The 56,468-nt window shown below is 68.4% G+C and carries 50 protein-coding genes; 26 read left to right on the forward strand and 24 right to left on the reverse strand.

Going from position 1 to position 56,468, the window contains the following annotated elements; genetic code table 11:
- Positions 1-131: 131 nt before the first annotated feature.
- From H610_RS0118985 to H610_RS0119010, 6 genes are all read right to left on the reverse strand, one after another.
- Entirely contained in the window at positions 132-347 is a 216-nt protein-coding gene (locus H610_RS0118985) for a dodecin (protein WP_028241132.1), read from the reverse strand.
- Positions 348-428: 81 nt separating this feature from the next.
- Positions 429-656: a KTSC domain-containing protein gene (locus H610_RS0118990; RefSeq protein WP_408055006.1), complete on the reverse strand. Its 228-nt coding sequence runs from the start codon at positions 654-656 to the stop codon at positions 429-431.
- A gap of 5 nt (positions 657-661) precedes the next feature.
- Positions 662-2,458, reverse strand: a complete 1,797-nt coding sequence (locus tag H610_RS0118995) for an ABC transporter ATP-binding protein (protein ID WP_028241134.1) — start codon at positions 2,456-2,458, stop codon at positions 662-664.
- Positions 2,458-3,606: a glycoside hydrolase family 1 protein gene (locus H610_RS0119000; protein ID WP_028241135.1), complete on the reverse strand. Its 1,149-nt coding sequence runs from the start codon at positions 3,604-3,606 to the stop codon at positions 2,458-2,460. Before H610_RS0119000 ends, H610_RS0118995 begins: the two co-directional genes overlap by 1 nt.
- Positions 3,607-3,749: 143 nt before the next feature.
- Entirely contained in the window at positions 3,750-5,000 is a 1,251-nt protein-coding gene (glf, locus tag H610_RS0119005) for a UDP-galactopyranose mutase (RefSeq protein WP_028241136.1), read from the reverse strand.
- Positions 4,988-6,172, reverse strand: a complete 1,185-nt coding sequence (locus H610_RS0119010) for a glycosyltransferase family 1 protein (protein ID WP_028241137.1) — start codon at positions 6,170-6,172, stop codon at positions 4,988-4,990. Before H610_RS0119010 ends, glf begins: the two co-directional genes overlap by 13 nt.
- A gap of 411 nt (positions 6,173-6,583) precedes the next feature.
- Here H610_RS0119010 and galE point away from each other — a divergent pair, with 411 nt between their 5' ends.
- Positions 6,584-7,627, forward strand: a complete 1,044-nt coding sequence (gene galE, locus H610_RS0119015; RefSeq protein WP_028241138.1) for a UDP-glucose 4-epimerase GalE — start codon at positions 6,584-6,586, stop codon at positions 7,625-7,627.
- Between the two features lie 396 nt (positions 7,628-8,023).
- Here the strand turns inward: galE and H610_RS0119020 are convergent, their stop codons facing one another.
- The 5 genes from H610_RS0119020 to purE all read right to left on the reverse strand — a co-directional run bounded on the left by H610_RS0119020 (position 8,024) and on the right by purE (position 11,283).
- Positions 8,024-8,701 carry a uracil-DNA glycosylase family protein gene (locus H610_RS0119020; RefSeq protein ID WP_028241139.1) on the reverse strand — a complete coding sequence of 226 codons (678 nt, stop codon included), beginning with the start codon at positions 8,699-8,701 and terminating at the stop codon, positions 8,024-8,026.
- 26 nt (positions 8,702-8,727) lie between these two features.
- Positions 8,728-9,267: a DUF3299 domain-containing protein gene (locus tag H610_RS0119025; RefSeq protein ID WP_028241140.1), complete on the reverse strand. Its 540-nt coding sequence runs from the start codon at positions 9,265-9,267 to the stop codon at positions 8,728-8,730.
- Between the two features lie 52 nt (positions 9,268-9,319).
- Positions 9,320-9,571 carry a GlsB/YeaQ/YmgE family stress response membrane protein gene (locus H610_RS0119030; RefSeq protein ID WP_028241141.1) on the reverse strand — a complete coding sequence of 84 codons (252 nt, stop codon included), beginning with the start codon at positions 9,569-9,571 and terminating at the stop codon, positions 9,320-9,322.
- Between the two features lie 104 nt (positions 9,572-9,675).
- Positions 9,676-10,761, reverse strand: a complete 1,086-nt coding sequence (locus H610_RS0119035) for a 5-(carboxyamino)imidazole ribonucleotide synthase (RefSeq protein ID WP_028241142.1) — start codon at positions 10,759-10,761, stop codon at positions 9,676-9,678.
- A gap of 33 nt (positions 10,762-10,794) precedes the next feature.
- Positions 10,795-11,283, reverse strand: coding sequence for a 5-(carboxyamino)imidazole ribonucleotide mutase (gene purE / locus H610_RS0119040; RefSeq protein ID WP_028241143.1), 489 nt, complete (start codon positions 11,281-11,283; stop codon positions 10,795-10,797).
- 302 nt (positions 11,284-11,585) lie between these two features.
- Here purE and adhP point away from each other — a divergent pair, with 302 nt between their 5' ends.
- Entirely contained in the window at positions 11,586-12,608 is a 1,023-nt protein-coding gene (gene adhP / locus H610_RS0119045; RefSeq protein WP_028241144.1) for an alcohol dehydrogenase AdhP, read from the forward strand.
- Between the two features lie 482 nt (positions 12,609-13,090).
- Positions 13,091-15,349, forward strand: a complete 2,259-nt coding sequence (locus H610_RS24225) for a putative bifunctional diguanylate cyclase/phosphodiesterase (RefSeq protein WP_084166507.1) — start codon at positions 13,091-13,093, stop codon at positions 15,347-15,349.
- Positions 15,350-15,352: 3 nt separating this feature from the next.
- On the opposite strand, the gene H610_RS0119055 is transcribed toward H610_RS24225, so the two are convergent.
- Together H610_RS0119055 and H610_RS0119060 are read right to left on the reverse strand one after the other, a co-directional pair.
- Complete coding sequence (locus H610_RS0119055; protein WP_028241145.1) at positions 15,353-16,750, reverse strand: sensor histidine kinase; 1,398 nt, start codon at positions 16,748-16,750, stop codon at positions 15,353-15,355.
- Positions 16,750-17,448: a response regulator gene (locus H610_RS0119060; RefSeq protein WP_028241146.1), complete on the reverse strand. Its 699-nt coding sequence runs from the start codon at positions 17,446-17,448 to the stop codon at positions 16,750-16,752. The genes H610_RS0119055 and H610_RS0119060 overlap by 1 nt, the downstream gene beginning before the upstream one ends.
- A gap of 177 nt (positions 17,449-17,625) precedes the next feature.
- Between H610_RS0119060 and H610_RS0119065 the strand changes: the two genes are divergently transcribed.
- The 4 genes from H610_RS0119065 (at position 17,626) to H610_RS0119080 (ending at position 21,691) form a co-directional block, all read left to right on the forward strand.
- Entirely contained in the window at positions 17,626-18,594 is a 969-nt protein-coding gene (locus H610_RS0119065) for a Bug family tripartite tricarboxylate transporter substrate binding protein (RefSeq protein ID WP_028241147.1), read from the forward strand.
- Positions 18,595-18,694: 100 nt separating this feature from the next.
- Positions 18,695-19,138, forward strand: coding sequence for a tripartite tricarboxylate transporter TctB family protein (locus tag H610_RS0119070; RefSeq protein WP_043239069.1), 444 nt, complete (start codon positions 18,695-18,697; stop codon positions 19,136-19,138).
- 1 nt (position 19,139) lies between these two features.
- Positions 19,140-20,669, forward strand: a complete 1,530-nt coding sequence (locus H610_RS0119075; protein ID WP_028241149.1) for a tripartite tricarboxylate transporter permease — start codon at positions 19,140-19,142, stop codon at positions 20,667-20,669.
- Positions 20,666-21,691, forward strand: coding sequence for an AbrB family transcriptional regulator (locus H610_RS0119080; protein ID WP_028241150.1), 1,026 nt, complete (start codon positions 20,666-20,668; stop codon positions 21,689-21,691). Before H610_RS0119075 ends, H610_RS0119080 begins: the two co-directional genes overlap by 4 nt.
- A 358-nt stretch (positions 21,692-22,049) precedes the next feature.
- Here the strand turns inward: H610_RS0119080 and H610_RS0119085 are convergent, their stop codons facing one another.
- From H610_RS0119085 to H610_RS0119105, 5 genes are all read right to left on the reverse strand, one after another.
- Positions 22,050-23,279: a nucleoside recognition domain-containing protein gene (locus tag H610_RS0119085; RefSeq protein WP_028241151.1), complete on the reverse strand. Its 1,230-nt coding sequence runs from the start codon at positions 23,277-23,279 to the stop codon at positions 22,050-22,052.
- 429 nt (positions 23,280-23,708) lie between these two features.
- Positions 23,709-23,879 (reverse strand): DUF1328 domain-containing protein, encoded by a 171-nt coding sequence (locus H610_RS25195; RefSeq protein ID WP_003282841.1) that lies wholly within the window; start codon positions 23,877-23,879, stop codon positions 23,709-23,711.
- Between the two features lie 51 nt (positions 23,880-23,930).
- On the reverse strand, positions 23,931-24,092 hold the full coding sequence (locus H610_RS25730; protein ID WP_161630484.1) for a hypothetical protein: 162 nt from the start codon (positions 24,090-24,092) through the stop codon (positions 23,931-23,933).
- A 16-nt stretch (positions 24,093-24,108) separates the two neighbouring features.
- Positions 24,109-24,342 carry a hypothetical protein gene (locus H610_RS25840; RefSeq protein ID WP_043239073.1) on the reverse strand — a complete coding sequence of 78 codons (234 nt, stop codon included), beginning with the start codon at positions 24,340-24,342 and terminating at the stop codon, positions 24,109-24,111.
- 207 nt (positions 24,343-24,549) lie between these two features.
- Positions 24,550-24,981 (reverse strand): PA2169 family four-helix-bundle protein, encoded by a 432-nt coding sequence (locus H610_RS0119105; RefSeq protein ID WP_028241152.1) that lies wholly within the window; start codon positions 24,979-24,981, stop codon positions 24,550-24,552.
- A 467-nt stretch (positions 24,982-25,448) separates the two neighbouring features.
- Here H610_RS0119105 and algB point away from each other — a divergent pair, with 467 nt between their 5' ends.
- On the forward strand, positions 25,449-26,795 hold the full coding sequence (algB, locus tag H610_RS0119110) for a sigma-54-dependent response regulator transcription factor AlgB (RefSeq protein WP_028241153.1): 1,347 nt from the start codon (positions 25,449-25,451) through the stop codon (positions 26,793-26,795).
- Positions 26,792-28,579, forward strand: coding sequence for a KinB sensor domain-containing domain (locus H610_RS0119115; RefSeq protein ID WP_028241154.1), 1,788 nt, complete (start codon positions 26,792-26,794; stop codon positions 28,577-28,579). Before algB ends, H610_RS0119115 begins: the two co-directional genes overlap by 4 nt.
- Before the next feature lie 377 nt (positions 28,580-28,956).
- Here the strand turns inward: H610_RS0119115 and H610_RS0119120 are convergent, their stop codons facing one another.
- The 5 genes from H610_RS0119120 to H610_RS0119140 all read right to left on the reverse strand — a co-directional run bounded on the left by H610_RS0119120 (position 28,957) and on the right by H610_RS0119140 (position 34,028).
- Positions 28,957-29,733, reverse strand: a complete 777-nt coding sequence (locus H610_RS0119120; protein WP_028241155.1) for an N-acetylmuramoyl-L-alanine amidase — start codon at positions 29,731-29,733, stop codon at positions 28,957-28,959.
- Positions 29,734-29,846: 113 nt separating this feature from the next.
- Positions 29,847-31,718, reverse strand: a complete 1,872-nt coding sequence (locus H610_RS0119125) for a GGDEF domain-containing protein (RefSeq protein ID WP_028241156.1) — start codon at positions 31,716-31,718, stop codon at positions 29,847-29,849.
- A complete protein-coding gene (locus H610_RS0119130; protein WP_043239076.1) occupies positions 31,715-32,584 on the reverse strand; it encodes an endonuclease/exonuclease/phosphatase family protein in 870 nt (289 codons plus the stop codon). The genes H610_RS0119125 and H610_RS0119130 overlap by 4 nt, the downstream gene beginning before the upstream one ends.
- Before the next feature lie 6 nt (positions 32,585-32,590).
- Positions 32,591-33,220 (reverse strand): thiol:disulfide interchange protein DsbA/DsbL, encoded by a 630-nt coding sequence (locus H610_RS0119135; RefSeq protein WP_028241158.1) that lies wholly within the window; start codon positions 33,218-33,220, stop codon positions 32,591-32,593.
- Positions 33,221-33,395: 175 nt separating this feature from the next.
- Entirely contained in the window at positions 33,396-34,028 is a 633-nt protein-coding gene (locus tag H610_RS0119140; protein ID WP_028241159.1) for a c-type cytochrome, read from the reverse strand.
- Positions 34,029-34,262: 234 nt separating this feature from the next.
- On the opposite strand from H610_RS0119140, the gene yihA reads away from it, so the two are divergent.
- Together yihA and H610_RS0119150 are read left to right on the forward strand one after the other, a co-directional pair.
- On the forward strand, positions 34,263-34,892 hold the full coding sequence (yihA, locus tag H610_RS0119145; RefSeq protein ID WP_028241160.1) for a ribosome biogenesis GTP-binding protein YihA/YsxC: 630 nt from the start codon (positions 34,263-34,265) through the stop codon (positions 34,890-34,892).
- 54 nt (positions 34,893-34,946) lie between these two features.
- Entirely contained in the window at positions 34,947-35,372 is a 426-nt protein-coding gene (locus H610_RS0119150; RefSeq protein WP_028241161.1) for an OsmC family protein, read from the forward strand.
- A 361-nt stretch (positions 35,373-35,733) separates the two neighbouring features.
- Here H610_RS0119150 and H610_RS0119155 read toward each other — a convergent pair whose 3' ends face one another.
- Positions 35,734-36,843, reverse strand: coding sequence for a TRAP transporter substrate-binding protein (locus H610_RS0119155; protein ID WP_028241162.1), 1,110 nt, complete (start codon positions 36,841-36,843; stop codon positions 35,734-35,736).
- A gap of 381 nt (positions 36,844-37,224) precedes the next feature.
- Here H610_RS0119155 and H610_RS0119160 point away from each other — a divergent pair, with 381 nt between their 5' ends.
- The 15 genes from H610_RS0119160 to tssI all read left to right on the forward strand — a co-directional run.
- Positions 37,225-37,770 carry a TRAP transporter small permease subunit gene (locus H610_RS0119160; RefSeq protein WP_028241163.1) on the forward strand — a complete coding sequence of 182 codons (546 nt, stop codon included), beginning with the start codon at positions 37,225-37,227 and terminating at the stop codon, positions 37,768-37,770.
- The gene (locus H610_RS0119165; RefSeq protein WP_028241164.1) at positions 37,763-39,139 is read left to right on the forward strand and encodes a TRAP transporter large permease; all 1,377 of its coding nucleotides are present in this window, start codon (positions 37,763-37,765) and stop codon (positions 39,137-39,139) included. The genes H610_RS0119160 and H610_RS0119165 overlap by 8 nt, the downstream gene beginning before the upstream one ends.
- A gap of 103 nt (positions 39,140-39,242) precedes the next feature.
- On the forward strand, positions 39,243-40,151 hold the full coding sequence (locus H610_RS0119170) for a D-hexose-6-phosphate mutarotase (RefSeq protein ID WP_028241165.1): 909 nt from the start codon (positions 39,243-39,245) through the stop codon (positions 40,149-40,151).
- A 393-nt stretch (positions 40,152-40,544) separates the two neighbouring features.
- On the forward strand, positions 40,545-42,107 hold the full coding sequence (gene tssA / locus H610_RS0119175) for a type VI secretion system protein TssA (protein ID WP_028241166.1): 1,563 nt from the start codon (positions 40,545-40,547) through the stop codon (positions 42,105-42,107).
- Positions 42,108-42,139: 32 nt separating this feature from the next.
- Positions 42,140-42,646: a type VI secretion system contractile sheath small subunit gene (tssB, locus tag H610_RS0119180; protein WP_028241167.1), complete on the forward strand. Its 507-nt coding sequence runs from the start codon at positions 42,140-42,142 to the stop codon at positions 42,644-42,646.
- Positions 42,647-42,665: 19 nt separating this feature from the next.
- Positions 42,666-44,144, forward strand: coding sequence for a type VI secretion system contractile sheath large subunit (gene tssC, locus H610_RS0119185; protein ID WP_028241168.1), 1,479 nt, complete (start codon positions 42,666-42,668; stop codon positions 44,142-44,144).
- Positions 44,145-44,148: 4 nt separating this feature from the next.
- Positions 44,149-44,556 (forward strand): type VI secretion system baseplate subunit TssE, encoded by a 408-nt coding sequence (gene tssE / locus H610_RS0119190; RefSeq protein WP_028241169.1) that lies wholly within the window; start codon positions 44,149-44,151, stop codon positions 44,554-44,556.
- A gap of 13 nt (positions 44,557-44,569) precedes the next feature.
- A complete protein-coding gene (locus tag H610_RS0119195; protein ID WP_028241170.1) occupies positions 44,570-46,501 on the forward strand; it encodes a phospholipase effector Tle1 domain-containing protein in 1,932 nt (643 codons plus the stop codon).
- Positions 46,498-47,133 (forward strand): DUF2931 family protein, encoded by a 636-nt coding sequence (locus H610_RS0119200; protein ID WP_028241171.1) that lies wholly within the window; start codon positions 46,498-46,500, stop codon positions 47,131-47,133. Before H610_RS0119195 ends, H610_RS0119200 begins: the two co-directional genes overlap by 4 nt.
- Positions 47,120-47,911, forward strand: coding sequence for a DUF2931 family protein (locus tag H610_RS25200; protein ID WP_161630485.1), 792 nt, complete (start codon positions 47,120-47,122; stop codon positions 47,909-47,911). The genes H610_RS0119200 and H610_RS25200 overlap by 14 nt, the downstream gene beginning before the upstream one ends.
- Before the next feature lie 127 nt (positions 47,912-48,038).
- The gene (gene tssF / locus H610_RS0119205) at positions 48,039-49,829 is read left to right on the forward strand and encodes a type VI secretion system baseplate subunit TssF (RefSeq protein WP_028241172.1); all 1,791 of its coding nucleotides are present in this window, start codon (positions 48,039-48,041) and stop codon (positions 49,827-49,829) included.
- On the forward strand, positions 49,793-50,851 hold the full coding sequence (gene tssG / locus H610_RS0119210; protein WP_028241173.1) for a type VI secretion system baseplate subunit TssG: 1,059 nt from the start codon (positions 49,793-49,795) through the stop codon (positions 50,849-50,851). Before tssF ends, tssG begins: the two co-directional genes overlap by 37 nt.
- A complete protein-coding gene (tssH, locus tag H610_RS0119215) occupies positions 50,848-53,436 on the forward strand; it encodes a type VI secretion system ATPase TssH (RefSeq protein ID WP_028241174.1) in 2,589 nt (862 codons plus the stop codon). Before tssG ends, tssH begins: the two co-directional genes overlap by 4 nt.
- Complete coding sequence (locus H610_RS0119220) at positions 53,423-54,955, forward strand: sigma-54 interaction domain-containing protein (protein WP_236614327.1); 1,533 nt, start codon at positions 53,423-53,425, stop codon at positions 54,953-54,955. The genes tssH and H610_RS0119220 overlap by 14 nt, the downstream gene beginning before the upstream one ends.
- 16 nt (positions 54,956-54,971) lie before the next feature.
- On the forward strand, positions 54,972-56,468 hold a 1,497-nt coding region (tssI, locus tag H610_RS0119225; protein ID WP_028241176.1), incomplete at its 3' end, for a type VI secretion system tip protein TssI/VgrG.

The following is a 56,468-nucleotide window of genomic DNA, read 5'->3' on the forward strand; positions in this document are numbered from 1 at the left end:
CCCTCTCCCCTCGGGTGAGGGCCGGGGTGAGGGCTGGTCTGCACCGACCGTGGATTGTGGTGGGCTGAAGCGGAACGCCGCCCGGCCCCTACGCCCACGCGTGCAACCCGAAGGCCGGGCCGAATGGATAGTCAGCTGTCCTTCAGCCGGAAGCCGATCTTCACCGTGACCTGGTAGTGGCCGACCTTGCCGTTCTCCACGTGCCCGCGGACCTCGCCGACCTCGAACCACTCGATGAGCTCAAGGCTCTTGCTGGCCTCGGCGATGGCGTTCTGGATGGCGTCGTCGATGCTGGTGCGCGACGAGCCGACGATTTCGATCTTCTTGTAGATGTGGTGATCGGTCATGAACTTCTCCTTCGGTCTGCCAGAGCCTCCGCTCGAAGAATGCGTCCTGCCTAGTTCTGGCCCGCGCACGCGCGGGTAAGTTCAGCCGGACGGCGGGCCGCCCTCGTCGAGGGCTTCGTAGGGGTAGCCGGCGGCCTTGAATACCTGGTTGAAGTGCTGCCCGATCGACTCCGCCTCGAGCAGCTCCAGCACCGCCGCGGGCGGCACCTGGCGGTAGCGGTACAGCCGGCCGCCGTGGAAGCGCACTTCCAGCACACCGGCATCGAGGTCGTAGCCGAGGCTGTCGATGGCCTCGGAGTCGATCGCCACGTGCTTCACGCCGTGGCGCCCGGTAGCGGGTCGAACCCCTCCGACTGCAGGCGCCACAGGCGCGCGAATTCGCCGCCGTGCTGGCGCAGTTCCTGGGGCGAGCCGTCTTCGACGATCTGACCATGGCGCAGCACCACGATGCGGTCGAAGCCGGACAGGGTCGACAGCCGGTGCGCCACCGCCAGTACCGTGCGGCCTTCGACCAGGCGGTTCAGCGCGGCCTGGATCTCCGCCTCGGACTGGGTGTCGAGCGCCGAGGTGGCCTCGTCGAGGATGAGGATCGGCGCGTTCTTCAGGAACGCCCGGGCGATGCCCAGGCGCTGGCGCTGGCCGCCGGAGAGCATCACCCCGCGTTCGCCGACCAGCGTTCGGTAGCCCTCCGGCAGCTCGCGGATGAAGCCGTGGCAGAAGGCCTGGCGCGCCGCCTCGTAGACTTCCTCGTCGGTGGCGGTGGGGCAGCCGTAGCGGATGTTCTCGAGGATGCTGCGGTTGAACAGCGCGGTCTCCTGCGGGACCACGGCGATCTTCTCGCGCAGGCTATCCTGGCTGACGCTGCGGATGTCCTGCCCGTCGATCAGGATGCGCCCATGCTGGACATCGTCGAGGCGCTGCAGCAGGCCGATCAGGGTCGACTTGCCGGCCCCGGAGGAGCCGACGATGCCGACCTTCTGCCCCGGCGGGATGTGCAGGTCGAGGCCGTTGAACACCTGGCCGCGGCCCGGGTAGCTGTAGGAAATGCGTTCGAAGCGGATGTCGCCCTCGGCCAGCAGCAGGCGATCGGATGGATCGTCCAGCGCGTGCGGCTGCACCACGATGTGCAGGGTGTCGGCGATGGCGCCGAGCTGCTGGGTGGCGTCCACCAGCGCCAGCGCCAGGTCGCGCGAGCCGTGCAGGATGCGGAAGGTCAGCGCGCTGACCAGCACCACGTCGCCGGCGGTGACGCCGCCGCCGAGCCAGCTGCGCACGGCCCAGACGAGCATGCCGCCGGCCATCAGCGACAGGCAGATGTCGTGCAGCACCCGCGCCTTTTCCAGGTACATCCAGCTGCGCCGCTGGGCGTGCGCCTCGTAGCCGATCTCGTGGGCCAGCCGCTCGGCCTCGCGGTCGCGCGCGGCGAAGGCCTTGATGGTCCAGACGTTGGAGACCGCGTCGACCAGTTCGCCGCCGACACGCGCCGCCTGGCTGGCGAAGCGCTGGTGCTTGGAGCGGCCGCGGATGCCGAAGCTGGTGATCAGCAGCGCGACCACCAGCACGAAGCCGATCAACGCCACCGCCATGCGCCAGTCGACGGTGAACAGCACGATCACCGCGCCGATGAAATCGACGATCGGCGGCACGATCTTCCAGGTCAGGCCGCCGTAGATGGCGCCGGCGGCCTGCCCCACCGCCGAGATGCGGTTGCCCAGCGAGCCGGCGAAGTGCTCGGTGAAGTAGCGCATCGGGTGGCCGGTGAGGTATTTGAACAGGTCGACGCGGATGTCCACGCAGCTGGCCACCACGGTGCGGCAGCCGAGCCAGCCGCCGAGGCGCCAGAACAGGTTCTCCAGCACGATCAGCCCGAGGAACAGCCACAGCGGCGTCCACACGTCCGCCGCGGCGCGCTCGGCCGCGCTGCTGGCCGCGGCCATGGCGTCGACCAGCAGCTTCATGCCGTACTGAACGGCGACCGCGCAGAGCGCGGCGCTGACGATCAGGGCGAACAGCCCGCCGAAGTGCCGGGGGCGCTTCAGCACGTAATGCCAGAGGAAGGCCACCGAGCCGTTGGGCATCGGGGTTTCCGGCAGCTTCTGCGGGGCGTTCATCAGGTCACCGGTTCGGTGTCGTGGTGCGGTTCGAGGGCGGCGAAGCGCGTCTGCTGCAGGCGCAGCTCGTCGGCCAGGCCTTCATGGAGCACCCGCTCGCCGCTGTCGTCGGCGAAGCCGAACAGGCCGGTGGGGCAGTGGCGTTCGTCGTCCCAGCCCGGGTAGTCGAGGATCGGGTACAGGCAGATGCCCTCCACCGGCACGCCGCGCTGCAGCGCCAGGCCGACCTGCTCGGCGACGTAGCGCAGCCAGTGGCCGCGCAGGTCGCCTTCGGCGCCGGTCTCGGCGACCAGCAGCGGCCGCCCGTAGCGCTTGTGGATCTCGGCGAGGATGCCCTTGAACGGCCGGTAGTCCGGATGGCCCTGCTCGATGGTGGCGCCGCCGAGGTACCACTGGTTGTTCGAGTAGTAGTTGATGCCGACGATGTCGAGGTACTCGGGCTTGCCACCGAGCCCCGGCCAGGCCTTGCCGCAGAGCATGTCCCAGGCCTCGAACTGGGCCTGGCGGGCGACTTCGGCCTCGCGCTGCGGGCCGGGCCGGTCGCTGCTGGCGCGGATGTGGATGGCCGGGTCGACCTGGACGAAGCGCGCGCCCGGATCGACGGCGCGGATGGCGTCGATCGCGGCGATGCTGGCGCGCACCAGCTGTACCTTCAGCTCGGCGCCGCGGCCGACGCCCATGGGGTTGAACTGGCCATGATCGCCGCCGGCCCAGGACCAGTAGGAAATCTCGTTGATCGGCGAGTAGAACGCGGTGCTGCCGGTCTCCTCGCGCACCAGCTTCGCCGCCGCGGCGGCGAAGCGGGCGAAGCGCTCGACGAACTCGGGGCGCCAGACGTCGATGTCGTCCGGCCAGCCGTAGTGGCACAGGTCCCAGATCACCTGGGTGCCCTGCTCGTGGGCGGTGCGCAGCATCGGCAGGAAGCTCGACCAGTCGTAGTGGCCCGGCGTGCGTTCGATCAGGTGCCAGCGCAGGCCGTCGCGCACCGTGCCGATACCGTGCCGGCGCAGCGCCGCGTAGTCGCGCGCGGCCCAGCGGTCGTGGCCGGTGGAGACCAGCAGGTCGAGCCGGCGGCCGTCCGCGCGCCGGTGCGTCGAGCACTCGAAGCCGCCGAGGAAGAATGTCTGGAAAAGCGAGGGCCGATGCATGTTCACCTCTTGGACGTTCGACTCGCCGCGAGCTCCGCTGTCGCAGCGAGCCGTGAAAATCTTGGCGAATGGCTGATTCGCCGCGGTAGCGCCCCCGCGGCGGGCGGCCGCCCGTGCGCGCCGACCGCCCGCCGGGGCGATGGTCAGGACTGCGCCGCCAGCCCGGCCTCCTCGGAGACCGCCACGCCCTGCGCGGCCTCCTCGATGCGCTTGTACAGCGCCAGCGCCTGCCCGACCACCTGATCCATGTTGTAGTACTTGTAGGTCCCCAGCCGGCCGACGAAGGTCACGCCCGGCGTTTCGTCGGCGAGCTTCTGGTAGCGCTTGTAGAGCTCGGCGTTCTCCGGCCGCGGGATCGGGTAGTAGGGGTCGCCCTCGGCGGACGGGTATTCGTAGGTGACGCTGGTCTTCGGGTGCTCCTGCCCGGTGAGGTGCTTGTACTCGCTGATGCGCGTGTAGGGCACGTCCTCGGCCGGGTAGTTGACCGTGCCGACCGCCTGGAACTGCGCCTGGTCGAGACTCTTGTGCTCGAACCTGAGCGAGCGGTACGGCAGCTTGCCGAAGCAGTAGCCGAAGTATTCGTCGATCGGCCCGCAGTAGATCAGGTGGTCGTATTGCACCTCGTTACGCACCTCGCGGTAGTCGGTGTTGAGCATCACCTTGATGTTCGGGTGCGAGAGCATCCGCTCGAACATCCGGGTGTAGCCGTGCCTGGGCATCTGCTGGAAGGTGTCGGTGAAGTAGCGGTCGTCGGTGTTGGTGCGGGTCGGCACCCGCGAGGTGACCGACTTGTCCAGCTGCGACGGGTCCAGGCCCCACTGCTTGCGGGTGTAGCCGCGGAAGAACTTCTCGTACAGCTCGCGGCCGATGCCGTTGACCACCACGTCCTCGCTGGTGCGGATGTCCTCGACCGGCTCGGCGCGGCTGGCCAGGTAGTCGGCGGCCTCCTCGTCGGTGGTGAGGTTCAGCCCATAGAGCCTGTTCAGCGTCGTGCGGTTGATGGGAATCGGTACCTGCTGGCCATCCACCTGCGCCAGCACCCGATGCTCGTAGGGGCGCCACTCGGTGAAGCGCGACAGGTAGTCGACGATCCGCTGCGAGTTGGTGTGGAAGATGTGCGGGCCGTAGCGGTGGATGAGCACGCCGGCGTCGTCGTAGTGGTCGTAGGCGTTGCCGCCGATGTGCGGGCGGCGGTCGACCACCAGCACGCGCTTGTTCAGCCCCGCGGCCAGGCGCTCGGCGAGCACGCTGCCGGCGAAACCGGCGCCGACGATGAGGTAGTCGAAGCCGCGCTCGCGCGCCGGCGCGGCCGGTTGCAGGTTCAGTTCGATGGGGCTGTCGCTGCCGCCGCCGGCCTGCTCGGGGTTGCGGTCCTGGGGGATCACATCGCGCATGTCATTTTCTCCTTCATCAGGCTCCAGGTGTGGTCCCAGGACATGTCGCCCAGGATGCGGTCGGCGCTCTCGAGCAGCCGGTCGCGGTCGCCGGCGTCGGCCAGCGCCGCCTCCGCGGCGGCGATGAATTCCTCGGGCGTTGCGGCGATCCGCACGATGCCGGTGTCGCCGTAGGTACGCACCACGTCGGTGATGGGGGTCGAGACCACCGGGCAGCCGCCGGCCAGGTACTCGGGGGTCTTGGTCGGGGAGATGAAGCGAGTCGAATCGTTCAGCGCGAAGGGCATGATCGCCACGTCCCAGCCGGACAGGTACTGCGGCAGCTCGTCGTAGGTCTTGCCGCCGAGGTAGTGGATGTTCTCGCGGCGCGGCAGGTCGGCCGGGTCGATCTTCACCACCGGGCCGACCAGCACGATCTGCCAGTGCGGGCGCAGCGCGGCGACGCGGTCGACCAGCCCGATGTCCAGGCGCTCGTCGATCACCCCGTAGAAGCCCAGGCGCGGATGCGGGATGGCCGCCTGGTCCTCCGGATCGGCCTGCGGCCGTCGCGCCGCGGCGAAATGCTCGACGTCGACGCTGCTGGGGAACGGATGGGCGTTGTCGTGCCGCTCGCGCTTGGCCTCGTACAGGCTATAGCCGCCGGTGAACACCAGGTCGGCGCGCGCGAGCAGCTCGCGCTCGCGCTCGACCAGCTCCGGCGGCGCGCCGCGAAAGGCCGACAGCTCGTCCATGCAGTCGTAGACGGTCAGTGCCGGCTTCAGGTGGTCGGAGAAGGCCAGGCTCATCGGCGTGTAGTACCAGAGCATCAGCTCGCCGACACCGAGCTTGGCCAGGTAGCCGTCGAGCAGTTCGCGCTGGGTACGGCTGGCCGCCTCGCCCTCGCAGCCCTGCGGCAGCCGCGGGATCAGCACCTGCACGCCGTTTTCCTCGGGGCGCACCTCGAGCCAGGGCCTGGCGTCCTCGGTGGGGATCGGCTCTTCGAAGAACAGCACGTTGAAATCCCGGGCGAAGCGCGACATCAGGTGCTGAGGACGCTGGTAGACGAAGCTCCAGCGCAGGTGGGACAGGCAGAGCAGGGTCGGCACCTGCTCGTCGAAAACGACCTCGACGGGGGGCTTCTGCGCGTTGCGCGACTTGCCGATGTCGTACTGGAAGGGACCGGCCCAACTCATCTAGCACCTCGTTCGGACTTGCCACGACGCCGAATCCGTCCAGCTGCCACGGCACCTTGAAAGCGGCGCGATCCTGCGCACGGTGGTTCGGAAAAGGGGCTTGACAAGGCATCACCCTTACGCTTCCCGCCGGCTATGGACGATGGAAAATGCGTTCGGTTCCCCCCGTGTTATCAACTTGACACTCCGTCGGCTGGCTGACGGGTCCCACGGAACTTGGCACCTCCACGCCCGTCCTTAGAACAGGTCGTCGTATCACCCGCGGTGTTGGATATGTGAGCAGGCCCCTCGCCGCCGCCTTCCAATCCGGCACCGATAACTCTTCTGGAGCCTCACCCGTGCAGCGCCGCCCTCGGACGGCTCGCTGGCGTGCGTCTCCGAGTATTCGAAACTGCAAGACCGGAGGTAGACATGATTCTGGTGACAGGGGGGGCAGGCTATATCGGCTCCCATGCGGTCCTGGAGCTGCTCCTGGCAGGCCACGACGTGCTGGTGCTGGACAACCTGTGCAACAGCTCGCGCCAGGCCATCGAGCGGGTCGAGTACCTGGCCGGCCGACCGGTAAATTTCGTGAAGGGCGACGTGCGCAACCGTCCCCTGCTCAACGCGCTGTTCGCCGCGTACCCGATCGGCGCGGTGATGCACTTCGCCGGCCTCAAGGCGGTCGGCGAAAGCGTGCGCGAACCCCTGCGCTACTACGAAACCAACGTCAGCGGCAGCATCGCGCTGTGCCAGGCGATGGCCGAGGCCGGGGTGTTCCGCCTGGTGTTCAGCTCCTCGGCGACGGTGTACGGGGAAACCAGCGTGATGCCGATCAGCGAGCAGTGTCCCACCGGGGTGCCGACCAACCCCTATGGGCAATCCAAGCTGATGGCCGAGAACGTGCTGCGCGGCCTGGCCAACTCCGACCCGCGCTGGTCGATCGGCCTGCTGCGCTACTTCAACCCGATCGGCGCGCACGAGTCCGGGCTGATCGGCGAGGACCCCAACGGCATTCCCAACAACCTGCTGCCCTACATGCTGCAGGTGGCGATCGGCCGGCGGAAGGAGCTGAACATCTTCGGCAACGACTACGCCACTCCGGACGGCACCGGCGTGCGCGACTACATCCACGTGGTCGACCTGGTGAAGGGCCACCTGCGCGCGCTGGAGCGGCTGGAGGACACCACCGGCGTGCACGTCTGGAACCTCGGAACCGGCCAGGGCCATTCGGTACTTGAGATGGTCCGCGCGCTGGAGGAGGTGTCCGGGCGCACCATCCGCTACAGCATCAAGCCGCGCCGCCCGGGCGACATCGCCCAATGCTGGTCCGACCCGCGCAAGGCCTGGAGCGAACTCGGCTGGCGCGCCGAACGCGACCTCAGGACCATGCTCGCCGACGCCTGGCGCTGGCAGTTGCAGAATCCACGCGGCTACACGGTGGAGAAGAAGGTCCCGGCGGCGCTGGCGAGCTAGGCGCCCGCGACCGGCCAGCCCCTCACCCCAACCCTCTCCCCGGCGGGGAGAGGGGGTTGATCCGGTGCCGCCCGCAGCCGTGCAACCGGGTCGCAGGCAGAGCCTGCTCCTACAGGCGCTGCACGCGGCTTTTCCGTAGGAGCGAGCGCTGCTCGCGAATGCCTCCCGGCAGCGGCTGCGCCCGGCACCAAACGACCGGTGGCGCCAGGCTCTTCCCTTCTCCCTCCGGGAGAAGGTGGCCCGCAGGGCCGGATGAGGGCCGCGCATACGGCCTGACACCGAACCGAAGTCGCAGGCAGAGCCTGCTCCTACGGGTGCTGCACGCGGCTTTCCGTAGGAGCGAGCTCTGCTCGCGAAGGCTTCAGCGCCCAGAGGGCCGGATTGAGGGCGCTTGCCCTACCCTGCAGCGCCGATTCCCAGGTCCTGGAGCCGCCCCTCCAGCAACCTCGGAAAACGCCCGAGCCAGACCCGGTTCAGCGGCGACGGATGCGGCAGCGGGTGCAGCCGGAACGCTCGCGACGCCTCGCCCTCCCCCTGCAATTGCACTTCGACGCTCGCCGTGAAGCGGTCCTCGCGCTGCCAGAAGGCCTCGAGCGCCCGGCGTGTCTCCGGCGGTTGGTCGAGGCCGAACCAGAGGAAGGCCTCGCGGCCGAGGGTGATCACCTCGCGCCCGTGCCACTGCTCGCCCAGCACCCGGCGCAGCATGGGCGCGAAGCGGCGTTTCACCGCCAGCGACCAGGCGCGGTTGCCGAGCGGCTTGTAGGGCACGGTGTTGAGCCAGAAGAAACGCGGCGTCAGCGCGCGCAGCGCCTCGAGACCGTCCGCCTCGCGGCCGTACAGGTGGCGATGCAGGCCCTGGCGCAGCAGCCGCCCGCCGGCACCGACGAAGGGCTCGCCCAGGCGTACTTCCTCGCGCCCCGGGTCGCGGCCGAAGAAGCACAGCGGCGAATCCGGATCGCCGAGGCCGAGCAGCGGCTCCAGCGGATCGCGCCCGGCCTCGCCATAGCTGTCGCGGTCGATGCCGTCGAGGTCGGCGGCCAGCGCACGAAACGCCTGGTGCAGGGACGCTTCCATGCCGGCCGCTCAGTGCGCCGCGCAGGTCACTGCAGGTCCGCCTCGTCGACCGGCGTGACCGCCTCGGCGGCCAGCGCATAGGCGGCGTCGGCCAGGGCGTTGCTGACCGGCTCGACCTGCAGGCGGCCGTCGATCCACAACGGCGCGTAGATGTCCTCGATGGCCACGCCCTTCGGGTAGCGCACCAGCACGATCTGGTTCGGCGGCGGCGGCGGCACGTGGATGCAGGCGCCCGGGTAGGGCACCAGGAAGAATTCGGTGCTGCGCCCGCGGGCGTCGGTTTCCAGTGGCACCGGGTAGCCGCCCAGGCGCACCTCGCGACCGTCGAGCGCCGGTACCGTCTTCGCCGAATACATCACGTCCGGCAGCCCGCTGCCCTGCTTGAGCCCGCCCTGGTCGCTGAAGCCCAGCCCTTCGGGCGAGTCGTGGCTGATCTCGGGCATGGCTTCCAGGGCCTGGCGATCCTCGGGCGGCATCAGTTCGAGCCAGTCGAGTTCCGCCGGCGCGGCCTGGGCGAAGGAGCAGGAAAGCAGGAAGGCGAGCAGCGGGATGAGCAGTGGGCGCATGGGACGGTCTTGGTGGAGGGAACGGGCCGCCCGGGAGGCGGCCCGGAGCGGATCAATGCCTGCGGCTGGTGACCAGGCCGTAGATGACCAGCAGGATGATCGCACCGACTACGGCGCCGATGAAACCCGCCGCTTCGCCCGCACGATAGATGCCCACGGCCTGGCCGCCATAGGTGGCCAGCAGCGAGCCGCCGATACCGAGCAGGATGGTCATGATCCAGCCCATGCTGTCGTTGCCGGGTTTGAGAAAGCGTGCGATCAGGCCGACGATCAGGCCGATGATAATGGTGCCGATGATGCCCATGGGCAGTCCTCCTCAGTCGTATACGCAACAGTGCGTGTCACCTTGTGGACCGGAGAACACGCCCGACGGTTCGGTCGGAACCGCCGAGCCAGACGGCCGGAGGCTCAGCCGCGGGCGATCAGCGACTCCACCGCTGTGATCTGCCGATCCAGCGTGGCGCGGTCCGGGCAGCGCAGGGTGGCGTGGCCGACCTTGCGCCCGCTCTTGAACGCCTTGCCGTAGTGGTGCAGGTGGCAGTCCTCGATGGCGACCACCTTCTCCACCGGCGGGACCGAGCCGAGGAAGTTGAGCATGGCGCTCTCGCCGACCTTGTCGGTGGCGCCCAGCGGCAGCCCGGCCACCGCCCGCAGGTGGTTCTCGAACTGGCTGCACTCGGCGCCTTCGATGGTCCAGTGGCCGGAGTTGTGCACGCGCGGGGCGATCTCGTTGGCCTTCAGGCCGCCGTCGACCTCGAAGAACTCGAAGGCCAGCACGCCGACGTAGTCCAGGTGCTGCAGCACGCGGCCGACGTAGTCCTCGGCCAGCGCCTGCAGGGGATGACCGCTGCTGGCCACCGACAGCCGCAGGATGCCCTGCTCGTGGGTGTTGTGCACCAGCGGATAGAAGCGCGTCTCGCCGTCGCGGGCGCGCACGGCAATCAGCGAAACCTCGCCGGTGAAGGGCACGAAGCCTTCGAGGATGCAGGGCACGCTGCCCAGTTCGGCGAAGGCGCCGGCGACGTCCTCGGGCCTGCGCAGGACCTTCTGGCCCTTGCCGTCGTAGCCCAGGGTGCGGGTCTTGAGCACCGCCGGCAGGCCGATGTCGGCCGCCGCCTGGTCGAGGTCGGCCTGCGAGGCGATGTCGGCGAAGGCCGGCGTGGGAATGCCGAGGTCCCTGAACAGCGATTTCTCGAACCAGCGGTCGCGAGCGATGCGCAGCGCCTGCGCGCTCGGGTAGACAGGCACGAACTGGGCGAGGAAGGCCACCGTCTCGGCCGGCACGCTCTCGAATTCGAAGGTAACCAGATCCACCTCGTCAGCCAGCTGGCGCAGGTGGTCCTGGTCGCCGTAGTCGGCGCGGATGTGCTCGCCGAGGGCGGCGGCGCAGGCGTCCGGCGCCGGGTCGAGGAAGGCGAAGCTCATGCCCAGCGGCGTCCCCGCCAGGGCCAGCATGCGGCCCAGCTGGCCGCCACCGATCACACCGATTTTCACGTCATCTCTCCAAGGAGCGGGCCGGGTTCGCACTCAGCCGCGCGGGTCCGGGTTGTCCAGCACGGTCTGCGTCTGCTCGTCGCGAAAGCGCTTGAGCGCCTGATGGTATTCGGGGAATTCATGGCCGAGGATGCTGGCCGCCAGCAGCGCGGCGTTCACCGCGCCGGCCTTGCCGATCGCCAGGGTCGCCACCGGCACGCCGGCCGGCATCTGCACGATCGACAGCAGCGAGTCGACGCCCGACAGCATCGACGACTGCACCGGCACGCCGAGCACCGGCACGTGGGTCTTGGCGGCGCACATGCCCGGCAGGTGCGCCGCGCCGCCGGCACCGGCGATGATCACCCGCAGCCCGCGCTGCTCGGCCTGCTCGGCGTAGCGGAATAGCAGGTCCGGGGTGCGATGCGCGGACACCACCGTCACCTCGTGGGGAATGCCCAGCTTTTCCAGCATCTCGGCGGTATGACTGAGGGTGGACCAGTCGGACTTGGAGCCCATGATCACGCCTACCAGTGCGCTCATCGTCGTGCCTCTCGTTCGGTTCGGGGCGCCAGCGGGCGCGTCAAAAACGACGAGCCACGCTTGCGGCGTGGCTCGGGAAAACAGGGCGAACCGCCCGGTCGGCGCGGCTCGAGGCGGCGCAGTATACCCGAAAGGCCGGCGCCTCGAGCACCTGCGCCCGGTCCCTGCCGGCAGGCAGGGCGACGTGGACGGGACCGTTCGTCGGGTCGTCGCCGAAAGCCGACGAAGTCTTGCGCTGGAGCAATGCCCGGGGCACGCCAGCAGCCAGACTTGAGCGGACCGCCCATGAGGAGGAAAACGCGATGCCCCAGACCATGAAAGCCGCCGTTGTCCACGCCTACGGCGAACCGCTGCGAATCGAGGAAGTGCCGGTGCCGATGCCCGGCCCCGGACAGATCCTGGTGAAGATCGCCGCCTCCGGCGTCTGCCATACCGACCTGCATGCCGCCGAAGGCGACTGGCCGGTGAAGCCGCCGCTGCCGCTCATTCCCGGCCACGAGGGCGTCGGCCACGTCGCCGCGACGGGCGCCGGGGTCACCCGGGTCAGGGAGGGCGACCGCGTCGGCGTGCCCTGGCTGTACAGCGCCTGCGGCTACTGCGAGCACTGCCTGACCGGCTGGGAGACGCTCTGCGAAAGCCAGCGCAACACCGGCTATTCGGTCAACGGCGGCTACGCCGAGTACGTGCTGGCCGACCCGAACTACGTCGGCCTGCTGCCCGATGCCGTGGGCTTCAACGAGATCGCGCCGATCCTCTGCGCCGGCGTCACCGTCTACAAGGGCCTGAAGGTGACCGGCGCGCGCCCCGGCCAGTGGGTGGTGATCTCCGGCATCGGCGGGCTCGGCCACGTCGCCGTGCAGTACGCGCGGGCCATGGGCCTGCACGTGGCCGCGGTGGACGTCGACGACGCCAAGCTGGAACTGGCCAGGAAGCTCGGTGCCAGCCTGACGGTCAACGCGCGCACGGAAAACCCGGTGGAGGTGATCCAGCGCGACATCGGCGGCGCCCACGGCGTGCTGGTCACCGCGGTGTCCAACAGCGCCTTCGGCCAAGCTATCGGCATGGCCCGCCGGCACGGCACCGTGGCGCTGGTGGGGCTGCCGCCGGGCGACTTTCCGACGCCGATCTTCGACGTGGTGCTCAAGGCCATCAGCATCACCGGCTCCATCGTCGGCACCCGCGCCGACCTGCAGGAAGCCTTGGAATTCGCCGGCGAAGGCCAGGTGAAGGCGACCATCCACACCGACCGGCTGGAGAACATCAACCAGGTGTTCGACGACATGCGCGGAGGCCGCATCGAAGGGCGCGTGGTGCTGGCGTTCTAGCGAAAGGTCTTCCCTCATCCGGCCCTGCGGCCACCTTCTCCCGCGGGAAGAAGGGAAAAGCCGGCGAGCGGCACGACCTGTGAGGCGGTCTCGACCGCGAAACGCGCCCGCACGACGCTTTCTTTCCCTGTGGGAGGCGCGCCCTCGCGGCGACGGGATGGAAACACTCGCCCCGAGGGCGGGCCCACACAGCCCTCATCCGGCCCTGCGGGCCACCTTCTCCTGCGGGGGAGAAGGAAAAGCGCGGTCTCGACCGCGAACGGGCCCGCATGCCAGCGCCCGAGGCCGCTTGACCTGAATCAATACCGCCCGGCCAGGCAGGCCGGACAATGGCGGCACAATGCCAGCGGGTGTCGCCATGCCTCGGCGTCTCGCCTTCGCCGCCGGACGCGCCACGGCCCTGCCCGGCGCCCGCATCATCGATCCACTGCGGTAGACGTCCGGACGCGGCCGCAGGCGGCTGCGCCCTCACAGGAGCGTGCATGCTGAACGAACAGGAGTTGCTGGATCTCTGCCGACGGATCGGGCTCGACCTCGCCGAGGCCGCCACCCGCTGCCGCTTCCTGCACTGGAGCGACGCCGACGCGGCGCGCCTGGCCGCCGCCGCCGATGCCACCGAGCCGGCTCAGCGGCAATTCATCGAAACGCTGTACGAGGAACTGGCGCGCTTCGAGCCGCTGGCCGCGCTGCTCCAGGACCCGCGTCGGGTAATGCAGCTCAAGCACAGCCAGCTCGACTACTACGAACGCCTGTGGCGCGGCCCCTACGACCGCGACTACGTGCTCGACCGGCTGAACATCGGCGTCGTGCACCAGCGCGTCGGCCTGGACCTGAAGTGGTACCTGGGCGCCTACCGGCTGTACCTCGACGGCATGCTCGACGCGGTGTTCGATGGCCAGCGCCCGGCGGACGAGGCCCGGCTGCTGTACGGCAGCCTGCTCAAGGCGGTGTTCTTCGACCTCGGGCTGGCCATCGACACCTACGGCGCCGTCCAGCGCGAGGCGCTGGAGGACAGCAAGGGGCGTTTCGCCCGCGCCCTGCGCGGCGCCAACGACGGCATCTGGGACTGGGACATCGGCCACGACCGGCTGTACGTCTCCTCGCGCTGGGCGGGCATGCTCGGGCTGTCGCGCGACACCCTCGGCGAGGGCTGCGCCGGCTGGTTCGAGCGGGTGCACCCGGACGACTTGCCGGGCCTGCGCCAGGCGATCCAGGCGCACCTGGCCGGGCACAGCCCCTGGCTCAGCCACGAATACCGCATCCGCCGCCACGACGGCAGCTACCTGTGGGTGCTGGTGCGCGGCGTCGCCGAGAACGACCGGCGCGGGCACCGGCGCATGGCCGGTTCGCAGACCGACATCAGCCAGCGCCGTGCCGCCGCCGAGGAGCTCAGCCATGCCGCCCGCCACGACCCGCTGACCGGCCTGGCCAACCGCCTGCGCCTCGACGAGCTGCTGCACCAGGCGCTGGAGCGGCGCCAGCGGCCGGGCGCGCGGGAGAGCGCGCTGCTGTTCGTCGACCTCGACCGCTTCAAGCTGATCAACGACAGCCTCGGGCACGCGGTCGGCGACCAGGTGCTGGTGAAGGTGGCGCGGCGCCTGGCCGCCTGCCTGCGGCCCGGCGACCACCTGATCCGCTTCGGCGGCGACGAGTTCGTCGCGCTGCTCGACGATCTCGCCCACCTGGCCGACGCCGAGCAGGTCGCCCAGCGCATGCTCGACGCCCTGCACCACCCGCTGCAGCTGGGCGAACGCACCCTGGTGGTCGGCGCCAGCATCGGCATCGCCCCGCTGCTCGATGGCGGACAGCCGCTGGACGCCCTGCAGGCGGCCGACCTGGCGCTGTACCGCGCCAAGGAGGCCGGCAAGGCGCAGTTCGCCCGCTACAGCGAGGAGCTGCAGGCGGTGGCGCAGCGGCGCCTGAACCTGGAGAGCGCGCTGGCCCAGGCCCTGCAGAAGCACGAGTTCGAGCTGCACTACCAGCCGATCTGCCGGCTCGACCCGGACCAGCCGAGCGTCGTCGGCGTCGAGGCGCTGCTGCGCTGGCGCCAGGACGGCCGCCTGGTGTCGCCGCAGGAATTCATTCCGGTGCTGGAGGAGTCGGGGGAAATCGTCACGGTCGGCGACTGGGTCCTGCGCACCGCCTGCCGGCAGGTGCTCGCCTGGCAGCAGGCCGGGCTGACCACGCTGCGCTGCTCGGTCAACCTGTCCAACCGGCAGCTGCTGCAGCCGGCCTTCGCCGCGCGCGTGGCCGACATCCTGCGCGAGACCGGCCTGCCGCCGGCGAGCCTGGTCCTCGAACTCACCGAGAGCCAGCTGATGCGCGACTGCCCGCAGACCCTCGCCTGCCTGCGCGAACTGGCCGACCTGGGCGTGCGCCTGGCGCTCGACGACTTCGGCACCGGCTACAGCTCGCTCGGCTACCTCAAGCGCTTCCCGCTGCACATCCTCAAGGTCGACAAGAGCTTCATCGGCGGCGTCGCCGAGGACGCCGACCTGCAGGCGATCAGCCGGGCGATCATCGGCCTCGGCCGCAGCCTGCACCTGGAAGTGATCGCCGAGGGCGTCGAGCAGCCCGCGCACCTGGCCTTCCTCGCCGGCGAGGACTGCGCGCTGGCCCAGGGCTTCCTGTTCAGCCGGCCGCGCCCGCCGGCCGAGCTGGAACGGCTGTTCCGCCGCATGGGCGGCAGCGACGCGCGCTGGTGCCTGCGCAGCGCGCGCGAAACCGGGATGCCGGCCTGACCGTCAGTCGGCGCCACCGTCCGGGAACCGTACGCTGACCCGCAGGCCGCCCTGCGCGCCTTCGTCCAGAGTGATCGAGGCGCGGTGTGCGCGGACGATCTCGCCGACGATCGCCAGCCCGAGCCCGGCGCCCGGCCCCTGGGTGTCGCGGCGGTAGAAACGGGCGAACACCTTGTCGCGCTCGCCGGGCGGAATGCCGGGGCCGTCATCCTCCACCTCGAGCACGCCCGGCGCCTGCACCCGCAGCACCACGTTGCCGCCCGCCGGGGTGTGCGCCAGGGCGTTGTCCACCAGGTTGCTGAGCAGCTCGTTGAGCAGGGTCGGCTCGCCGTGGACGAACACCGGGCGCTCGGCCTCCAGCGCCAGGGCGATGCCGCGCTTGTAGGCCAGGGCGGCCATCGCCAGCCCCAGCTCGCGTGCCAGCCGGCTGAGGTCCAGGCGCTGCGCGCCGCCCTCGGCGATGGCCTGGGCACCGCTCTCGATGCGCCCGAGCGACAGCAGCTGGTTGGCCAGGTGGGTCAGCCGCTCGGTGTGTGCCGCGCTTTCCTCCAGCGTCTGCCGCCAGCGCGCTGGCGACTGCTCGCGCAGGCCCAACTCGATCCGTGCCTTCAGCGCCGCCAGCGGCGTGCGCAGCTCGTGGGCGGCGTCGGCGATGAACTGCGCCTGCCGCTCGAACTGTCGGCGCAGGCGCTCGGTGAAGTGGTTGAGCGCCTCCACCAGCGGCTTCAGCTCGCGGTGCACGTCGACCATCGGCAGCGGCCGCAGGTCGTCCGGCTGGCGCTCCTCCACCGCCTCGCTGAGACGCCCGAGCGGGCGCAGCGCGGCGGATACCGCGAGCCAGACCAGCGCCAGCGCGGCGATCGCCAGCACTCCGATGCGCCACAGGGTGTCGGTCAGCAGCCCGCGGGCCATGCGCTCGCGGGCGCCGAGCGTCTCGGCCACGCGGATCTCGGCGATGCCATTGACCTCCGGCTCGCTGACCGGCTGCAGCAGGCTCACCAGGCGCACGCCGAGGCCCTTGTACTCGCCGTCGTAGAAGCGCGCCAGGGCCGGATAGTCGTCGGTGCGCGGGGTGCCCGGCGGCGGCTCCGGCAGGCCCTCGTAGCCGGACACCAGCTGCCCGGCCGGACCCAGCACCTGGTAGAAGATGCGCCCGGCGCTGTCGTAGGCGAAGGTGTCGAGGGCGATGTAGGGGACGTTGGCGCGCAGCTCGCCGTTCTGGCTGATCAGTCCGTCGGCGATGGCTCGCGCCGAGGCCAGCAGGGTGCGGTCGTAGGCGCTGTCGGCGGCGGCGCGGCCGTTCCAGTAGGCGCTCCAGCCGCTGAACGCCATCAGCAGCGCCAGCAGCAGCGCCAGGAGGCTCAGCAGGCGGCCGCGCAGGCTGCCGATCGTACGCGCCATCAGTGGCCCCGCGACGGCGCGGCGTCCGTGCCTTCCGGCGCCTCGAGCAGGTAGCCGAGGCCGCGGAAGGTAACGATGCGCACCGGGCTGCCCTCGAGCTTCTTGCGCAGCCGGTGGATGTAGATCTCGATGGCGTCGGCGCTGGCGTCCTCGTCCAGGCCGAACACCTGGGCGGCCAGCTGGTCCTTGCTCATCACCCGCCCGGGCCGGGCGATCAGCGCCTCCAGCACCGCCTGCTCGCGCGAGGTCAGCGCCAGCGGCGCGCCGTCGAGGGCGAAGCGCCGGGTGCCGAGGTCGTACACCAGCGGACCGCAGCGCTGCTGCTGTTCGCCGCCGAGCAGGCTGCGCCGCAGCAGCGCCTTGACCCGCGCCTCCAGCTCGGACAGTTCGAAGGGCTTGGCCAGGTAGTCGTCGGCGCCGAGGTTGAGCCCGTGCACCCGGTCCTTCACCTCGCCGCGGGCGGTGAGCATCAGCACCGGCAGGGTCCTGCCGCGCTCGCGCAGGCGCGCCAGCACCTGGAAGCCGTCGAGCCGCGGCAGCCCGACGTCGAGGATCGCCAGCGCGTAGTCCTCGCTGGACAGCGCCAGGTCGGCGGCCACGCCGTCGGCCAGCAGGTCGACGGTCCAGCCGGCGGCGCGCAACGCCTGGGCCACGCTCTCGGCGAGCGGGGGGTGATCCTCGACCAGCAGAATGCGCATTGCCGCCTCCGGGGGCATGAAAGACCGGCGCAGTGTAGCCTCTCGCCGTGCTCCTCTGCTGGCCCTGCATGGCTGAAAGGATGGCGAAAGCTTGGCGCTCTAGCCTAGGCATACGGATGACCGGCTCATCCATCGGCAGTCCGCTGCCACACAACAAAAACAAAGAGGAGACTCCCCATGAAGCTCAGCCGCATTGCCGCGCTGTCCTCCTGCCTGTTGCTGTCCACCCAGCTGATGGCCGAACCCAAACGTCCCGAATGCATCGCTCCGGCCAAGCCCGGCGGCGGTTTCGACCTGACCTGCAAGCTGGCCCAGAGCGGCCTGAAGGACGAGGGCCTGCTCGAATCGCCGATGCGCGTCACCTACATGCCCGGCGGCGTCGGGGCGGTGGCCTACAACGCGGTGGTCGCCCAGCGCGCCGACGAACCCGGCACCATCACCGCCTTCTCCAGCGGCTCGCTGCTCAACCTCGCGCAGGGCAAGTTCGGCCGCTACGACGAGACCGCGGTACGCTGGCTGGCCGGCATCGGCACCGACTACGGCGCCATCTCGGTGCGCGCCGACGCGCCCTACCAGAACCTCGACGAACTGATCGCCGCGGTGAAGAAGGACCCCGCCTCGGTGGTCTTCGGTGCCGGCGCCACCATCGGCGGCCAGGACTGGATGCAGACCGCGCTGATCGCCCGCGCCGCCGGCGTCGATCCGAAGAAGCTGCGCTACGTCGCCTTCGAGGGCGGCGGCGAGACCCTCACCGCCATGCTCGGCGGCCACGTGCAGGTCACCTCCAGCGGCCTCGGCGAAGTCACCCCGCAGCTGGAGGCCGGCAAGATCCGTATCCTCGCGGTGCTCTCCGACGAGCGCCTGCCGGGCAAGCTGGCCGAGATCCCCACCGCCAAGGAACAGGGCTACGACATCACCTGGCCGGTGATTCGCGGCTTCTACATGGGCCCGAAGGTCAGCGACGAAGACTTCAACTGGTGGAAAGGCCAGTTCGACAAGCTGCTCGCCGACGAGGATTTCGACCGCCTGCGCACCGAACGCGACCTGTTCCCGCTGACCCTGACCGGCGACGAGCTGACCGCCTTCGTCAACAAGCAGGTGCAGGACTACAAGGCCCTCGCCGCGGAATTCGGCCTGGTCAAGTAAGCGCTGCCGACCCCCTCTCCTTCGGGAGAGGGCTGGGCCTGCGACGCGCCCCGCGTCTGCCCTGAGCCGCTGCCGGCGAGAGGGCATATCGGAGGATCACATGTACGTTCGTCTGTTCGCGGCGATCTGGCTGCTCGCCTGCGCCGGCCTCGCCGTGCTCGCCTGGAGCTTCGAGGCGCCCTTCGCCTACGACCCGGTGGGCCCGCGCGCCTACCCCCTGCTGCTGCTCGCGCTGATGGCGGCGGGCTCGCTCTGGCTGCTGGTCAAGCCCAAGGGCGAGCCGACCCCGGCCATCGACTGGGCGATGGCGCGCAAGGTGCTGTTGTGCATCGTCGCGCTGCTCGCCTACGCGCTGCTGTTCGAGCCGCTCGGCTTCGTACTCAGCACCGCGCTGGCCGGCTTCGCGATGGGCCTGCTGTTCAACGGCCGGCTGCTGCCCAGCGCCGTCAGCGGCCTGCTCATGGGCGTGCTGCTGTACGTCCTGTTCGATCGCCTGCTCGACGTGCCGCTGCCGCTTGGCGTGCTCGAGCTGATGGAGGGCTGACATGGAAACCCTGAACTTCCTCATGCAGGGCTTCGACGTCGCCCTGCGCCCGACCAACCTGCTGGTGGCGCTGTTCGGCGCCTTCGTCGGCACCGTGGTCGGCCTGCTCCCGGGCCTCGGCCCGATCAACGGCGTGGCGCTGCTGCTGCCGATCGCCTTCGCCCTCGGCCTGCCGCCGGAAACCGCGCTGATCCTGCTCGCCGCGGTGTACCTGGGCTGCGAATACGGCGGGCGCATCTCCGCCATCCTGCTCAACGTGCCGGGCGATGCCGCGGCGATCATGACCACCCTCGACGGCTATCCGTTGGCCCGGCAGGGCAAGGCCGGGATCGCCCTGTCGCTGTCGGCGATCAGCTCCTTCATCGGCAGCATCATCGCCACCTGCGGCGTGGTGCTGTTCGCCCCGCTGCTGGCGGACTGGGCGGTGGCCTTCGGCCCGGCGGAGTACTTCGTGCTGATGATCTTCGCCATCGCCTGCCTGGGCGGCATGGTCGGCGACAAGCCGGTCAAGACGCTGATGTCGGCGCTGATCGGCCTCGGCCTGGCGACCGTCGGGGTGGACGCCACCACCGGCGTGTATCGCTTCACCTTCGGCAGCGTCAGCCTGTCCGACGGCATCCAGTTCGTCATCGTGGTGATCGGCCTGTTCTCGGTCAGCGAGATCCTGCTGATGCTGGAGAACACCCATGCCGGCCAGCAGGCGGTGAAGGCCAGCGGGCGCATGCTGTTCAACTTCAAGGAATTCGGCCAGACCGTCTGGACCATGCTGCGCAGCGCCGTGGCCGGCTTCGTCATCGGCACCCTGCCCGGCGCCGGGGCGACCATCGCCAGCGCCATGACCTACATGACCGAGAAGCGCATGGCCGGCGACAAGGGGCGCTTCGGCGACGGCGACCTGCGCGGCGTGGCGGCGCCGGAAGCAGCCAACAACGCCTCGGCCTGCGGCTCGCTGATCCCGATGCTGACCCTCGGCGTGCCGGGCTCGGGCACCACCGCGGTGATGATCGGCGCGCTGACGCTGTACAACATCACTCCCGGCCCGCTGCTGTTCGAGCAGCAGCCGGACGTGGTCTGGGGCCTGATCGCCTCGCTGTTCATCGGCAACGTCATCCTGGTGCTGATGAACATCCCGCTGGTGGGGCTGTTCGCCCGCATGCTGGCGGTGCCGAACTGGATTCTCGTGCCGGCCATCGCGGTGGTCAGCCTGGTGGGCGTCTACGCGGTGCACAGCACCACCTTCGACCTGGTGCTGATGATCGGCCTCGGCGTGTTCGGCTATATCCTGCGCAAGCTGGATTTCCCGTTATCCTCGCTGATCCTCGGTTTCGTACTCGGTGAGATGATGGAAGACAACCTGCGCCGCGCCCTGTCGATCTCCAACGGCGAGCTCGGCATCCTCTGGGGCAGCCCGATCACCCTCGCGCTCTGGGCGCTGGCCGCGCTGATGCTGGCGCTGCCGGGGCTGCGCTGGTGGCGCAACACCCGCCGCCGGGTGCGCGAGACGGCCGCCGAAACCCATCCGGCACCATGACGGTCGGCAACCTGCCGCGCTGGTGGGGCACCCCGCTGGTGGGGGCGGTCGGCGGCTGGCTGGCCACCCTCGCCAACTGGCCGCTGCCGTGGATGATCGGCTCGCTGCTGGCGGTCATCGGCGTGCGCTGCGCCGGCTGGCTGGTGACCGAGGTGCCGCGCGGGCGCCAGGCCGGCCAGTGGATCATCGCCAGTGCCATCGGCCTGCATTTCACCAGCGAGGTGATGACCGAGGTGCTGCGCCACTTCGGGGTGATCCTCGCCGGCGCGGTCGGCACCCTGCTGCTGGGGCTGATCGGCATCTTCATCCTGCTGCGCTCGGGCACCGACCGCGCCACCGCGTTCTTCGCCAGCATGCCCGGCGGGGCCAGCGAGATGGTCAACCTGGCCAACCGGCACGACGCCGAGCCGGCGCGGGTGGCGGCGGCGCACAGCCTGCGGCTGCTGCTGGTGGTGCTGATCATCCCGGCGCTGTTCACCTGGAGCCTGCCGCCGATACCGCCGCCGCCGCGGGCGCCGGTGGACGCCCTCTGGCTGGCGCTGCTGCTGCCGGCCGGCGGCCTGCTGGCGATGCTCTGGCAACGGCTCGGCCAGCCCAACCCCTGGATGCTCGGGCCGCTGACCGCCTGCGCGATCGGCAGCGTGGCCTTCGACCTGCACATCGGCCTGCCGGCCTGGGCCGGCGCGCTGGGGCAATGGCTGATCGGCTGCTCGCTGGGCTGCCACTTCGACCGGCCGTTCTTCCGCGCCGCACCGACCTTCCTCGTGCGCATCCTGCTGTTCACCCTGCTGGCGATGCTCGCCGCCGCCGGCCTGGCCGAGGCGCTCGGCTGGCTGGCGACCCTCGACCAGACCTCGCTGATGCTTGGCATGATGCCGGGCGGCATCACCGAGCTGTGCCTGACGGCGGAGGCGCTGCAATTGTCGGTGGCGCTGGTGACGGCGTTGCAGGTGCTGAGGCTGTTCCTCGTCATGTTCCTCGCCGAGCCGATGTTCAGGCTCTGGCAACGCTCCACGCTTTAGCCCGCCGCCAGGCGGGCTCTTTTTTCTCGGAAGCTTCGGACAACCGAGCTTCACCGCAAACGATACCCCGCCAGGTCGCAGGTAGCGCCTGCTCCTGCAGGTGTTCATCGAAGCTCCTGGCGGCGGGCTTTTCCCTTCTCCCTCCGGGAGGAGGTGGCCCGCAGGGCCGGATGAGGGAAGCGTGCACAGCGCCCTCCCCCCAACCCTCTCCCGGAGGGAGAGGGAGTTGTTTCAGCGTCGGTACGCGGCAACGTGCGGGCCCGGTTCGCGACCGAGGTCGCTCCTACAGGCCTGCCTCGACATCGGCCCCGCCCTGCGGGCTCAGCCATCCGTTGGCGCGCCGTGCGCGCCTAACACGTCAGCCAAAGAACCAGTAGCACACCGAAATGGCCGCGATCACCCCGGCCAGGTCCGCCAGCAGCGCGCAGCCGACCGCATGGCGTGCGCGCTGAATGCCCACCGCGCCGAAGTACACGGCCAGCACGTAGAAGGTCGTCTCGGTGCTGCCCTGCATGGTCGCCGCGACCAGTGCCGGGAAGCTGTCGACGCCATGGTTCTGCATCGTCTCGATCAGCAGCGCCCGCGCCGCGCTGCCGGAGAACGGCTTGACCAGCGCGGTCGGCAGCGCGTCGACGAAGCGGGTGTCCCAGCCGAGCGCCTCGACCAGCCAGCGGATGCCGTCGAGGCCGAAGTCCAGCGCGCCGGATGCGCGCAGGGCGCCGACCGCCACCAGCATCGCCACCAGGTAGGGCAGCAGGCTCCGGGCCACGTCGAAGCCTTCCTTGGCGCCCTCGACGAAGGCCTCGTAGACCGGCACCTTGCGCAGCGCGCCGACTACCACGAAGGCGAGGATCAGGCCGAACAGGACCAGGTTGCCGAGCAGCGAGGACAATGCCGCCAGCGCCGTCGCCGAGAGCCCGGCGAGCAGCGCCATGAAGGCGCCGAGCAGCAGTGCGCCGGGGATCAGGTAGGCGACCACCACCGGGTCCCACAGGCGCAGGCGCTGGACCAGCGCGACGCTGAGCAGGCCGGCGAGGGTCGAGGCGCTGGTCGCCAGCAGGATCGGCAGGAACACCAGGGTCGGGTCGTCCGCACCCTGCTGCACGCGGTACATGAAGATCGACACGGGCAACAGCGTCAGCGAGGAGGCGTTGAGCACCAGGAACAGGATCTGCGCATTGCTCGCCGTGGTGCTCGACGGGTTGAGCTCCTGCAGCGCGCGCATGGCCTTCAGGCCGATGGGCGTGGCCGCGTTGTCCAGCCCCAGGCCGTTGGCGGCGAAGTTCAGGGTGATCAGGCCGAGCGCCGGGTGCCCGGCCGGTACCTCCGGCATCAGCCGGCGGAACAGCGGCCCGAGCAACCGCGCCAGCAGTTCCACCAGCCCGGCCTGTTCGGCGATGCGCAGGAAGCCCAGCCACAGCGTCAGGGTGCCGAACAGGACGATCATCACCTCGACCGCCAGCTTGGCCATGCCGAACAGGCTTTCCACCAGCGCCGCGAACACGCCCGGGTCGCCGCCGATCAGCCAGCGCGCCAGCGAGGCCACCGCGGCGACGACGAAGAACCCCAGCCAGAGGCCATTGAGCATGCGCATCTCCCGAAAGTGCAGGCGGCGATGATAGCTGCCGGGCACGCCAGGGTCACGGCGCGGCCGTGAGCGGCACGAGGCGATGCGCGAAGGTAACGAAATCAAGGGGGAGGCATGGCCACCGGGACGGGGCATGCCGAGGAAGATGCCAAGCCGTCGGCCGGAGCGGGAAAGGTTTCACCGCTCCGGCCACAGCCCTGCCGAACCTGGTCCGCTATTGCGGAGGTACTCCCTGTACCCCTAGGTCGTACCGCTCGATGCAGTACAACCCGACCCCTTGGTCCACCCCGGTCCGGGGTGTCTGCTTCGGAACGGCACGACCGGCGCCGTTTCCGATTTCCGGGCAAGTGCCGATGCACTCGCCGAAAAAGGTGCGCTCCCTGCAGCCTTAAGGCCGCCCATCCCGGGCGGCGCTCGTCAGTCAGGCATTCAGACCCGCGGCCCGCGTCCCCGGCCGAAGATCAGCGAAGCCACGAACAGCACCAGGAACACCACGAACAAGATCTTGGCGATTCCGGTCGCGGTTCCGGCGATGCCACCGAAGCCCAGCACGGCAGCGATGATGGCGATGATCAGAAAGGTAATGGCCCAACTCAGCATGGTAGTTCTCCTCTCGGGTTTGGAACGGCTCGGCCTCGCCGCGCGTGGCGGTCAGGCGCGATTCACTGCGTCCTTGCCGGCATGGGGAGATGGCGGCGTCAGGCCTCCCTTGCGCGACTCGACGAAGGCATGGCCGGCGTAGGCAAGACTGGCCAGCAGGCTCACCAGCAGGCAGGTCGAGATAAGCAGCATCGAGGCACTGACGATCCACATACGAACTCTCCATCAGTCAAAACACCCAGCGCTGCGATCCGCCAACCTGGGTCATGGAGCCCGGTTGCAGAACGTTGTCCTGCGCGAGCTTGACCGGTTGAGCGTCGTAGAGCCGAATTCGTTCCACCGAGTCGCGCTGCGCCTGGCTGAGCGGTTGCGACATCGGTCGGTCGGCACCGAAAATCAGGGTGACCACGGCGGCGGTGAGGAAAGCTTTGCTGGCTAGGGAAAAGCTGGCGGGGCGGAACATTCCTCAACTCCTTCTGTGCGATTACGTCGGTACTGGGCGATTTACAGAAGGTATTGCACGGCCTGTGCCAGCTCGTCTTTGAAAGATTTTCACTTTATTTTCAATAGGTTATTGAAGCATAACGAATCAACCCCGGACTCAACTTGCACGATGCCGCCTGCGCCTCATTGCAAATTGCAAGACAGGACGTCCCTGTCCCGGTGCCCCTCAGGCAAGGCTCTGCTTGAGGCTGCGCATGCGGTCGTGGCAGGCGCGGATCTTCGGCAGCTCGATGGCCAGCAGCGCCCGTACGTCGGGTTCCGCGTCCTTTAGTGCGTCCTCGAAGGCGTGCAGGATGCGGTCCTCCATTTCCTCCAGCTGCGCCACGTAGGTGGCGTTCTCGTTGCCGAGATGAGCCTTGGTGTCGGCATACAGCTGGCGCATGCGGCCGCTGAGCGTGCCGTCCTGCGAGGGTTGCTCGTTGTTGGCGGCGACCTTCACGCTCAGCGCCTGGATGATCTGGATTTTCGCCTGGGCCATGTCGCGGAACAGCTTGCACAGCTCGGGATCCTTCACCTCGTCCATGGCGTGCTGGTAGAAGCGCTGGCCGTCACGGGTGATCTCGATGAGTTCGTTCAGGTGGGTCATGGCAGGATTCATGGGGTTCTCCCGGTCGTTGGTGGATCGGTGCTCGACGACGAGCCTATCGACTTGGACCTCGCACAGCCCCGAACCGCCCGCGCAGCGGCCATCGTCCGGGCCTTTTCCGACTGGCTGTCGAGCGGCCGCGGTGGCGTGGTTTCGGCCCGATCGGCCAGGCCAGGCGGCCGCCGATGAGGGCTGTTGCACTCTCGTCGCTGTCATCGTGCAACTTGCACGGCATTTCGTAGACTAAGCAGGGCGCCAGCCAAGGTGGGCACAGACCCGCCGACGCGTTAAGGTGCGCCCTTGCAACAACCCAACCCGCCTGCACTTGCGTTGGGCTGCGTGAAAGCGCCCGCGACGTCTGGTCAGACGACAACGATTGCCGAGGCACGGTTCAGGCGTGCCCGCCCCGTCGTTCGCTGACCGGCATCGCCGTGCCCTTCACCCGCCCCGCCGACAGGCATGCCCTCACCGGAGCCCTCATGGACCAGACGCCGGAACTCAGCGGTCGCATCCTGCTCGTGGATGACGAAGCCGCGATTCTCCGCACCTTTCGCTACTGCCTGGAAGACCGCGGCTACACCGTGGTGACAGCGGCCAGCGCCGCCCAGGCCGAATCGATCCTGCAGCGCCAGGTCTTCGACCTGTGCTTTCTCGACCTGCGCCTGGGCGAGGACAACGGCCTCGACGTGCTGGCGCACATGCGCGTGGTGGCACCCTGGATGCGGGTGGTGATCGTCACCGCGCACTCGGCGGTGGACACCGCGGTCGATGCCATGCAGGCCGGTGCCGCCGACTACCTGGTCAAGCCGTGCAGCCCCGAACAGCTGCGCCTGGCCGCGGCCAAGCAGCTGGAGGTGCGGCAGATGGCGGCCCGCCTCGAGGCGCTGGAAGGCGAGATGCAGAAGCGCAGCGACGCGCTCGGCTCCAACAGCCCGATGATGATGGGCGTGCTGGAAACCGCCCGGCAGGTCGCCGACACCGATGCCAACATCCTCATCCTCGGCGAGTCCGGCACCGGCAAGGGCGAGCTGGCGCATGCCATCCACACCTGGAGTCGGCGGGCGAAGAAGGCCTTCGTCACCATCAACTGCCCGTCACTGTCGGCCGACCTGATGGAGAGCGAGCTGTTCGGCCACAACCGCGGCGCTTTCACCGGTGCCACCGAGAGCACCCTCGGCCGGGTCAACCAGGCCGACGGCGGCACGCTGTTCCTCGACGAGATCGGCGACTTCCCGCTGGCGCTGCAGCCCAAGCTGCTGCGCTTCATCCAGGACAAGGAATACGAGCGCGTCGGCGACCCGGTGACCCGCCGCGCCGACGTGCGGATCCTCGCGGCGACCAACCTCAACCTCGAGGAAATGGTGCGCGAGGGCAAATTCCGCGAGGACCTGCTGTACCGCCTGAACGTCATCACCCTGACCCTGCCGCCGCTGCGCGAGCGGCCGGAAGACATCGTCGCCCTGGCCGAGCGCTTCCTCGCCCACTTCGTGAAGAACTACGGCCGCCCGGCGCGCGGCTTCAGCGACGCCGCCGTCTCGGCGCTGCGCGCCTACCGCTGGCCGGGCAACATCCGCGAGCTGCGCAACGTGGTCGAACGCGCCAGCATCATCTGCCCGCAGCCGATGATCGACGTGAGTCACCTGGGGCTCGGCGAGCAGGTCACCAGCAACGCGCCACGGATCGGCGAGCCGATGAGCCTGGAAGAGCTGGAAAAGGCCCACATCGCCGGCGTGCTTGCTGCCAGCGAGACGCTGGAACAGGCCGCCCGCACCCTCGGCATCGACGCCTCGACGCTCTATCGGAAGCGCAAGCAGTACGGCCTATGAAGCTGCAGATGAAGCTGAGAACCCGCCTGTTCCTCGGGTTCTCCGCCCTGATGACGGTGGCGCTGCTCGGCCTGTTGCTGGCGCTGGTGAGCGTGGTGCACATGGCACGCAGCCAGGAGCACCTGATCCGCAACAGCTTCGGGGTCATCGAGACCGGCCAGAAGATGCGCCAGGCGCTGGGCACGCACATGGCCATCCTGCTGCGCCAGGGCAACGACGCCGAGGCGCTGGTCGAGAGCCGCGAGGCCTTCCAGCAGGCCCTGGCCGAGGGGCTGGCCGAAGCCAACGACGAGGCCGATCGCCAGGCCTACCTGGCTGCCGCCGAAGCCTTCGCCGCCTTCACCCGGGAAATCGACCTCACCGAGCAGCAGCCCTGGACGCCCCGCGAGGACGAGCAGGTGAGCCAGGCCTTCAACCATGTGCGCCACCTGGTGGTGGACATGCAGCAGTCGGCCTACGACCAGATCCGCGACACCGAGATCCAGGGCCGCGAACGCGCCGTGCTGCTGGCCGGCGTGCTCGGCCTGACCGGCGTGGCGGTGCTGCTGATCGGCTTCATCACCGCACACAGCTTCGCGCGCCGCTTCGGCGACCCGATCGAAAAGCTCTCGGTGGCCGCCGACCGCATCGGCCGCGGCGACTTCGACGTCGCCCTGCCGACCTCGCCGATCGCCGAGCTGTCGCTGCTGATCGGCCGCTTCGCGCTGATGGCCCAGGCGCTGCACCGCTTCAAGCAGACCAATGTCGAAGCGCTGGTCAACGGCCAGCAGCGCCTGCAGGCGCTGCTCGACAGCATCGACGACGGCCTGCTGATCATCGACCGCGAGGGTCGGCTGGAACACGCCAACCCGGTCGCCCAGCGCCAGCTGGCGTGGGAAACCGAGCACCTGGGCTCGAGCCTCGGCCAGGCGCTGGGCTATCCCGAACTCGACGACGCCGCCCGCCAGGTGCTCGACGACCAGCCGCTGTCCGCCCCGCCGCAGGACCTGTCGATCGAGGCCGACGGCGAGCGGCGCCTGCTGGCCTGGCGCATGAGCCCGGTCAGCCACCACGACGGGCGCATCAGCGGCGCGGTGATGGTGCTGCACGACGTCACCGACCAGCGCACCTTCGAACGGGTGCGCAACGAGTTCGTGCTGCGCGCCTCGCACGAACTGCGCACGCCGGTGACCGGCATGCAGATGGCCTTCAGCCTGCTGCGCGAACGCATCAAGTTCGCCGAGAACAGCCGCGAGGCCGACCTGCTGACCACGGTGCACGAGGAAATGCAGCGCCTGGTGCGGCTGATCAACGACCTGCTGGATTTCTCCCGCTACCAGAGCGGCCAGCAGAAACTGCAACTGATGCCCTGCGACATCGCCGAGCTGCTGGAACAGGCGCGCCAGCGCTTCCTGCCGCAGGCCGCCGAGCACCGCATCGAACTGGGCCTGGAACTGCAGCCGCCGCTGCCGAGCCTGCTGCTCGACCGCCAGCAGATCGAGCGGGTGCTCGACAACCTGCTGAGCAACGCCCTGCGCCACACCCCCGACGGCGGCGAGATCCGCCTGCTGGCGCGGCGCCATGGCGAGCGGGTGATCCTCAGCGTGGAAGACAACGGCGAGGGCATTCCCTACAGCCAGCAGGCACGCATCTTCGAGCCCTTCGTGCAGATCGGCCGCCGCCGCGGCGGCGCCGGCCTCGGCCTGGCGCTGTGCAAGGAAATCGCCCAGCTGCACGGCGGGCGGATCGGCGTACACTCGCGCATCGGCCACGGCACCATCTTCTACATCGCCCTGCCGATCTGAAGCGGGTCAGATTGCGTCCCGCATGTCGCCTCCCTGCTCTGGTCTCGCCCGGAGACCACAGCGCGAAGCCCGCAGGGTGGGCCGGGCGGCGTTCCGCTTCAGCCCACCCCGAGACACATCGACACCCAAAGAGCCGGATACCAGGGTAATGCTGTTCACTTAGGCAAGCTCGCCCCGGGTCGGGCCTCCCACAAGAGCGGAGTTGCCTACCTGAACCCCGTGGATTGCGCGCCCTCGCGGCGAAATCAGGCTTGTAGGCCCCGCGACAGCCAAAGGTTTCCTGGGGCGTCCTCAGCCAAGTGAACAGCATTCGACATCAGGGGCCATGCGCCCCTCCGGCAAGCGCCCGGGCAGCCGCTTTGGCCAGGGCGCCGACCTCAGCCCGCCTCGTCGGCCAACGCCTGCAGCAGGGCCGCGGTCTCGGCGTCAGGCTCGCCGTCGAAACGGGTCGGCCGGTATTTCATCTGGAAGGCGGCAACGACGTTGCGCGTCTCCTGGTCCAGCATGCCGTGGCGCGGCACCCGGTAGCCCTGCCGGGCGAGGTGCTCCTGGAACCAGCTCACCGGCGGCAGGGCGGTGGCGTAGACCGTCTGGTGCACCGCCACCGCCCCGGCGTCGGGCCAGGGGACCAGGCCTTCGTCGGCCAGCCGCTTCCAGGGGAACAGCGGGCCCGGATCCACCTTGCGCTGCGGGGCGATGTCGCTGTGGCCGATGATCGCGCCGGGCTTGAGGCCGTGGCGCGCCATGATGTCCTTGAGCAGCAGCACCAGCGCGTCGATCTGCGCGTCGGTGAAGGGATACCAGAGGCGCCCCTCGGCGCTCTCGACGTAGCCGCCGTTGACCAGTTCGATGCCGATGGAGCTGGCGTTCAGCCAGGTGCGGCCCTGCCACTCGCTCTCGCCGGCATGCCAGGCGCGGCGGTTCTCGTCGACCAGCCGGTAGATGGTCGCCGGCGAATCGCCGATCAGGTAGTGGGCGCTCACCTCGCCCTGGCTGAGCAGTTGAAGCGAGTGCTCGAAGTCGGTCGAGGTGTAGTGCAGCACGATGTACTGGGCGCGGCTGTCCTGCCCCACCGCGGTGTAGCTGTCGTCGATGCGCAGGCCGGTACAGCCGGCGAGGAACAGGCAAAGGGCGGCAACGGCGAGCGCTTTCATGGACAACCTCTGGTCGACGGCGACTGACACAGACCCGGAGCGCGCCGGAGGGCCGGGCGCTGCTTCGAAAACGCCGATTATAACGGGCCGGCATGACGATCGCGGGTCGCCGGTCAGCCGAGCTCGATGCGGTTGCGGCCGGCCTGCTTGGCGCGATAGAGGGCCTGGTCGGCGCGTTCGAGCACCGCCTCGGCGTCTTCGTCCTGCCCGGCGAAGGCGCTCAGGCCGGCCGAGAACGACACCTGCACGCGTTCGCCCTTGAAGTGGAACGGACAGGCTTCGATGGCCTGGCGCAGCGCCTCCAGCAGGGCTTCGGCGTCCTCGAGAGCGGTCTCGGTGATCAGCAGGGCGAACTCTTCGCCGCCCAGGCGGGCGAGAAAGTCGTTCGGGCGGATACGCCTGCCCAGCTCGCTGGCGACGATCTTCAGCACCCGGTCGCCGGCCAGGTGGCCGTAGCCGTCGTTGATCCGCTTGAAGTGGTCGAGGTCGAGCAGCGCCAGCAGCAGCGGCCCGCCGTGGCGCTGCCGGCGCGCCACCTCGACGGCCAGGCGGTCGTCCCAGGCGGCGCGGTTGGGCAGGCCGGTGAGCGCATCGTGCAGGGCCTTGCTGCGCTGCTCCTCGACCTCCTGGCGCAGCTCGCTGGCGTGCTGCTCCGCGCTGTGCAGGCGCGCCGACAGCTGCTGCAGCTGCTCGTCGAGGGCCAGCTCGCGCGCGCTGCGCTGTTGCCGATGGGTGTCCACGGTCTGCAGCAGGCCCTCCAGGCGCGCCTCCACGGTCTGCTTCAGGCTGTGCAGGTCGGGCGCCTGGCGCAGGCTGCTTTGCAACCCGCCGACCTGCTCGCGCAGCTCGGCCTCCAGCGCATCGGCCGCGGCCTGGTTGCCGACGTGCCCTTCGCGCGCCACCGTCAGGCTGGCCTGCATCGCCGACAGGCGCTCGTCGAGCTGGCGCAGGTAGGAGCCGAACTCGCGCTGCCCGATGTCGGCCACCGTTAGCATGAGCAGCGCCAGGTCGTCGAGCAGCGGCACCAGCTCGTACCAGTTCAGGCCGTTGCGAATGCGCTCGCGCAGCGCCTCGGCGCGGGGCTGGTGAGGCGCGGGCAGCGGCAGCTCGTCGAGCAGTTGCCGCAGGGTGCTTTCCACCCGCTCGGCGATCGCGCTGTAGCCCGGTTGCGGCGAGGCCGGCAGCGCATAGCCCGGATCGTCGTCGGGGCATTCTTCGACAGCGTCGCCGGCGATCGGAGCGCAGAACCCGGGCGGAGCGGGCTCGGTCGGCAAGGCGGCTTCGACGGCGGCCACGGGCTGCACAGGCGTCGACGCGGCCAGCGGCTGCGCCTCGGCCTCGTCGTCGGCCTGCGTTTCGAGCGCGCTTTCCAGCGCCTCCACGGCGGCCTGCGAGGCCCGGGCCGCGGCGTTGCGCGGTGGTTCGCCGGCGATCGTTTCCCCGGGCTGGTCGGGGTTGCGCCCGCGGGCGCCGAACAGCCGGGCGAGCAGCCCGCCGCGATCGCCGTCGTCGTCCTGCTGCAGCGCCAGCGCCTGGCCCTGCAGGCGGCTCAGTTCGCCGAGCAGCGCCGGCAGCTCGCGGCTCTGCGCCACCCGCGCCGGCAGCGTGCGGGCAAAGCGCTTGAGGCCCTTGCGCACCTCGGCGGGCACCGGCAGCGCCTGCAGCTGCGCGGCCAGCCCCTCCAGGGCGGCGACCGTGTCACGCTGGCGCTGCTGGCGACGCTGTTCGGAATCGAGCACCGCCTTTTCCAGGCGCGGCACCAGCAGGGTCAGGCCCTGGTCCAGGTCGTCGTCCTCGCGCAGCACCTCGCGCAGCTCGGCCATGCAGCGATCGACCGCCAGGTCGGCACCCTCGACCGCCAGGCTGCTGCGCACCAGGCCGCGGCGCAGCAGGTCCAGCCGCGCGCGCCAGCGCTCCTCCTGCCGCTCCTGCTGCTCGAGCGCCTGCAGGTACCTGTCCTTCCAGCGGTCGGCGTCGTCGCTCATGAGCTCGCCCCGGACGGAACGGGCAGCGTGCGCGCGTGCAGGCAGTCCGGCAGGCGGATTTCCACGGCCACCGGCAGGTGATCGGAAATCGGCTGCGCCACCACCTGCACTCGCTCCAGGGTCAGGGCCGAGCTCAGCAGGATGTGGTCTAGGCAGCGCTGCGGCTGCCAGCTGGGGAAGGTCGCCTCGACCTGCGGCGCGAGCAGCCCGAGGTCGCGCAATGGCGAATTCTCCAGCAGGTCGATGGCATGGGTGTTCATGTCGCCCATCAGGACGCAGTGCCGGTAGTCGCCGACCAGCTCGCGGATGTAGGCCAGCTGCCGGGTACGCACGCGGGCGCCGAGCGCCAGGTGCATCATCACCACCACCAGCGCGTCCTCGCCCTCGCCGAAGCGCATCACGATCGCCCCGCGACCCGAGGGGCCCGGCAGCGGGTGATCCTCTAGCGCGTGCGGCTCGAGCCGGCTGAGCAGGCCGTTGCTGTGCTGGGCGAAATGGCCGAGGTTGCGGTTGAGCTGCTGGTACCAGTAGGGGAAGGCGCCGAGCTGGGCGAGATGCTCGACCTGGTTGACGTAGCCGGAACGCAGGCTGCCGCCGTCGACCTCCTGCAGCGCCACCAGGTCGTAGTCGCCGAGCAGCGCGCCGATGCGCTGCAGGTTGGTGGCGCGCCCCGAATGCGGCAGGAAGTGCTGCCAGCTGCGCGTCAGGTAGTGGTGGTAGCGGCCGGTGCTGATGCCCACCTGGATGTTGAAGCTCAGCAGCCGCAGCCTGCCGTCGGCGGGCAGGCCGCTGTCGGCCAGGCAGTCGGCGTTGACCCGCGCCCGGCCCGGGGTTGCGATGCGTGGCGTGCTCCAGCGTCGCAACATGGCGGCTTACCGGGCGGCGCGCTCTTTTTCGATCAGGTAGTCGGCCACCTGCAGGGCGCGCTCGGGGCCGCCGGCGCTGCCGAGGTCGAAGCGGTACTTGCCCTCGACGATCATCACCGGCACCCCGGTGATCTGGTAGGCCATGGCCTTCTTCTTGGCCTTCTCGATCTGCCCCTTCACGCCGAAGGAGTTGTAGGCCTTGAGGAAGGCCTGCTTGTCGACGCCCTGGGTGGCGAGGAAATCGGCCATCTCCTCGGGCGTGGCCAAGCGCTTACGCTCCTGGTGGATGGCGTGGAAGATGGCGTCATGCACCTTCTGTTCGACGCTCATCGCCTCCAGGGTCAGGAACAGCTGGCCATGCACGTTCCACAGGCCGCCAAACATGGCCGGGATGCGCTTGAACTCGACGTCCTCCGGCAGCTGCCCGACCCAGGCGTTGAGGGTCGGCTCGAACTGGTAGCAGTGCGGGCAGCCGTACCAGAACAGCTCGACCACCTCGATCTTCTGCGGATTGTCGGTGGCGACCGGGCTGGCCAGTTCGGTGTATTCCTTGCCGGCCTGGAATTCCTGTGCCTGCGCCGGGAGGCCCAGCAGGCTGAGGGAAAGGACGACGGCACTGAGGAAGAGGTGGCGCATGAAGGACTCCTGGTCTGGGAAGGTCGCGGCCGGTGACGACGCCGGACGCCCCTTGGATGGCTGCCGTGCAGGACAGGTGCAGCTCGAACGGAGGGTATTGTATGGGCGCGGATAGAAAAAGGGGCGACCGGATCGGCAATCCGGTCGCCCCCTTGTCAGGCGCTGCGAGGCTGGATCAGTGCAGGCCCTGGATGTAGCTCGACACCGCCTCGATGTCCTTGTTGCTGAGCTTGGCGGCGATGCTGCGCATGATCATGGCGTCGCCGTCGTTGGTACGGTTGCCTTCGCGGAAGTCGGTCAGCTGCTTGGTCACGTAGGCGGCGTGCTGGCCGCCGAGCTGCGGGAAGCCGGCCGGGTCGTTGCCTTCGCCGCGCGGGGAATGGCAGCCGGTGCAGGAGGGCATGCCGAGCTCCAGCTTGCCGCCGCGGTACAGCGCCTCGCCCTGGGCGACCAGGTCCGGCTCGGCCATGCCCACGCTCATCTTCTGGCTGGCGAAGTAGGCGGCGAGGTCGGCCAGGTCCTGATCGTTGAAGGGTTCCAGCATGCCGGTCATTTCCGGAACCATGCGGCCGGCATCGGCCGGGGCGCCGGGCTTGCTGCCGGCCTTGATGTCGTGAAGCTGCTTGAGCAGGTAGCGCTCGCCCTGGCCGGCGAGTTTCGGGAAGTTCGGGGCCGGACTGTTGCCATCGGCACCGTGGCAGGCGCCACAGACGGCGGCCTTTTCCTGGCCGGCAGCGGGATCGCCGGCGGCATGGGCCATACCGGTGATGCCCAGGGTCAACAGCAGACTCACGAGTACTTTGTTCATCAGCTCATCCAACTACGGCTAAGGGTTTCAAGAGGAATACGAGTGGGTTGCCGGGAGGCGCCGCCAGGGGGCGCTCGCTGCATTGCTCCGCCAGCTCGTCGGCCGGCTGGAAGCCCCGCGGGCACTGGGCCGGAGGGGCCAAAGCGCACACAAAATCTGCGGCATTATATACTGGCGCCTACGAAACGGAAACGAACCGTTGCCGCACCCCCCGCGCACCCACCGGATGACCCCATGTCCCTGAAGAACCCCATCGTCGGCCTCTGCCAGCAGGCCTCGTTCATGATCAGCGCGGCCAAGGTCGATCAGTGCCCGCCCGACGAGGGACTCGAGGTGGCCTTCGCCGGCCGCTCCAACGCCGGCAAGTCCAGCGCGCTGAACACCCTGACCCACGCCAACCTGGCGCGCACCTCGAAGACGCCCGGACGCACGCAGCTGCTGAACTTCTTCCGCCTGGACGACCAGCGCCGGCTGGTCGACCTGCCGGGCTACGGTTTCGCCAAGGTGCCGATCCCGCTCAAGCAGCACTGGCAGCACCACCTGGAGGCCTACCTGGGCAGCCGCGAGAGCCTAGCCGGGGTGTTCCTGATGATGGACCTGCGCCATCCGCTGACCGACTTCGACCGGATGATGCTCGACTGGTCGCAGGCCAGCGGCATGCCGCTGCACATCCTGCTGACCAAGGCCGACAAGCTCGCCTTCGGCGCGGCCAAGAACGCCCTGCTGAAGATCCAGCGCGAGGTGCGCCAGCAGTGGGGCGAAGGCGTCAGCGTGCAGCTGTTCTCGGCGCCCAAGCGGCAGGGCGTGGAACAGGCCCAGGCGGTGCTCGCGCAGTGGCTGGGGCTGGTCGAAGACGCCGACTGAACTTGCCGCGCCGACACCTCTCTCAGTGGAACACCCCAACGAGGAGGATCGGTCATGAAACGTTCGGCATCGGCCGTGTGGCAGGGCTCGCTGAAGGAAGGCAAGGGCACCATCAGCACCCAGAGCGGCGCGCTCTCTGACAACCCCTACGGCTTCAACACCCGCTTCGAGGACGCCCCGGGCACCAACCCCGAGGAGCTCATCGGCGCCGCCCACGCGGGCTGCTTCTCGATGGCGCTGTCGATGATGCTCGGCCAGGCCGGGCTCACGCCCGAGCGCATCGCCACCACGGCGGACGTGACGCTGGACAAGCTCGAAGGCGGCTTCGCCATCACCGCCATCGACCTGACGCTCAAGGCCAAGGTGCCGGGAGCGAACGAGGCGCAATTCCAGGAGATCGCCAACAAGGCGAAGGAAGGCTGCCCGGTGTCGAAGGTGCTCAACGCGAAGATCAGCCTGTCGGCGACGCTGGAAGGCTGACGCTCGACAGCAGGGCGGTTGCGGCCCAACCCTGCGGGAGCGGTCTTGACCGCGATGGCCGTCGTTCGTTGTTCGCGGTCGCCCCCGCAGGCGTATCGCCCCGAGGTCGGGCCTCCCACAAACACAAACGGTGCCCACCGGATCCTGTGGGAGGCCGCGCCCGTTCCCGACGGGCTTGCGGCATTCACCACATCCCTGTGGATTGCACGCTCTCGCGGCGACTGCGCGCCAAGCGACCTTGGCCGCGAATGGCGGTCAGGACTCGTTCTGCGAAAAGGCAGTTGCTCCCACGCCTGCCCTCCCCAACGAAAAAGGGCCGCCGGTTCCAAGCCCGGCGGCCCTTTGTTCATCCCGACATCCGTCAGCTGCTGGTGCGGATGTTGTAGATGTCCTTCTCGTTCAGCTCGGCGTAGTCGGCCAGTCGCTTGAGGTAGGCCTTCTGCTGCGCCCACACCTTGCTCGCCGTCGGGTCGGCGGCGGCGGAGGCCTCCACCACTTCCGAGGCCACTTCGCGCAGGCGGGTCAGGACCTCGTCGGGCAGCCGACGAACTTCCACGCCCTGCTTGCGCAGCTCTTCGAGCGCTTCCATGTTCTTCGCGTTGTAGTCATCGAGCATGTCGGCGTTGACATAGCGGGCGGCGGCGCGCACCACGGCCTTCAGGTCTTCCGGCAGGGTTTCCCAGGCCTTGAGGTTCACATCCAGTTCGAAGGTGACGTTCGGCTCCTGCCAGCCCGGCGTGTAGTAGTACTTGGCGGCCTTGTGCAGGCCCAGCGCCAGGTCGTTGTACGGGCCGATCCACTCGGTGGCGTCGATCGCGCCGGTCTGCAGCGCGGTGAAGATTTCGCCGGCCGGCATGTTGACCACGGTGCCGCCCATCTTGGTCAGCACTTCGCCGCCCAGGCCCGGGGTGCGCATCTTCAGGCCCTTGAAGTCGTTGACCGAGTTGATTTCCTTGTTGAACCAGCCGGCGGTCTGCACGCCGGTGGCGCCGCAGGCCATCGGCAGCACGCCGAACGGCTTGTAGGTCTCTTCCCACAGCTGCATGCCGCCGCCGTAGAACAGCCAGGCGTTCATTTCCTGGGCGTTCGGGCCGAACGGCAGGGCGCAGAAGAACTGTGCGGCGGGCACCTTGCCCTTCCAGTAGTAGGGCGCGCCGTGACCCATCTCGGCGGTGCCGCGGGAGACGGCATCGAACACTTCGAGCGCGGGGACCAGTTCACCGGCGGCGTAGACGCGGACTTTCAGGCGGCCGCCGCTGAGTTCGTTGACCAGTTGGGCGAAACGTTCGGCACCGACGCCGACGCCCGGGAAGTTCTTCGGCCAGGAGGTGACCATCTTCCATTCGAATGTCTGCTTTTCGGTGCTGGCCTGCTGCTCGCCGCTGGCCGCTTCGGGTTTTTCCTTGCAGGCTGCGAGCGCAGTGGCCGCCAGGCCTACACCGGCCGCGGCCAGGATGTCACGACGTTTCATGTAGAACTCCTTATTGTTGTCTTTAGTTCTGCTGGCGGCGGGAGCGAATGCCGCGCCGCAATCAGCACCGCGACCGGTTCGGTCGTGGCGCTGCTCCACGACGAAGCCACCACCGGCTCACGCCATCGGGTGCCGCACGAACGCAAGCCTCGCCGCCGAGCGGGCAGTATATGTAAGCACCGAGCCGGGCGGCGGAAAAATGCGTAGTTCTGCTTAGTTATTCGGCGCCGGAAATACGGCTAAACTCTCCCGCGCCCGAAACACCAAGCATTTCGCGCCCTCCGGGGCTCCCTGCTACCAATGTCGCATGGCGGCAATTGCCTTTGCCGGGCACTTGTTTCGAGCCTCTGCAGCACTTCACTTATAAAAAAGGCCATTTCAATGTCCACGAACAACAATCCGCTCTTGGGGCTGGCCAGGGCGATAAACGCCTTGAACGCCCGCTTCGGCCAGTTATGCGCCTGGCTCACACTCTTCCTCGTATTCGGTACCGCTGTCGTCGTGGTCCTGCGCTACGGCTTCGGCATCGGTGCGATCGCCCTGCAGGAAGCCGTCATGTACGCCCACGCGCTGGTGTTCATGGGCGCCGCGGCCTGGACCCTGCAGCGCGGCGGCCACGTGCGGGTCGACATCTTCTACCAGAAGTTTCCCGCGCGCCGTCAGCTGTGGGTCGACTCCCTCGGCCACCTGCTATTCCTCATCCCCGTGTGCCTGTACCTCGGCTGGAACAGCTGGGACTACGTGACCAACTCCTGGGCGACCGGCGAGGGCTCCAACGAATCCGGCGGCCTGCGCTTCGTCTACCTGCAGAAGAGCATCATCCTGGTGCTGGTCGTCAGCCTGCTGTTGCAGGCCGTCGCCGATCTGATCACCTTCGGCTTCCAACTGGCCGGCCGCCTGCCCATGAAGGAGGCCGAACATGGCTGAGTTGATGGCGATTCTGCTGTTCGTCAGCATCTGCATCGCGTTGATGTCCGGCTACCCGGTGGCCTTCACCCTGGGCGGCATGGCCCTGGTGTTCGCCGGCATCGGCGTGGTCACCAACACCTTCGACGCCGGCTTCCTGCACGCCCTGCCCAACCGCATCTTCGGCATCATGAACAACCAGACGATGCTGGCGGTGCCGCTGTTCGTGTTCATGGGCGTGATGCTGGAGAAATCCCGCGTCGCCGAGGACCTGCTGGAATCCATGTCGCGCCTGTTCGGCACCCTGCGCGGCGGCCTGGCGATTTCCGTGTGCGTGGTCGGCGCGCTGCTCGCCGCCAGCACCGGCATCGTCGGCGCCACCGTGGTCACCATGGGCCTGCTGGCGTTGCCGACCATGCTGCGCCGCGGCTACGACCCGGCCATCGCCACCGGCACCCTGGCCGCCACCGGTACCCTCGGGCAGATCATCCCGCCGTCGATCATTCTCGTGCTGCTCGGCGACGTGATGTCCAGCGCCTACCAGCAGGCGCAGCTGAAGATGGGCATCTTCTCGCCCAAGACCGTGTCGGTCGGCGACCTCTTCGTCGGCGCGCTGGTCCCCGGCCTGGTGCTGGTCGGCCTGTACATCCTCTACCTCATCGTCATCGCCATCGTGCAGCCGAAGAAGCTGCCGGCGCTGCCGCAGGAGGAGCTCGGCCCGATCGAATGGGGCAAGCTGTTCAACGCGCTGATGCCGCCGCTGGTGCTGATCGCGGCGGTGCTCGGCTCGATCCTTACCGGCTACGCCACGCCGACCGAGGCGGCCGCCATCGGTGCGCTCGGCGCCATGCTGCTGGCCCTGGTCAAGCGCCAGCTGAATTTCACCCAGCTCAAGGAAGTGGCCTTCGGCACCACCGAGATCACCGCGATGGTGTTCCTCATCCTCATCGGCGCCTCGCTGTTCTCCCTGGTGTTCCGCGGCTTCGGCGGCGAGATCCTGATCGAGGACATGCTCAGCGCGCTGCCCGGCGGGGCGCTCGGTGCGCTGCTGGTGGTGATGCTGGTGATCTTCCTGCTGGGCTTCATCCTCGACTTCATCGAGATCATCTTCGTGGTCGTGCCCATCGTCGGCCCGATCCTGCTGGCCATGGGGCTGGACCCGGTATGGCTCGGGGTGATGTTCGCGCTGAACCTGCAGACCTCCTTCCTCACCCCGCCGTTCGGCTTCTCGCTGTTCTACCTGCGTGGCGTGACGCCCCGCTCGGTGCCCACCAGCGTGATGTACAAGGGCGTAATTCCCTTCATCGTCATCCAGCTCAGCATCCTGGTCATCGCCTACATCTGGCCCGACCTGATCACCTGGCTACCCACGGTGGTCTACGGCGACTGAGCCCTCCAACAACGCCCGTCACCGACGGGCGTTGTGCTTTTCGGGCACCCCATCGGCCCGGCGAGGTCCATAGCCCGTCCGTCCGCACACAAGGAGAACCGCGATGTCCGCCCCCCTGGTCGAACGCCTGGATAAGGACCAACTGGCCTGCTGGCGCATCCGCCACGGCGACGCCGAACTGCTGGTCGCCCGGCAGGGCGCGCAGGTGTTGAGCTACCGCCGCGGCGACCAGCCACCGATCATCTGGCTCAGCGAAGAGGCGGCCTTCACGCGAGGACAATCGGTACGCGGCGGCGTGCCGGTGTGCTGGCCCTGGTTCGGCGACCTCTCGCGCAACCCCGAGGACGTCCAGGCCATGCGCCAGGCCGACACGCCCGCCCCGGCCCACGGCCACGTGCGCACCCTCGACTGGCATCTCGAAGGCATCGACGCCGGTGAACAGAGCGTGACCCTCGCCTTCACCTTCGATACCCGCACCCAGCCCCTACCCGGCTGGCCGCACAAGGTCGGCCTGCGCCTGGAGATCCGCCTGGACGACGCCCTGCACCTGACCCTCGCGAGCACCAACCACGACGACCACCCGGTGGCCCTGAGCCAGGCGCTGCACACCTACTTCGCCGTCAGCGACATCCATCAGGTGCAGGTCGAGGGCCTGGCCGACCGCCCCTACCTCGAGACCCTGGAAGGCTGGGAGCGCCGCACCCAGCAGGGCGACCTGCGCTTCACCGGCGAAACCGACCGCGTCTACCTCGACCTGCCCGATACCCTCGCCCTGGTCGACCCCGGCTGGCAGCGGCGCATCGTCCTGCGCACCGAGGGCTCGCGCTCGGCGGTGCTGTGGAACCCCTGGATCGACAAGGCCAGGCGCCTGTCGGCCTTCGCCGACGACGCCTGGCAGCGGATGGTGTGCATCGAGACGGCGAACTTGATGCAGGACCGGGTGCTGTTGCAGCCGGGCGAGCAGCGGGGGATGGGGCTGCGGCTCGATTGCCTGCCCGCCTCCACCCGCTGAGCGACACCGGCGGGCAGCCGAAAGTAAGCCCGCCACCGGCTTCGCCGCACGCGCGCATTCGAGCTGCCTGCCTCATTCAGGCATGCAAAACCGTGCGCCACTCGCAATATTCATGTAAGTCATCACTTACATGGCGATGGGTAATCACTTACGCGCTCAGTTAATCTCCTCTGAAAGTTCCGCATAGTTTCGGCTCGATAGTCCGCAACGCTAAACCAGTCACACTTTCAAACTTGCTGAGCCCCCGCAGCACGCCCTAGGATGCGCAGCCACCAAGGGCTTGTGCAATTATTTGCGCAATTGACTGTGCAACTTTTTGCGCACTTGGTTATTCCACGGGCAAATGCGGTTAGTTTTCCCGTGAAGTTCATGGATGAACTTGAAGAGTCACGGATGACCCATTCGAGCAAGCTCGCCAGTCATTATCTGGAACTGGCCCAGCAACCTGTTTCCGCCGAAAGCTGGGGTGGTGCCGACGCGCGCTACTCGGGCGACTACGAGCAGCTGGAAACCGAGCTTGCCAAAGCGACGGCCCTGCATGCCGGCAGCCCGGTGGACTGGCACCACGTGTGCGAAGGCAGCGAGGCGCTGCTGCGCCAGCAGTCCAAGGACCTGCGCGTCGCCGCCTGGCTGACCTGGGGCCTGCACCAGACCGAATCCTTCGCCGGCCTGCAGGCCGGCCTGGGATTGCTCGACCACCTCTGCGACAGCCATTGGGACGATCTCCATCCACGCAAGCCGCGCACACGCGCCGCCGCCATCACCTGGCTGGTGCCGCGACTCGAGCAGGCGCTCGCCGAGCACGTGCCCGTCGGCGAGCAGCTGCCGCTGTTTCGCTCCGTCGCCGAACACCTGAAGAGCCTCGAACGCAGCCTGTCGGCCCGGCTCGGCGCCGACGCGCCCCTGTTGCTGCCGCTGTGCCACCGGGTCGACGCCATGCTGGCGCGCGCCACCCGCGCCCAGCCGGAGCCCGGCCCGGTCAGCCAGGCCATCGCCCAGGTCCGGCAGGTCGCCACCCAGGTGCTCACCGGGCAGGCGCCGCTGGACAACGACAGGGACGCCCAGAAGGCCCTGCGCGCCCAGCAGGAGCACGCCCGGCCGCTCTGCGCCTGGTGGCTGAAGCAGGCGGTCACAGACCTCAAGCCCCTGCGCCTGGCACGCACCCTGCTCTGGCTCGGCATCGAAGGCCTGCCTGAACGCAATGCCGAGCAGATCACCGCCCTGCGCGGTCTGCCGGCGGACAAGCTGGCCAGCCTCAAGGAACGCTTCGCCCAGGGCCTGTACGCCGACCTGCTGGTCGACCTCGAGGCCAGCATCGCCCGCGCGCCCTTCTGGCTCGATGGCCAGCGCCTGGTCTGGGAAGCCCTGCAAGCGCTGGACGCGCCCCAGGCGGCACGCGAGATCGAGATCCAGCTGGCGCTGTTTCTCCAGCGCGTGCCGGGCCTCGGCGAATTGCGCTTCCACGACGGCGCGCCCTTCGCCGACGCCGAGACGCGCGCCTGGATCGGTGCCCAGGTGCTGCCGCACCTGCAGGCGCCGGACGCCCGCCGCGAGCCGGCGCCCGTGGCGGCCGGCCAGGCGCCGGCCTGGGAAGCCGCACTCGACGAGGCGCTGCCGCTGCTGCGCAAGGACGGCCTGAAGGCCGCCGTGCAGCAGCTCAAGCGCGGCCTGGCCGGCGCCAGGGGCGGGCGCGAGCGCTTCCTCTGGCAGCTCGCCCTGGCGCGCCTGTGCATGAGCGCGAAGAAGTACGAACTGGCCAAGACCCAACTCGAATCGCTGGACCAGACGCTGACCGACACCGGCCTCGGCGACTGGGAGCCCGATCTCGCCCTGGAAGTGCTGCGCCTGCTGCACCACTGCTGCGAGGTGCTGCCGCAGAACCATGCGGTGCGCGAAAGCAAGGACGAGATCTACCGCAGGCTGTGCCACCTCGACCTCGAGGTGGTGCTCGATTAGGCCTCCGGGCCACCCATTCAAGGAGAACACCCATGGCCAAAGAAGGCTCGGTAGCCCCCAAGGAACGCATCAACGTCACCTTCAAGTCCGCCACCGGCGGCGCCCAGGAAGAGGTCGAACTGCCGCTCAAACTGATGGTGCTTGGCGATTTCACCCAGCGCGCCGACGACCGCAAGATCGAGGATCGCAAGCCGATCGCCATCGACAAGAACAGCTTCGACGAAGTGCTGGCCAAGCAGGAGCTGAGCCTGACCTTCGCCGTACCCAACCGCCTGCAGGACGAAGCCACCGACGAAGAACTGGCGGTGCAGCTGAACATCGGCTCGATGAAGGACTTCAACCCCGCCAACCTGGTCGATCAGGTTCCGGAGCTGAAGAAGCTGATGGAGCTGCGCGACGCCCTGGTCGCCCTCAAGGGCCCGCTGGGCAACGCCCCGGCCTTCCGCAAGGCCATCGAAAGCGTGCTGGCCGACGACGACTCGCGCGAACGCGTGCTGGGCGAACTGGGCCTGGCCGCGAAAGAAAAACTGGACGCCTGACCTGACAAGGAAGCCAACCATGACCACGAGTGCAGCCGCCGTCGAACACGGCAACTCCCACGCCGACCTCGGCATTCTCGACCGCATCATCGCCGAGACCCGACTGACGCCCGACGACGAGGCCTACGACATCGCCAAGCGCGGCGTCTCGGCCTTCATCGAGGAACTGCTCAAGCCGCACAACAAGGAAGAGCCAGTGAAGAAGGCGCTCGTCGACCGCATGATCGCCGAGATCGATGCGAAGCTCAGCCGGCAGATGGACGAGATCCTCCACCACCCGCAGTTCCAGGCCCTGGAATCGTCCTGGCGCGGCCTCAAGCTGCTGGTGGACCGCACCAACTTCCGCGAGAACATCAAGCTCGAAATCCTCAACGCCTCCAAGCAGGACCTGCTGGACGACTTCGAGGACAGCCCGGAAGTGGTCCAGTCCGGCCTGTACAAGCACATCTACACCGCCGAGTACGGCCAGTTCGGCGGCCAGCCGGTCGGTGCGCTGATCGCCAACTATTTCTTCGACCCCAGCGCGCCGGACATCAAGACCCTGCAGTACGTCTCCAGCGTCGCCAGCATGTCCCACGCGCCCTTCATCGCCGCCGCCGGCCCGAAATTCTTCGGTCTGGAAAGCTTCACCGGCCTGCCGGACCTGAAGGACCTGAAAGATCACTTCGAGGGTCCGCAGTTCGCCAAGTGGCAGAGCTTCCGCGAAGGCGAAGACGCCCGCTACGTCGGCCTGACCGTGCCGCGCTTCCTGCTGCGCAACCCCTACGATCCGGAAGACAACCCGGTCAAGTCCTTCGTCTACAAGGAAAACGTCGCCGGCAGCCACGAGCACTACCTGTGGGGCAACACCGCCTACACCTTCGCCAGCCGCCTGACCGACAGCTTCGCCAAGTTCCGCTGGTGCCCGAACATCATCGGCCCGCAGAGCGGCGGAGCGGTGGAAGACCTGCCGCTGCACCACTTCGAGAGCATGGGCGAGATCGAGACCAAGATTCCGACCGAGGTGCTGGTCTCCGACCGCCGCGAATATGAACTCGCGGAAGGAGGCTTCATCGCCCTGACCATGCGCAAGGGCAGCGACAACGCCGCCTTCTTCTCCGCCAACTCGACGCAGAAGCCGAAGTTCTTCGGCAACGGCGAAGAAGGCAAGAACGCCGAGCTCAACTACAAACTCGGCACTCAGCTGCCATACCTGTTCATCGTCAACCGCCTGGCGCACTACCTGAAGGTGCTGCAGCGCGAACAGATCGGCGCCTGGAAAGAACGCACCGACCTCGAGCTGGAGCTGAACAAGTGGATCCGCCAGTTCGTCGCCGACCAGGAAAATCCCAGCGCCGAAGTGCGCAGCCGCCGTCCGCTGCGTGCCGCACAGGTGCTCGTCAGCGACGTCGAGGGCGAGCCGGGCTGGTACCGCGTGAGCCTGAACGTGCGCCCGCACTTCAAGTACATGGGGGCCGACTTCACCCTGTCGCTGGTCGGCAAGCTGGACAAGGAGTAAGCGCTTGAGCGGGTACGGCAGCCTCTTCGAACGCCTCGGCGGCGACGCCGGCCGGCGCGCCGGCTGGAGCCGCGAAGTCGCGGCGATGGCCTCGGTGGCCGCCCACCTGACCAAGATGCTCAGCACCCGGGCGGGCAGCGTGCAGACGCTGCCCGACTACGGGTTGCCCGATCTGAACGACATGCGCCTGTCGCTGCACGACTCGCTGCAGCAGGCGCGTGCCGCCATCGAACGCTTCATCGAAGCCTACGAACCCCGTCTGAGCCAGGTGCGGGTGGTTGCTCTGCCCCGCGATCACGACCTGCTGCGCCTCGCCTTCGCCATCGAAGGCCTGCTGGAAGTGGACGGCATCAAGCGCCCGGTCAGCTTCTCCGCCAGCCTGGACGGCAGCGGGCAGGTAAAGGTCAGCTAACAGGAGAACACGGATGTCCGGAAAACCTGCCTCCCGCCTGGGCGATCCCACCGCCTGCCCCAAGACGGGCCACGGCACCAATCCCATCGCCAGCGGCTCGCCCGACGTGCTGTTCGATGGCCTGCCCGCCGCGCGCCAGGGCGACGTGACCGCGTGCGGCAGCGTGCTGACCGGCAACGTGATTCCCAACGTGCTGATCAACGGCAGGCCCGCGATCACGCTGGACAGCCTCGGCGACCACGGCAACGTGGTGATCGGCGGCTCGGGCACGGTGATCATCGGCACCTCCCATACCCCGGCCCCCTTCGTTCCACCCGAGCCGCTGAATATCGCCAGCGCCGCGCGCGCCATGCCGGCCAGCCCCGCGTTGCCGCAACCGCCGGCCACGCCCATGGCTCGCGCCTGGCAGGAAGAACCCGGCGACCTCGCCCCGCTGGGGCTGGAAGAAGAGGACGAAGAAGAAGAGCTGGACGAGCAGCCGCAGCAGCAGGTGCGCCAGGCTATCACCCTGCGCATCGGCGTGTTCTTCGACGGCACCGGCAACAACCTGGCCAATGCCGCCGTCACCGAACGATGCCGCCACGACGACCTGCAACTGGTAGGCGAGCGCACCCTGCAGGAAGTCATCGACTACTGCCAGCGCCATGGTTTCAGCGACAGCAACGACGACGGCTATTTCACCGAGGCGCCCGACGGCAGCTACGGCAATGCGCCGAGCAATGTGGCGCGGTTGTTCGACTTGTATCAGGACGACGCAACACGAAGCCTGCACAAGGACGAGAGTACCGCCAGCCTGAAGGCCTATCTGGAAGGCATCGGCACCAGCAGTGGCGAAGCCGACTCGCTTTACGGCCAGATCACCGGACGAGGCGATACCGGGATACTGGCACGGGTCGGGCAAAGCCCGACGGAGATTTCCGAACAGCTCCGTCAATTGCTACGCAATAACCCCGAACTAAAAATCGACGATATCGAGTTCGATATCTTCGGCTTCAGCCGCGGCGCGGCGGCGGCCCGGCATTTCGCCAATGAGCTACTCAAACCGCAAGGCGGTGTGTTGGCCCAGGCATTTACTAGCGGCTCGCCTGGCTTGTCCGGCAGTTTCGACTGGGCCGCCAATGCCCGGATCAACTTTATCGGCCTGTTCGATACCGTGGCCGCGGTGATCGACCCGCTGAACGGCGACTACGATCCGGCCAACCACCTCAACCCCGGCATCAACCTCTATCTGCCGCCCGGCTGCGCGCGCAAGGTGTTGCAACTGACCGCCCGCGACGAGAAGCGCTGGAACTTCGCCCTCAACAGGGTCGCCCCGCATCACCAGGAAATCAGCCTGCCCGGCGCGCACTCGGATATCGGCGGCGGCTACCGCCCCCTGATGCTCGAACGGCGGCTGCTGAGCCGCCCGCTCAGCTCCACCGTACCGGCCGGTACACCCCCCGAGCATACCCATGCCTCGCGCGAGACCTGGCGGCAGTATCACCAATGGGAAGCGCTCGGCCTGCCCGGCGAAGGGCTGATGAGACCCAGGGTCTGGGCCAGCCGCAAGCCGGTATTCCGCGAGCGCGGCTTCCAGCGCCCGCCGGAGGACGTGGTCTACGGCCTGCTGTCCATCGAACGCCGGATTCGTGGCGAGTTGTCGCTGGTCTATCTGCGGGTTATGCGGGAGCTGGCTGTGCAGAACAACGTACCGTTACGACCTATCCAGGATAGAGACCCCGCTTTGGCGCTCCCCGCCGAACTGCAAGCCATTGCGGACAAGTTGATGGCCTATGCCCAAGGGGGCCGGTACGGTCTGGACGAAGAGGACGAGCGCCTGCTCTGGTCACGCTATATCCATCTCTCCGCCCACTGGACGCCCAGCAGGGGCCTGCTGATCAGCAAGCCCGCCCCCAACGTCCGCCTGGCCTACAACAACAAGCCGCAACAGGATTATCCCGAATGAGAACCTTCCTGCTTGCCTGCGCGCTGTTCCTGCTTGGTGGCTGTGCCGCCAGCCAGGGCCAGCCCGGCTTGCCCTATCGCGCCTGGTTCGCCGGTGTATTCGCCCCCGACCATATGGAGGTCTGGGTCGAAAGCGTGGACGTGATCGATCGCCGCGGACTGGCCTACGAACGGGTCAGCGGTGGGGTGCCTTCCTACGCCAGCAGCGTGGCCGGCTGGCCACCCAACCCATCGGGTGGAGCCGGCAAGAACCTGCCCGGTATCGACCTTCCGGAAATCATCTTCGTGCGCTGGCAATCGCTGGTCGAGCCGCAGACCTACAACGTACGCATCAATATTCCCGAGTGGGTGCGCCAGGAAATGCTCAAGCCACACTCGGCCTATTGTCGGTGGGACGGCAAGGTGATCGATGGCTTGTATCGCAAGGTCATCACCATCGGCCTGGCCCCCGGCGGTATCGCCAAGGCCTGGGTCGGCGGCCCCTGCCTGGAGTCCATCGAAATCGGTCGTTTCGAGGCGGCCATCAGCAAGGTCGGACCATACGGCGGCAAGTCCGATGGGCACTATTACTTCCTCTCGGATGAAGCCAATGCCTATATCGAGCAACATGGGGTGCCCTATGGCTCTTGGTAAAGCGCCCCTAATCCGCAGAGGCCCTCTTTTCAATGGCTACGCCAACAGACAGGCCCAATGCATGCTGTTGCGAAGAAAATCAATGCTTGTAATGGCAAAGCTCATTTTTTTATCCCCTCTCGCCTTGCTCAGCGGCTGCCAGCTAATCATGTGTAGCACGATGATCAACTGCTTTGACCCACTCGGCACCCCCCCTGTAAGCCCATACATTGCCCATGTTCAGGTAACAACGCCCAATTACATGGACGCGCACCTGCATACGATCGAACAAGTTTTCACCTATGGACGCGAAATCAGTTATTCAAACTCAATATTAAAAAAGCGCGCCCCTGGAAAGGCAGCGGATGGATGGACACCTCCCGAGCTATTGCAGAGTATGCCCGATATCCTGAAATTCAGGGGCCTGGATGAACTACCAAACAAACTGACAGTGGAATGGACCTCGCTGGCTGAGAACAAAGCATACAGAGCATCTATCAAGCTTCATCTTGGTTTACGTATAAATATCCATAGAAAAGTAGAAACCACATGCATACGATTCGGAAAGCCCATGCTAGGAAGGAGAAACATCATCACATTAGAAATAACTCCCGGAGGGAGAGTGAAATCCTGGCTTAGCGGAGTTTGTTTAGGCGCAATAGAAATTGCAACTACACAAGGGCATTTAATTCCCCAAGAGGAAATTTATATACCTTACGACGTATTCGAGAATTACGACCCAGCCCCCATGAGTAATTACATCAGGGCGAACGGGATACCTTATGAAAGCTGGCAGTAATCTCCCCAATATATGAGATCCAAAGGCCAAAATAAAAATTCCAGAAGATTTAGCACGAAGTTACCCCGGCACGGCCTCCGGCGCCTGAACGCACCGGTCACAGAACGACAAGGATGATCCGTTAGAGATGTCTTTCAACCACTACTACCAGAGCGAACTCACCGCCCTGCGCCAGCTCGGCAGGCGCTTTTCCGAGCGCAGCCCGGCGCTGGCGCCGTTCCTCGGCCAGAGCGGGCGCGATCCGGACGTCGAGCGCCTGCTGGAAGGCTTCGCCTTCCTTACCGGGCGTCTGCGCCAGAAGCTCGACGACGAGCTGCCGGAGCTGACCCATTCGCTGATGCACCTGCTCTGGCCGAACTACATGCGGCCGCTGCCGTCGTTCAGCATGCTGCAGTTCGACCCGCTCGTGCGACGCGCCGGAACGCTCGCCGTGCCGCGTCACACGCCGGTGGAGTCGCGCCCCGTGCAGGGTGTGAGCTGCCGCTTCCGCACCTGCTATGCCACCGAGGTGCTGCCGCTGGCGCTGGCCGACCTGGCCTACTCGGTCAAGGGCGACGGGGCGCTGCTAAGCCTGCGCCTGGAGATGACCGCCGACGGCCACCTGGGCGAACTCGGCCTCGAGCGCCTGCGCCTGCACCTGGCCGGCGAGCGCTACATAAGCCAGATGCTCTACCTCAGCCTGCTGCGTCACCTGGATGGCCTGCAGCTGGTGGCCCTCGACGCCGACGGCAAGCCCCTCGGCGACGCGCAGGGACAGCCGCTCGCCGCCCTGAAGCTGGACCCGACGCAGCTCTCGCCGGTGGGCTTCGCCGAGGACGAGGCGCTGATCCCCTACCCGCTCAACACCTTCCGCGGCTACCGCTACTTGCAGGAATACTTCGCCTTCCAGGAGAAATTCCTGTTCGTCGACCTGCACGGCCTGCAGGCGCTGAACGCCCTGCCGCCGGAACGGCTGGAGCAGGCGCGCGGCTTCGAGCTGCGCTTCGACATCCGCAAGGCCGGTGCGCAGCGCATCCGCCCGACCCGCGACAACGTGCGCCTGTACTGCACGCCGGTGGTCAACCTGTTCGCACACGACGCCATCCCGGTGCGCCTGGACGGCAAGCAGGTCCAGTACCTGCTGCGTCCGGCCGAATACGACAGCCCGCACTGCGGCATCTTCTCGGTCGACCGCGTCACCGGCTGGAAGCCCGGCGGCATGGGCTACGAGGAATACGTGCCGTTCGAATCCTTCGAGCACGACCCGAGCTTCGACGTGCCGCTGGCGCGCCCGCACTACAGCGTACGCCAGCAGCCCTCGCTGCTCGGCGACGGCCAGGACACCTTCCTCGGCTTCGGCACCCGCCACCTGGACGGCCACGAGACGCTGTCGATCGAGCTGACCTGTACCAACGGTGACCTGCCACGCAACCTGCACCTGGGCGACATCTGCCTGCCGAGCGAGGACACGCCCGAGTTCCTCACCTTCCGCAACATCGGCCCGGCGACGCCGAGTTATGCCCCGCCGTTGCACCGCGACTTCCTCTGGAAGCTGATCAGCAACATGTCGCTGAACTACCTGTCGCTGGCCAACGTCGAGGCGCTGAAGGTGATCCTCGAGACCTACGACCTGCCGCGCTATTACGACCAGCACGCCGAGAAGGTCAGCAAGCGGTTACTCGGCGGCCTCAAGTCGATCGCCCACCAGCACGTCGACCGCCTGCACCGCGGCCTGCCGATCCGCGGTGTGCGCACCGAGCTGAACATGGACCTGGACGGCTACCTGGGCGAGGGCGACCTGTTCCTCTTCGCCTCGGTGCTCAACGAATTCTTCGCGCTCTACGCCAGCCTCAACTCGTACCACGAGCTGCGCGTACGCAGTACACAGGGAGAGGTGTACCAATGGACGCCGCGCATGGGCCAGCAGCCGCTGCTCTGACATCGGCGGACACCGGCGACGAGCACGGGCTGACCCGGCTCGCCCGGGGCATCCGCGAATACAGCCTGTTCCAGGGCGTGCTGCTGGTGCTCGAGCGCCTGCGCGCCGCGCATCCGTTGCTGGACGACGAGGCGCTGTACGAGCGCCTGGAGTTCCAGGCCAACCCCAGCCTGGGCTTCCCCGGCAGCGACATCGAGCAAGTGCAGTTCTTCGAGGAAGCCGGCGAGCTGCGCGCGCGACTGCGGATAAACCTCGTCGGCCTGTGCGGCGCCGGTTCGCCGCTGCCGGCCTTCTATGCCGACCAGGCGCTGGGCGACGGCGCGGACGGCAACCCGACGCGCGAATTCCTCGACCTGTTCAACGACCGCCTGCAGCGCCTGCTGCTGCCGATCTGGCAGAAGTACCGCTACCGGGCGCGCTTCTCCAGCGGCGCGCGCGACCCGATGTCCGAACAGCTGTTCGCCCTGATCGGCCTGGGCGGCGCACGGATTCGCGCGGCCAGCGAGCTGAACTGGAAGCGCCTGCTGCCCTACCTAGGCCTGCTCAGCCTGCGCGCGCATTCGGCCGCGTTGATCGAATCGGTGCTGCGCTACTACTTCAAGCACGCCGACCTGCGCATCGAGCAGTGCCTGGAGCGCCAGGTGGACATCCTCGGCGAACAGCAGAACCGCCTTGGCCAGCGCAACAGCCGGCTCGGTGACAGCCTGGTGCTCGGCGAGCGCGTACGCGACCGCAGCGGCAAGTTCCGCATCCACATCCGCCAGCTCGGTTGGGACCGCTTCCACGAATTCCTGCCGATCGGCAGCGGCTACCAGCCGCTCTGCGCGCTGGTGCGCTTCACCCTGCGCGATCCGCTGGATTACGACATCCGCCTGGCCCTACGCCAGGACGACATCCGCGAGCTGCGCATCGGGGAAGGAAACCCCTGCCGCCTCGGCTGGACCACCTGGCTGGGCGCCGAACGCGCCGACGGCATGGTCACCCTCGGCAGCAAGAGCCATCAAGGAACGAAAGAGACATGATCAACCTAGACCTGCAACAACTGGTGCAAGCCCTGGACGCCGCCAGCAAGTCGGACCTGGAACAGGCGGCGCAACGCTGCGTGGCGCGCGGAGGCAGCAGGATTCTGGTCGAAGACCTGCTGCTCGGCCTGCTCGAACGACCCGACGGCCTGCTCGGCCGCGCCCTGCAGGATGCCGAGGTGGATGCCGCCGAACTGGCCAGCACGCTGCAGCCGCGCGGCGAGCGCAGCGAATCGCGCAACCCGGTATTCTCCGCCGAACTGGTGCAATGGCTGCAGGACGCCTTGCTGGTCGGCAACCTCGAACTCGGCCAGAGCCAGGTGGATCAGGCCGCCCTGCTGCTGGCACTGCTGCGCAACCCGCTGCGTTATGCCGGCAGCCGCTATCAGCCGTTGCTGGCCCGGCTCGATGCCGAGCGGCTGCGCGACTTCGCTCTTTCGCGGCAGTCCGGACAGGCGGCGGGGCGCCCCGCGGCGAGCGGCGAGTCCAACCTGGCGCGCTTCACCCACAACCTCACCGGCCAGGCTCGCGAGGGTAGACTCGACCCGGTGCTGTGCCGCGACACGGCGATCCGCCAGATGATCGACATCCTGGCCCGGCGGCGAAAGAACAACCCGATCGTGGTGGGCGAGGCCGGCGTCGGCAAGACCGCCATCGTCGAAGGGCTGGCCCTGCGCATCGTCGCCGGCGAGGTGCCCGAGACGCTCAGGGGCGTCGAGCTGCTTTGCCTGGATCTCGGCCTGCTGCAGGCCGGCGCCAGCGTGAAGGGCGAGTTCGAGCGCCGTCTGCAGGGCGTAATCGACGAGGTCAGGGGCGCGGCGAAGCCGACCATCCTGTTCATCGACGAAGCGCACACGCTGATCGGCGCCGGCGGCCAGGCCGGCAGCGGCGATGCCGCCAACCTGCTCAAGCCGGCGCTGGCGCGGGGTGAGCTGCGCACCATCGCGGCGACCACCTGGAGCGAATACAAGAAGTACTTCGAAGAGGACCCGGCGCTGACCCGGCGCTTCCAGCCGGTGCAGCTGCACGAGCCCAGCGTCGACGAAGCCGTGACCATCCTGCGCGGCCTGGCGCCGGTGTACGAGAAGAGCCACGGCATCTACCTGCGCGACGATGCGGTGGTGGCGGCCGCCGAGCTGTCCGCCCGCTACCTCGCCGGCCGCCAGTTGCCGGACAAGGCGGTCGACGTGCTCGACACCGCCTGCGCTCGGGTACGCATAAGCCTGGCAGCGGCGCCCGAGGCCATCGAGCGCCTGCGCGGCAGCCTGGCCGAAGGCAGCCGCCAGGTCGATGCCCTGCGCCGCGATCTGGATGCAGGCCTGATCGTCGACCCCGACGCCCTGGAAGCGCTGGAAAACCAGCTGGACGACACCTGCGCGGAGCTCGAGCGGATGGAGCGCCGCTGGGCCGAACAGCGCGAGTTGGCCGAACGCCTGCTCGACCTGCGCCAGCGCTGCGCCATTGCGCGCCCAGTCACCGCCGAGGGCGCGCCGCACGAAACCGAGGACCTGCAGGCCCGGCTGCGCGACACCCAGGCCGCACTCGCCGCGCTGCAGGCGGACGAGCGCCTGGTGAGCTTCGAGGTCTGCCCGCGCCTGGTGGCCGAGGTGATCAGCCACTGGACCGGCGTACCGCTGTCGCAGCTGGCCCGTGAGCACAACGGCAGGATCGCCCGCTTCGCCGCCGACCTGGGCACCCGGGTGCGCGGCCAGGAGCAGGCGGTCCAGGCGCTGGACACGGCCATGCGCGCCAGCGCCGCCGGGCTCAACCGTCCCGACGCACCGGTCGGGGTGTTCCTGCTGGTCGGCCCCAGCGGGGTCGGCAAGACCGAGACCGCACTGGCGCTGGCCGATCTGCTGTATGGCGGCGAGCGTTTCCTCACCACCATCAACATGTCGGAGTTCCAGGAGAAGCACAGCGTTTCGCGGCTGATCGGAGCGCCACCCGGCTACGTCGGCTACGGCGAAGGCGGCATGCTCACCGAGGCGGTGCGGCAGAAGCCCTACTCGGTGGTGCTGCTGGACGAGGCGGAAAAGGCCGATCCGGACGTGATGAACGTCTTCTACCAGATCTTCGACAAAGGCGTGGCCAACGACGGCGAGGGCCGCGAGATCGACTTCCGCAACACCCTGATCCTGATGACCAGCAACCTGGCCAGCGACGAGATCGCCCGGCTCTGCGCCGAAGGCCGGCGCCCGGCCGCCGAGGACCTGGAAACGGCGATCCGCCCGGCGCTGAGCCGGCACTTCAAGCCGGCTCTGCTCGGCCGCATGAAGGTGGTGCCCTACTACCCCATCGTCGGCGAGGTCCTCGAGGAGCTGGTGGGCCTCAAGCTTGCGCGCTTCGGCGAACGCCTGGCGCGGCGCCAGCTCGCTTTCAGCCACTGCCCGGCGCTAGTCCGTGCGCTGGCCGAGCGCTGCCGGCACAGCGACAGCGGCGCCAGGCTGATCGACCAGCTGATCGACCGCACCCTGCAGCCACAGGTGGTCGACCGAATTCTCGCCGCCATGGCCGGCGGCGAGGAGCTGCAGCGTGTGCATGCCACCCTCGACAGCGCCGGAGCGGTGGTCTGTGAGTTCGCTTGAGACGCCCGCCGACCTGGCCGGGCTCGTGCCGCTGCAGGGCACCGAGGCGCTGCTGGGCCGCTTCGCCGAGCTGGCCTGGGCGGGCGATCCGGACGCCCTGCTGGGCGGGCTCGCCGAAACCGCGGCGCAGCTGGCCGACTGTCCGCTGAGCCAGCTGTACCTGCTCGACGCCACCCACACGCGCCTGACGCTTTCGGCCGAGTGGCTGGACGGCCGGTTGCAGGCCCGCGAGGCCGCCAGCCTGCCGAGCGACTACGACGGCGAGCAACTGCTGCAGTACTGCCTCAGCCAGAACCGCCGGCTGAACCTGGCCACGCTGGACCCCAGCCTGCATCGGACCGGCTTCCTGCCCGACGCGCCGCGGCCCTGGCGCAGCCTGCTGTGCCTGCCGCTGCAGGACGCACAGGGCCACGCCACCGGGCTGCTGGTGACCGCCACCGCGACGACGCGGGACCTCGCCGAGGTGGCCGACAGCCTGGCCCACCTGGGGCGCTTCGCCGTCGGCCAGTTGCAGTTGCTGCAGCGCTCGCGAAGGACGCCGCAAGCGCTTCCCGGCCCGGCACCGGTGCGCCCCTGCGCCAGCGGTTACGGCCTGATCGGCGAAAGTCCGCGCATGCGCGCCGTCTACGGGCTGATCGGCAAGGTCCTGCACAACCCGGTGAGCGTGCTGCTGACCGGCGAGACCGGTACCGGCAAGGAGCTGGTCGCCCGCGCCATCCACGACTGCGGCTCGCGACGCAGCCGGGCCTTCGTCGTGCAGAACTGCGCCGCACTGCCCGAGCACCTGCTCGAAAGCGAGCTTTTCGGCTATCGCAAGGGCGCCTTCACCGGCGCCGAGCGCGATCGCGAGGGCCTGTTCGACGCTGCCGACGGCGGCACCCTGTTCCTCGACGAGATCGGCGACATGCCGCTGGCGCTGCAGGCCAAGCTGCTGCGCGTGCTGCAGGAAGGCGAGGTGCGGCCGCTGGGCAGCACCCGCACGCACAGGGTCGACGTGCGCATCCTCGCCGCCACCCACCAGGACCTGCGCCAATGCGTCGAGGACGGCCGCTTTCGCGAGGACCTCTATTACCGACTGTCGCTGTTCCCCATCGAACTGCCGCCGCTGCGCGAGCGCGACCAGGACATCCTCCGCCTGGCCCGTCACTTCGCCGAGAAGGCCTGCCGCTTCCTGCAGCGCGACCCCTGCCGCTGGTCCGACGCCGCGCTGGAACAGCTGGCCGGCTATGCCTTCCCCGGCAACGTGCGCGAACTCAAGGGGCTGGTCGAGCGCGCGGTGCTGCTCTGCGACGCCGGCGAACTGTTGCCCGAACACTTCAACCTGCAGCAGGCCAGCGACGCCAATGACAGCACGCTCAACCTGCGCGAGCGGATGGAGCGGGTCGAGCGCAACCTGCTGCTGGACTGCCTGCGCAAGAACGGTGGCAACCAGAGCCAGGCCGCGCGCGAACTCGGCCTGCCGCGACGCACCCTGCTCTATCGCATGGAACGGCTGAGCATCAGCCCTGGCGACCTCTAGGCTCAAGGAGACGAGCATGTTCAACCCGGCCAACCAGCCCCATTTCAGCCTGCACGTGCCAGGCCTCGAGCACGACCTGCAGGTGCTCGAATTCCACGGGCGCGAAGCGATTTCCACGCCCTTCGCCTTCGACGTCGAACTGGTCGGCGAACGTCCCGACCTCGACCTCGAGGCCCTGCTGCACCAGCCCGCCTTCCTCGCCTTCGGCCCCGACGGCGGGGGCGTGCACGGCCTGATCCAGCGCATCGCCCAGGGCGAATCCGGCCAGCGCCTGACCCACTACCGGCTGACCCTGCGCCCGCAGCTCGCCTACCTCGCCCACCGCACCAACCAACGCATCTTCCAGCACCTGTCGGTGCCGCAGATCATCGCCCGGGTGCTCGAGGAGCACGGCATCCTCGAGGGCGTTGGCCACCGCTTCGACCTCGGCCCGGTGCTCTACCCGCCGCGCGAGTACTGCGTGCAGTACGACGAGACCGACCTGCACTTCGTCCAGCGCCTGTGCGAGGAGGAAGGCATCCACTACCACTTCCGCCACGACCAGGCCGGCCACGTGCTGGTGTTCGGCGACGACCAGACGGTCTTTCCGCGGCTGGCGCCGGTGGCCTACCAGCAGGACTCCGGGCTGGTGGCCGACGAGCCGGTGGTCAAGCGCTTCGCCCTGCGCGTGGAGACCCGCACCAGCCGCGTCAGCCGCCGCGACTACGACTTCGAGAAGCCGCGCCTGACGCTGGAGGCGGGCTATCGGAGCGAGTTCGAACCGGACCTGGAGGACTACGACTACCCCGGTCGCTTCACCGAGCGCGAGCGCGGCCGGCACCTGGCCCAGCGCGCCCTGGAACGGCATCGCCACGACCACGAACGGGCCGAGGGCCACAGCGACCAGCCCCTGCTGCTCAGCGGCCACTTCCTCGAACTGACCGACCACCCGCGCGAGGCATGGAACCAGCTTTGGCTGCTCAACGAGGTCATCCACGAAGGCAAACAGCCGCAGGTGCTGGAAGAGTCCACCACCGTGCCCTCCTCCCACTCCGAATCAACTCCCTCTCCCCTATGGGGAGACGACTACAGGGATGTAGAAGGTAGGGCGAAGCAGGATGCCCGAGCCGAGGGCCGGGGTGAGGGGAAACCAGCTATCCCCGATTTCCTCCAAGGCTACCGCAACCACTTCACCGCCACCCCCTGGGACATCCCCTTCCGCCCCGCCCTGCGCCACCCCAGGCCCAGGCTCCTCGGCAGCCAGACCGCCGTAGTCACCGGCCCGGCCGGCGAAGAGATCCACTGCGATGAATACGGCCGGGTCAAGGTGCAGTTCCACTGGGACCGCGAGGGCGAGGGCGACGACAAGAGCAGCTGCTGGCTGCGCGTCTCCAGCAGCTGGGCCGGCAACGCCTATGGCGGCGTGGCCATCCCGCGGGTCGGCATGGAAGTGCTGGTCACCTTCCTCGAGGGCGACCCCGACCAGCCCCTGGTCACCGGCTGCCTCTATCACGCCGAGCACCCGGTGCCCTAC

Origin of the sequence: Stutzerimonas azotifigens DSM 17556 (assembly GCF_000425625.1) — a bacterium.
Classification (GTDB): domain Bacteria; phylum Pseudomonadota; class Gammaproteobacteria; order Pseudomonadales; family Pseudomonadaceae; genus Stutzerimonas; species Stutzerimonas azotifigens.

What these genes read in the sequence shown, in the direction of transcription:
- H610_RS0118985 (WP_028241132.1), bottom strand. Translation starts at nt 347, where the DNA reads ATGACCGATCACCACATCTACAAGAAGATCGAAATCGTCGGCTCGTCG.
- H610_RS0118995 (WP_028241134.1), bottom strand. Translation starts at nt 2,458, where the DNA reads ATGAACGCCCCGCAGAAGCTGCCGGAAACCCCGATGCCCAACGGCTCG.
- H610_RS0119000 (WP_028241135.1), bottom strand. Translation starts at nt 3,606, where the DNA reads ATGCATCGGCCCTCGCTTTTCCAGACATTCTTCCTCGGCGGCTTCGAG.
- glf (WP_028241136.1), bottom strand. Translation starts at nt 5,000, where the DNA reads ATGCGCGATGTGATCCCCCAGGACCGCAACCCCGAGCAGGCCGGCGGC.
- H610_RS0119010 (WP_028241137.1), bottom strand. Translation starts at nt 6,172, where the DNA reads ATGAGTTGGGCCGGTCCCTTCCAGTACGACATCGGCAAGTCGCGCAAC.
- galE (WP_028241138.1), top strand. Translation starts at nt 6,584, where the DNA reads ATGATTCTGGTGACAGGGGGGGCAGGCTATATCGGCTCCCATGCGGTC.
- H610_RS0119020 (WP_028241139.1), bottom strand. Translation starts at nt 8,701, where the DNA reads ATGGAAGCGTCCCTGCACCAGGCGTTTCGTGCGCTGGCCGCCGACCTC.
- H610_RS0119025 (WP_028241140.1), bottom strand. Translation starts at nt 9,267, where the DNA reads ATGCGCCCACTGCTCATCCCGCTGCTCGCCTTCCTGCTTTCCTGCTCC.
- H610_RS0119030 (WP_028241141.1), bottom strand. Translation starts at nt 9,571, where the DNA reads ATGGGCATCATCGGCACCATTATCATCGGCCTGATCGTCGGCCTGATC.
- purE (WP_028241143.1), bottom strand. Translation starts at nt 11,283, where the DNA reads ATGAGCGCACTGGTAGGCGTGATCATGGGCTCCAAGTCCGACTGGTCC.
- adhP (WP_028241144.1), top strand. Translation starts at nt 11,586, where the DNA reads ATGCCCCAGACCATGAAAGCCGCCGTTGTCCACGCCTACGGCGAACCG.
- H610_RS24225 (WP_084166507.1), top strand. Translation starts at nt 13,091, where the DNA reads ATGCTGAACGAACAGGAGTTGCTGGATCTCTGCCGACGGATCGGGCTC.
- H610_RS0119055 (WP_028241145.1), bottom strand. Translation starts at nt 16,750, where the DNA reads ATGGCGCGTACGATCGGCAGCCTGCGCGGCCGCCTGCTGAGCCTCCTG.
- H610_RS0119060 (WP_028241146.1), bottom strand. Translation starts at nt 17,448, where the DNA reads ATGCGCATTCTGCTGGTCGAGGATCACCCCCCGCTCGCCGAGAGCGTG.
- H610_RS0119065 (WP_028241147.1), top strand. Translation starts at nt 17,626, where the DNA reads ATGAAGCTCAGCCGCATTGCCGCGCTGTCCTCCTGCCTGTTGCTGTCC.
- H610_RS0119070 (WP_043239069.1), top strand. Translation starts at nt 18,695, where the DNA reads ATGTACGTTCGTCTGTTCGCGGCGATCTGGCTGCTCGCCTGCGCCGGC.
- H610_RS0119075 (WP_028241149.1), top strand. Translation starts at nt 19,140, where the DNA reads ATGGAAACCCTGAACTTCCTCATGCAGGGCTTCGACGTCGCCCTGCGC.
- H610_RS0119080 (WP_028241150.1), top strand. Translation starts at nt 20,666, where the DNA reads ATGACGGTCGGCAACCTGCCGCGCTGGTGGGGCACCCCGCTGGTGGGG.
- H610_RS0119085 (WP_028241151.1), bottom strand. Translation starts at nt 23,279, where the DNA reads ATGCTCAATGGCCTCTGGCTGGGGTTCTTCGTCGTCGCCGCGGTGGCC.
- H610_RS25195 (WP_003282841.1), bottom strand. Translation starts at nt 23,879, where the DNA reads ATGCTGAGTTGGGCCATTACCTTTCTGATCATCGCCATCATCGCTGCC.
- H610_RS25730 (WP_161630484.1), bottom strand. Translation starts at nt 24,092, where the DNA reads ATGTGGATCGTCAGTGCCTCGATGCTGCTTATCTCGACCTGCCTGCTG.
- H610_RS25840 (WP_043239073.1), bottom strand. Translation starts at nt 24,342, where the DNA reads ATGTTCCGCCCCGCCAGCTTTTCCCTAGCCAGCAAAGCTTTCCTCACC.
- H610_RS0119105 (WP_028241152.1), bottom strand. Translation starts at nt 24,981, where the DNA reads ATGAATCCTGCCATGACCCACCTGAACGAACTCATCGAGATCACCCGT.
- algB (WP_028241153.1), top strand. Translation starts at nt 25,449, where the DNA reads ATGGACCAGACGCCGGAACTCAGCGGTCGCATCCTGCTCGTGGATGAC.
- H610_RS0119115 (WP_028241154.1), top strand. Translation starts at nt 26,792, where the DNA reads ATGAAGCTGCAGATGAAGCTGAGAACCCGCCTGTTCCTCGGGTTCTCC.
- H610_RS0119120 (WP_028241155.1), bottom strand. Translation starts at nt 29,733, where the DNA reads ATGAAAGCGCTCGCCGTTGCCGCCCTTTGCCTGTTCCTCGCCGGCTGT.
- H610_RS0119125 (WP_028241156.1), bottom strand. Translation starts at nt 31,718, where the DNA reads ATGAGCGACGACGCCGACCGCTGGAAGGACAGGTACCTGCAGGCGCTC.
- H610_RS0119130 (WP_043239076.1), bottom strand. Translation starts at nt 32,584, where the DNA reads ATGTTGCGACGCTGGAGCACGCCACGCATCGCAACCCCGGGCCGGGCG.
- H610_RS0119135 (WP_028241158.1), bottom strand. Translation starts at nt 33,220, where the DNA reads ATGCGCCACCTCTTCCTCAGTGCCGTCGTCCTTTCCCTCAGCCTGCTG.
- H610_RS0119140 (WP_028241159.1), bottom strand. Translation starts at nt 34,028, where the DNA reads ATGAACAAAGTACTCGTGAGTCTGCTGTTGACCCTGGGCATCACCGGT.
- yihA (WP_028241160.1), top strand. Translation starts at nt 34,263, where the DNA reads ATGTCCCTGAAGAACCCCATCGTCGGCCTCTGCCAGCAGGCCTCGTTC.
- H610_RS0119150 (WP_028241161.1), top strand. Translation starts at nt 34,947, where the DNA reads ATGAAACGTTCGGCATCGGCCGTGTGGCAGGGCTCGCTGAAGGAAGGC.
- H610_RS0119155 (WP_028241162.1), bottom strand. Translation starts at nt 36,843, where the DNA reads ATGAAACGTCGTGACATCCTGGCCGCGGCCGGTGTAGGCCTGGCGGCC.
- H610_RS0119160 (WP_028241163.1), top strand. Translation starts at nt 37,225, where the DNA reads ATGTCCACGAACAACAATCCGCTCTTGGGGCTGGCCAGGGCGATAAAC.
- H610_RS0119165 (WP_028241164.1), top strand. Translation starts at nt 37,763, where the DNA reads ATGGCTGAGTTGATGGCGATTCTGCTGTTCGTCAGCATCTGCATCGCG.
- H610_RS0119170 (WP_028241165.1), top strand. Translation starts at nt 39,243, where the DNA reads ATGTCCGCCCCCCTGGTCGAACGCCTGGATAAGGACCAACTGGCCTGC.
- tssA (WP_028241166.1), top strand. Translation starts at nt 40,545, where the DNA reads ATGACCCATTCGAGCAAGCTCGCCAGTCATTATCTGGAACTGGCCCAG.
- tssB (WP_028241167.1), top strand. Translation starts at nt 42,140, where the DNA reads ATGGCCAAAGAAGGCTCGGTAGCCCCCAAGGAACGCATCAACGTCACC.
- tssC (WP_028241168.1), top strand. Translation starts at nt 42,666, where the DNA reads ATGACCACGAGTGCAGCCGCCGTCGAACACGGCAACTCCCACGCCGAC.
- H610_RS0119195 (WP_028241170.1), top strand. Translation starts at nt 44,570, where the DNA reads ATGTCCGGAAAACCTGCCTCCCGCCTGGGCGATCCCACCGCCTGCCCC.
- H610_RS0119200 (WP_028241171.1), top strand. Translation starts at nt 46,498, where the DNA reads ATGAGAACCTTCCTGCTTGCCTGCGCGCTGTTCCTGCTTGGTGGCTGT.
- H610_RS25200 (WP_161630485.1), top strand. Translation starts at nt 47,120, where the DNA reads ATGGCTCTTGGTAAAGCGCCCCTAATCCGCAGAGGCCCTCTTTTCAAT.
- tssF (WP_028241172.1), top strand. Translation starts at nt 48,039, where the DNA reads ATGTCTTTCAACCACTACTACCAGAGCGAACTCACCGCCCTGCGCCAG.
- tssG (WP_028241173.1), top strand. Translation starts at nt 49,793, where the DNA reads ATGGACGCCGCGCATGGGCCAGCAGCCGCTGCTCTGACATCGGCGGAC.
- tssH (WP_028241174.1), top strand. Translation starts at nt 50,848, where the DNA reads ATGATCAACCTAGACCTGCAACAACTGGTGCAAGCCCTGGACGCCGCC.